This window comes from Allobosea sp. LjRoot237 (assembly GCF_964253285.1).
In the GTDB taxonomy this organism is placed as follows: domain Bacteria; phylum Pseudomonadota; class Alphaproteobacteria; order Rhizobiales; family Beijerinckiaceae; genus Allobosea.
Genome location: NZ_CAXUQP020000001.1, coordinates 5,178,129 through 5,234,862, shown reverse-complemented (window position 1 = coordinate 5,234,862; position 56,734 = coordinate 5,178,129). Strand labels below are relative to the sequence as shown.

The window sequence follows — 56,734 nt, the reverse complement described above, 5'->3', positions numbered from 1 at the left end:
GCCTCGGTGCGGATCGGGATGTTCTGCAGGTTCGGCTCGGAGGAGGAGAGCCGGCCGGTGGTGGTCGCAGCCAAAGCGTAAGACGTATGGACCCGGTGGGTCTGCGGATTCACGTAAGTCGGCAGCGAGTCGGTATAGGTCGATTTCAGCTTGGCGAGCTGGCGCCAGTCGAGGATGCGGGCCGGCAGCTCCTGGCCCTGCTCGGCCAGTTCCTCGAGCACGCCGGCGCCGGTCGCCCATTGTCCGGTCGCGGTCTTCTTGGCGCCGGGCAGGCCCATCTTGCCGAACAGGATGTCGCCGAGCTGCTTGGGGCTGCCGATGGTGAATTTCTCGCCGGCGAGCGAGTGGATCTCGTCCTCCAGCCGCGCCAGCGATTGGGCGAACTCACCCGAAAGCCGCGACAGGATCTGCCGGTCGATCGAAATGCCGCGGCGCTCCATCCGCACCAGAACCGGCACGAGCGGGCGCTCCAGCGTCTCGTAGATCGTGGTCTTGCGCTCCGGCACGAGCCGCGGCTTCAGCGCGAGCCAGAGCCTGAGCGTAACGTCGGCATCCTCGGCGGCATAGGCGGTCGCCCGGTCGAGCGGCACCTTGTCGAAGGTGACCTGGCTCTTGCCGGTGCCGGCGACCTCGGAATAGGGGATCGGCTTATGGCCGAGATGGATCTCCGAGAGCCGGTCCATGCCATGGCTGCCATTGCCGGCATCGAGCGCATAGGAGACCAGCATTGTATCGTCGAAAGGCGCGACCTCGACCCCATGCCGGTTGAACACGGCGATGTCGTATTTGAGGTTCTGGCCGATCTTCAGAACGCCGGGATCGACGAGCAGCGGCTTCAGCTCGGCCAGCGCCTGGTCGAGCGGGATCTGGCCTTCGAGCAGGCCGGAATCGAACAGCCCGTCGCCGGAGCGATGCTGCAGCGGGATATAGCAGGCCTTGCCCGGCGCGACCGCGAGCGAGATGCCGATCAGATCGGCCTGCATCACGTCGAGCGAGTTGGTCTCGGTATCGAGCGCGACGAAACCCGCCTCATAGGCCCAGCCGATCCAGCGCGAGAGGTCGGCCACGTTGCGCACGCACTCATAGGCGCCGTGGTCGATCTTGACCGTGATCGCTGCGTCCTTGCGCGCGGCAGCGAGATCGGCCGGCCGCAGCCAGCCATCGGCCTCCGGCGTAACCTTGCCTTCGACGACAGCGGCAGCGACCACGGTTGTCGTCGTGCCATCGGTCGCGACCGCAACGGCCGCCCCAGTGACCGGCACATCGGTCTCGGCATAGAGCGCCTTCAACGCCGCAGCGCGGGCGCCGCCAGGCGCGAGGTCGGGATCGGCATCGATCGCGGCGACATCGGCCTCGTAGGCCTCGGCCGCGCGCTTGGTGATGGTGGTGAATTCCATCGCCTTGAGGAAGGCGATGAGCTTGGCCGGATCGGGCTGATTCAGCGTGAGCTCGCCGACCGGCGTCTCGACCGGCACGTCCTCGACCAGCGTCACCAGCCTGTGCGAGATGCGGACCCTCTCGATCACCTCGGGATTGGTCAGCGTCTCCCGGCGCTTGGGCTGCTTGATCTCGCCGGCACGCTTCAGAAGCGTTTCCAGGTCGCCATACTCGCCGATCAACTGCGCCGCCGTCTTGATGCCGATCCCGGGCGCACCCGGGACATTGTCGGTGGCGTCGCCCGCCAGTGCCTGGACATCGGTGACCTTGTCCGGCGTGACGCCGAAATACTCGACCACCTCGGGCTCGCCGATGCGCCGCTCAGGCCGGAAGCCGGCGCCGCCCTTCTTGGCGTCGCCCGAGGCCGGGTCGTACATGGCGACGCCCGGCCGCACGAGCTGCATCAAATCCTTGTCGGCCGAGACGATCAGCACGTCGGCGCCCGCCTCGCGCGCCTGGCGCGCATAGGTCGCGATCAGGTCGTCGGCCTCGTAGATGTCCTGCTCGACCGGGATCAGCCCGAAGGCGCGCACCGCATCGCGCATCAGCGGGAATTGCGGGATCAGATCCGGCGGCGGGTCGGAGCGGTTGCCCTTGTAGGCTGGGTAGATCTCCTTGCGGAAGGAGTTCTCGCTCTTGTCGAAGACGATGGCGAGATGGGTCGGCTTCACCCCGAGCACGCCCTCGCGCACGAACTGGAACAGCTTGGTCGCGAACAGCCGGACCGCGCCCGAGGGCAGCCCGTCGGAGCGGGCATTGTATTTCCGGTCCTGGTTGATCGACTGGAAATAGGCGCGGAAAATGAAGTTCGAGCCATCGACCAGGAAGAGGTGGTCGCCGGGCTTGAGCTGGGGGCTGTCGTTCGTCATGGCCGGGACCATAGGGCTGCAAACCGGGATGGTCTATTGTGCAAGCAGGCAAGCTCGCAAGAAGCTGTCAGGAGGAAACGTGATGAATGCCTATGTCACCATGCCGCTCGCCTTCGAGGGGCTGCCTGAGGCGGAGATGAAGGCGCGGGCGCTGGAATTCCTCGAGACGATGCGCAAGCGCCGCACCGTGCGCGACTATTCCGACAAGCCGGTGCCGCGCGAGATCATCGAGGCGGCGGTCGCGACCGCCGGGACCGCACCGTCGGGCGCCAACCAGCAGCCCTGGACCTTCGTCTGCATCTCCGATCCGGAACTCAAGCGGAAGATCCGCGAGGGCGCCGAGGAAGAGGAGCGCGTCTTCTATGCCGGCCGCGCCGGCGAGGAGTGGCTGGGTGCGCTCGCCCATCTCGGCACCGACGAGCACAAGCCCTTCCTCGACACCGCGCCCTGGCTGATCGCGATCTTCGCCCAGCGCTGGGGCTACGATGCCGAAGGCCGCAAGGTGAAGCATTATTACGTGCCGGAATCGGTCGGCATCGCCGCCGGCTTCCTGATCGCCTCGCTGCATCAGGCCGGCTTGGCGACGCTGACCCATACGCCGGCGCCGATGAACTTCCTCAACGAACTCTGCGGCCGGCCCGACAATGAAAAGGCGCTGATCCTGCTGGTGGTCGGCTATCCCGCCGAAGGCTGCGTCGTGCCTGCCATTGGCAAGAAGCCGCTGGAGGAGATCGCGAGCTTCCTGTGAGGGGGCTGTATGGAAGGCGCGAAGGGCGCGGGGAACCCCTCCCCCTTGTGGGGAGGGGCAGGGGTGGGGGTCGCAAAGCCCGAGCGATCGGCTCGAACCCGAAGGCGCTGCCGTCGCTGCCAGACCCGAATTTTGCCAACGCTCACCAGGTGGAACCACCCCCATCCCCATACCCTTCCCCACAAGGGGGAAGGGAGGAGCCCAGGCGATCGGCCTGGGGCACTTGAGCAATCGCGCCGGCCATGGCTGATGTAGCAGTCTTGGCCGGCAGGAGATTCGTTCACGTCATGCAGACCGGTTCGCCGCCGATCCGCCGGGCCATGGTGCTCGCCGCCGGGCTCGGCAAGCGCATGCGCCCGATCACCGATACGCTGCCGAAGCCGCTGGTCGCGATCGCCGGCAAGACCATGCTCGACCATGCGCTCGATCGCCTCGCCGAAGCCGGCGTCGCGGACGCCGTGGTCAATGTCCATTATCTCGCCGAGCAGATCGAGGCGCGCGTCGCCGGTCGCTCTCGCCCGAAGATCGTCATCTCTGATGAGCGCGACGTCCTGCTCGAAACCGGCGGCGGCGTGAAGAAGGCGCTGCCGCTGCTCGGCAATGAGCCCTTCTTCCATATCAACTCGGATTCGCTCTGGAGCGAGCGCGGGGCGTCCAATGTCGCCGCCATGGCCGCTGCCTGGGATGCGGGGCGCATGGACATGCTGCTCCTGCTCGCCGAGCGTGAGAGCAGCGTCGGCTTCGACGGTGCCGGCGACTTCTTTCGGGACGAGGCCGGCAGGCTGACGCGGCGCGGAAAGGCGGCGAGTGCGCCTTACGTCTATGCCGGCGTCGCGATCATCAAGCCGGAGCTGTTCGCGGATACCCCGGACGGGCCGTTCTCGCTGAACCTGCTATTCGATCGCTGCATCGCCGCGGGAACCCTCTTCGGCCATCTGCTCGACGGTCGCTGGCTCCATGTCGGCACGCCCGAGGCGATCCCGCTGGCGGAGCAGGCCTACGCCGCCCATCAGGGCAGCTGACGCGATGGCCGGGCTCAACCTGTTCAGCATCCCGGCCGGCGCGCCCTTCCTCTCCGTGCTCGCCGAGGCGCTGATCGCAGGCCGCTTCGGCAGGGCTTTCGACCCGATCGATCCCACTGCCCTCTCGCGCACCACGCTCTATCTGCCGACGCGCCGTGCCGCTCGCGCTTTTTCCGCGGTGCTCGCGGAAAAACTCGGCGGCCGGCCGCTGCTGCTGCCGCGGATCGTGCCGCTGGGGGATGTTGACGAGGCCGAGACGGCGCTGATCGCCGGCGCGAGCGATGCGTTGGCGCTGGAGCGGACCGCGCCGATCGATCCCTTGCGCCGCCGCTTCATCCTGACGACGCTGATCTCGGCCTGGGGCCGCACCGCGAACCGCCAGCATCTCAGGCTCGACCCGGCCGAGCCTGCATTGATGCCGGCGACGCTGGCCGAGGCCTGGGGCCTCGGCGGCGATCTCGCTCATCTGCTCGACCAGTTGCAGACCGAAGGCGTCTCGCCGACGCGGCTGAAGGGTCTCGATGCCGCCCGCTTCGACGAGATCTGGCAGTTCAACGCCCGTTTCCTCGACATCATCGCCGAGGCCTGGCCGGCGATCCTCGAACAGCGCGGCGAATGCGACCCGGCCGAGTTCCGCAACCGCATGCTCGCCGCCGAGCGCGACAGACTACTTGCCGGCGACTTCCTCGGGCCGGTGATCGCGGCGGGCTCGACCGGTACGGTCCCGGCGACGGCCCGCCTGCTCGCCGCACTCGCTCGCGCGCCAAACGGCGCCGTCATCTTGCCCGATCTTGACGAAGCGCTCTCCGAGCAGGGCTGGCGCGCCATTGTCCAGGAGCCGGCGCCCTCGCATCCGCAGGCGGCGCTGCATCGCCTGCTCGACGAGATCGGCGCGAGCCGGGACGAAGTCGTCACCCTTGCCGAGCCCTCGCTTGCTCTGGGCACTCGCCGCGACCTGTTGCGCCGGGCCCTCCTGCCCGCGTCGGTCACCGATGACTGGGCCGGTGCTGCGCCGATCGCCGCCGGGGCGCTCGACGGCCTGCGCATCGTCGAAGCCGCGGATGAGCGCGAGGAGGCGCTGGTTGCAGCGCTGGCTTTGCGCGAGGCTCTGGAGGAGCCGGATGCCCGCGCTGCCCTGATCACGCCCGATCGCGGCCTTGCCGAGCGCGTCGCCGTCGAGCTCCGGCGCTGGGGCATCCAGGCCGATGATTCCGCCGGAATGCCGCTTGGCCGCTGGCCGGCCGGTGCTCTGCTCCGGCTGGCGCTCGATGCGGTCGATGGCAATCTCTCGCCGGCGAGCCTCGTGGCGCTGCTTGCTCACCCGCTCTGCCGGCTCGGCTTGCCGGAAGTGCGCTTGCGGCAGGGCGCGGCGGCGCTGGAGATCGGCTGCTGGCGCGGCGAGGCCGTCGGCCTCGGTTTCGCCGGCCTGCGCCGCGCCTTCGAGGCGATGCCAGAGCTGCGGGAAGCGACCTATGCACCGCGCCCGCGTCGCCGGCTGACGGGCGAGGATATCGGCGCGGCCGAAGAGGTGCTCGCCGCGCTGGAAGACGCGTTCGCCCCGCTCGTGGCGGCGCTGGCGGGTCCCTCACCGGGATTGCGCGAGATCGCGGCGCAGGCCCGCCGTGCGGTCGAGAAACTGAGCGGTGACGATGATGGCGCCGTCCTCGCCTGGCACGGGCCGGATGGCGAGGCGCTGGCCGCCCTGTTCGACGATCTTGACGCAGCGCTGCCGGAGGCGCCGGGCGAGGGCCGGGCCCGCGACTGGATCGCGATCCTCGAAGGTCTGATCGGCGAGCGCGTCGTGCACCGCAGCGACCCCGGCCATCCCCGCGTCAAGATCTGGGGCCTGCTCGAAGCCCGCCTGCTCGAGGCCGAGCATGTCGTGCTCGGCGGGCTGATCGAGAGCGTCTGGCCACCGGCGACCGAAACCGATTCCTTCATCAACCGGCCGATGCGGGCGGAACTGGGCCTCTCCCCGCCCGAGCGCCGCATCGGCCAGACCGCGCATGACTTCGTCGCGGCGGCGCTCGCAGGCAAGGTGACACTGACCCGGGCCCGCAAGGCCGGCGAGGCCGAGACGATCCCCTCGCGCTTCTGGCAGCGGCTCAAGGCGGTCGCGCCGGCCGACGCCTGGGCCGACGCCGAGGCGCGCGGGCGCGAGCTGGTGACGTGGGCGGGGTTGCTGAGCGGGCCGGCCGATCTTCTGCCGGTAGCGCGGCCGAAGCCTCACCCGGCACCGCATCTGCAGCCGAAGCGGTTCAGCGTCACCGAGGTCGAGACGCTCTATCGCGATCCCTATGCGGTCTATGCTCGCAAGATCCTCAGGCTCGACGCCCTGCCGGAGCTGGTCGAGGACCCCGGCGCGACCGATCGCGGCTCGCTGCTGCACGACATCGTCGGAACCTTCGCCGAGACCTATCCGGAGCAGGTTCCGGCCGGCGCCCTCGGCAGCTTGATCGAGATCGGCGAGCGGTTCTTCCGCGCCTATGAGGAGACGCCCGAGGTCCGCGCCTTCTGGTGGCCACGCTTCCTGCTGATCGCGCAGAACTTTCTCGGCTGGGAGGAAAGGCGGCGGCCCCGGCTCGCCCGCATCGCGGTCGAGCGCGACACGCAAGGCGAATTTCCACTGGCGGACGGCACCTCGATCCTGCTGACCGGCCGGGCAGACCGGGTCGAGATCACGCGCGAGGGGTCGTTACGCATCATCGACTTCAAGACCGGCGCGCCGCCGAGCGAGGAGCAGGTCCGCCTCGGCTTCGCCCCGCAATTGACGCTGGAAGCCGAGCTCGCCCAGCGCCACGGCTTTTCCCCCGACATCCTGCCCGGCCCGGTCGAGGCCCTGCTGTACCTCAGGCTCAACCACGATCCCAAGAGCTGGGAGAAGGACAAGAAGCTGTCGTTCAAGGACGAAACGCAGGCCGACGTCACGGCCCGTCATCTCGTGCAACTGCTCGATCATCTTTCCGTGCTGCGCGCCGGCCGCGAGCCCTGGCTGTCGCGCCGTGCGCCGGCCTACATCAAATACGCCAGCCCCTATGACCAGCTCGCCCGGGTCAAGGAGTGGTCGGCAGCGCCCGATCTCGGCGGCGATGCCGGAGACGAGGCATGAGGGCGATGTTCTGGCGAGATGGCGGAACCGCAACCGGCCCTCTCCCCCCTTGTGGGGGAGAGCTGGAGAGGGGGGTAGCCAGCCGTGAGGCTGATCATCGACGAAGTCTCGATGCCGCTCACCTAGTCACCCCCCTCCCAACCCTCCCCCACAAGGGGGGAGGGCTCCCGCGCCTCATTGGCGACGTCGGATATCGACGGCAGCTCTCGCAAGCGAGCGCTCTGCCATGACGCCCGCCGGCTGGACCATTCCCGAGCAGACGCGCCGCAATCAGTCGCTCGCGGCCGAGCCCGATCTCAGCGCCTGGGTCTCGGCCAATGCCGGTTCGGGCAAGACCCATGTGCTGGTCAACCGCGTACTCAGGCTGTTGCTCGACGGCGTCGCGCCCGGCCGCATGCTCTGCATCACCTATACCAAGGCCGCAGCCGCCAACATGTCGAACCGGGTCTTCCGGGCGCTTTCGGTCTGGGCGGTGGCGTCCGACTCGGTGCTGTGGGCGGCGCTGTCGGCGCTGACGGGAAAGCTCCCGGCAGCGAGCGACATCAGCCGGGCGCGGCGGCTGTTCGCGCAGGCGCTGGAGACGCCGGGCGGCCTCAAGATCGAGACGATCCACGCCTTCTGCACCCGCGTGCTGCAGAGCGCGCCCTTCGAGGCCAACGTCCCGCCGCGGTTCGAGGTCGCCGACGATCTCGCCCAGGCCGAGCTGATGCGCGATGCAAGGCGCGACCTGCTCGCTGCGGCCGAAGCCGATCCGGACGGCCCGCAGGCCCGGGCGCTCAGCTTCATGGCCGAGCACGCGGCGCAGGACACCTTTGACCAGATCATGCGCGAGGCACTGCATCAGCGCGCCGTGTTCAGCGATGCGCAAGGGCGGGCGCGGCGGCCGGAGGAGATCGTTACAGGACTCTCCGCCTTCCTCGGCATTGCGCCGGAGTTGACGGCGGATGAGGTCAGGGCGCGCTTTTGTGCCGAGCTCGGCGAGATTCCCGACCTCACCGGACTGATCGACGCCTTCGGCTCCGCGAGCGAGACGAGGCAGCGCGCGGCAGCGGCACTGCGATCGGCACTGGCGCAGGAGCAAGGCCGCGATCTGATCGCCGCCTGCCGCGCCGGGCTGCTGACCCTGGAAGGCACTGTCAGCCAACATGTCCGCGGCAAGGGCAAGAGCGTCCTGTCCGATCATCTCGACGCGGCGCTCGACGCCGTCGCCACCTGCCTGAGCGAAGCCATCGAGCAGCTCAATGCCATCACGGTGCGCGAGCGCAGCGCGGCGCTGTCTGTGCTGGTGACGCATATCCTCGCCGCCTATCGCAAGCTGAAGGCGCAGCGCTCGCTGCTCGACTATGACGATCTGATCGCCAAGACGCGCTCACTGCTCGACCGGGTCGATCCGGCCTGGGCGCTCTACAAGCTCGATGCCGGCATCGACCACATCCTGCTCGACGAAGCCCAGGACACCAGCGAGGCGCAATGGGCGATCCTGCGCCGTCTCGCCGAGGAGTTCTCGGCCGGAGAGGGCGCGCGTGAGCTGGTGCGGCCGCGCACCGTCTTCGTCGTCGGCGACGAGAAGCAGTCGATCTACGGCTTCCAGGGCGCGGCGCCCGCCCATTTCAGCGAGGAAAGGCGGCTGCTCGGCCGGCGCCTCCAGGAGGCGGGCCAGCGGTTCGAGCCGATCAGCCTCACCACCTCCTTCCGTTCGGCGCCTGACATCATGCGCGCGGTCGATGCGGTGTTCGCGCCGCGGGAGCATTGGCGCGGCCTCGTCTTCGACGGCGGCGCCGGGCCGGAGCGGCACGACACGGTCAAGCGCGCGGCGATCGGGGCTGTCGATCTCTGGCCGGTCTCCGCCGACGATGCCGGCGACAAGCCCGACGCTTGGACCGCACCGGTCGATGCGCCCGAGCGGCGCTCGGGCCTGGTCAAGCTCGCCGCCCGCATCGCCGATGTGCTGAAGCGCTGGAGCGATGCCGGCCGCGACGATATCGGGCGGCCATTCAAGCCCGGCGATGTGATGATCCTGCTGCGCCAGCGCGGCGCGCTGTTCGAGGCGATCGTCAAGGCGCTGAAGGATCGCGGCGTGCCCGTTGCCGGCCGCGACCGGCTGACCCTGGCCGACCATCCGGCGGTCGAGGATCTGGTCGCGCTCGGGCGCACCATCCTGCTGCCGCAGGACGATCTTTCGCTGGCGATCACGCTGAAGACGCCGCTCTTCGGCCTCGACGACGATGATCTGATGCGCCTCGCGCCGGAGCGGAAGGGCTCATTGCGCGAGGCTTTCCGCCAGGCAGCGCAGACCGAGCCGCGTTATGCCGCGATCGAGGCACGGTTGACCGAGCTCGCCGAAGAGGCCGGGCGCTGCGGCCCGTTCCGCTTCTTTGCGGGGCTGCTTGGGCCAGGCGGCGGTCGCAATCTCGCGCTCGCCCGGCTCGGCCCGGAGGCCGCCGACGCGCTAGACGCTTTCCTCAGTGCCGCGCTCGATCATGAGCGCCGCTATGGCCCCTCGCTTGCCGGCTTCCTGCACCATATCGGCGCGGTGGCGACGCAGGTGAAACGTGATCTCTCAGCCAGCGCCGGCGAAGTCCGGGTCATGACCGTGCACGGCTCGAAAGGGCTGGAGGCGCCGGTCGTCATCCTCGCCGATCTCGGCGTCGCGCCGGGCGAGCGGCGGCTGCCGAAGCTGATGGCGGTCGCGCCGCCGCGCGGCGCGCAGGTGCCGGTCTGGCCGACGAAGCGGGCCGACGATCCCGCCGCGATGCGGCGCGCCAAGGACGCGATCGTCGCGCAGATGGTCGAAGAGCATCACCGCCTGCTCTATGTCGCGCTGACCCGCGCCGAGGAGCGGTTGATCCTCTGCGGTACGCAAGCCAAGGGCGAGGCGCCGGAGGGCTCCTGGTACGCCATGGCCGGCATTGGCCTCGCCGGCTCCGAGCCCTGGCTGCGGGACGTGCCGGCCCCCGATGGCGACGGCGAGGTCCGCCGCTTCATGGTCTCCCGGCCGGGAGACGTAGCGGCCGAGGAGGGCGTTGCGGCCGCGGCCGCGACTACGCCGCCGGACTGGCTGACGCGTGCTGCAGCGGAAGAGGCTGAGCCCGCGCCGCCGCTGCGCCCGTCGAGCGCGCTCGCCGCTGCCGACGCGCAGGAGCGCCCGCATGACGGGCCTTTCCTCGCCGGAGCCGCAGCGGCCGGCCGACTCGCGCATCTGCTGCTACAGGTTCTGCCGGAGGTGCCGCCGGAACGGCGCGCCAGCACGGCCCATGCGCTGGCGGAGGCGCGTGGCGGCTCGCTGCCGAAGGAGCGACGCACCGGAATCGTCGAAGACGCGCTCGCGCTCATTGCCGCACCGGAATTCGGCGGACTGTTCGGGCCGGGCAGCCTCGCCGAGGTGCCGCTCGCGGGCGAGATCACCATGGCTGATGGCATGAGGCGGCCAGTACAGGGCCGGATCGATCGGCTCGCTGTCAGCGATGACGAGGTGCTGATCGCCGATTTCAAGACGGCCGCGCGCCCGCCCGAGAACGCAGCTGCATTGCCCGCATCGACGCTGGCGCAGCTTGCGGTCTATCGGCGGCTCATCGGCGAGATCTATCCCGACCGCCGGGTCAGGGCGATTGCGATCTACACGGCGAGCCTGAAGCCGCTGGAGCCCGGTGCCGAACTGCTCGACGCTACCCTGGCGAATATGACGGATCAGCCCCGCTTCACCGGCAGGTGAGCCAGCCTTGACCCTGTGCCCGCCCGTTCATAGCTTCAGCGGTGAATGGCGGCGTTGTTGCCGCGCGCGAATCGAAAGGCGATGAGCCATGGCGACGACCAAAGTGACCGATGCGAGCTTCGAGGCCGATGTGCTGAAGTCGAGCGAGCCGGTGGTTGTGGATTTCTGGGCTGAGTGGTGCGGCCCCTGCCGGATGATCGGCCCGGCGCTCGAGGAGATCGCCGGCGAGATGAACGGTAAGGTCAAGATCGTCAAGATGAACGTCGATGAGAACCAGCAGATCCCGGCTCAGTTCGGCATCCGTTCGATCCCGACGCTGATGCTGTTCAAGGACGGTAAGCTGGCCTCGCAGAAGGTCGGCGCCGCCCCGAAGAGCGATCTGTCGCGCTGGATTTCGGCTGCGGTCTGACCTGGAGCTGATGTAATAAAAAAGGCCCGCCCTCGACGAGGGCGGGCCTTCGTCATTTCAGCCTCTCGCTTCGGTCACTTCGAGCGGTTGTCGAGCGCCCAGGCGCCGGCGCCGGCGAAGACCAGATAGAAGAAGACGAAGCAGTAGAGGATCGCGGCGTCGCCGCCATTCAGGAGCGGATAGACGCTGCGCGGCGCATGGAACATCCAGTAGGCATAGGCCATCTCGCCCGCGAGGATGAAGGCGACGGGGCGGGTACACAGGCCGATCAGGATCAGCAGGCCGCCGAAGGTTTCGAGGACGGCGCCGAACCAGAACAGCGTGAACATCGCCGGGAGACCGTTGGCCGGCGGAGCCGGGAAGCCGAACAGCTTCTGCGTGCCATGGGCGATGAAGATCAGCGCCGCCGCGATGCGCAGCAGCGCGAGCGCCTGCGGCGCATAGCGATTCAATGAGTTGAGAGCCTGCATGGGGCGGGGCACCTTCCGTCCGATTTGAATTGGTCTAAGCAATTGTGTTTGCTGGCGAAGAAGCCCTTCTGCCGCTCGGCGCTTGTCTTCGGCCGGCAATGGCCGATCAAGTCACGTTTTCGTTTGCAGCGCAGCAAAACCGGTGAGCGGTAAATCGGCAACAGCGGTAAGCTCCGTTCACCATTGCAGAAAAATCGCCGGAATCGGGCTTAACCACCTCTTAAAAGCGCCATGTTTGAATCCTGTCTGGTAATCACCGGGCTGTGTACTGCGGCGCGGCGGTGGGGCCTGAACGGGGCGGGATGAACGACCGGTCGAAACGAGGCGGAGAGCGGCGCGAGCCGTCGTTCGAGCGTGCGCGCGACGATTACGAGCGCGACGACGGAGATTTGCGCCTGTCGGCCGAGGATCGCCCCTATCGCGGAGGAAGGAACCCGGTGGCACCGCGCCAGCAACCGAGCCGCCAGAAGACCCCACCGCGTGGCGGCCGCAAGCAGCGCCGCAAGCGCGGCTCCTTCTTCGGTCGCATTGTCTATTGGGGCTTCGTGCTCGGCCTCTGGGTCGTGCTCGGGCTTGGCGGCCTGGTCGCCTATCACGCCGCGCAATTGCCGCCGATCGATCAGCTCACCGTGCCGAAGCGGCCGCCCAACATCGCCATTCTGGCGGCTGACGGCTCGCTCCTCGCCAATCGCGGCGAGACGGGTGGGCGCACGATCACGATCGGCGAGGTGCCGCCCTATCTGCCCAAGGCCTTCGTCGCGATCGAGGACAAGCGCTTCTATGAGCATTTCGGCATCGATCCGATCGGCCTCAGCCGCGCTGTCGTCAACAACCTGACGAAGCGTGGCGGCATGCAGGGCGGCTCGACCCTGACCCAGCAGCTCGCCAAGAACCTGTTCCTGACCCAGGAGCGTACCGCCGCCCGCAAGATCCAGGAAGCAATCCTGTCGCTCTGGCTGGAGCGGACCTACACCAAGGACCAGATCCTCGAGCTCTATCTCAACCGCGTCTATTTCGGCTCGGGCGCCTATGGCGTCGAGGCGGCGGCGCAGCGCTATTTCAACAAGTCGGCGCGCTCGGTCTCGATCGCCGAAGCCGCCATGCTTGCCGGCCTCGTCCAGGCGCCGTCGCGGCTTGCACCCAACCGCAACCCCGAAGCGGCCGAGAAGCGTGCCCAGCTCGTCATCACCGCCATGGCCGATCAGGGCCTGATCTCGCAGGCCTCGGCCAAGACGGCGCTCGTCGCCCCGGCCGAGGTGCCCGAGCGCGTCGGGGCCGGCTCGGTCAACTACGCCGCCGACTACGTCATGGACGTGCTCGACGACTTCATTGGCGCGATCGAGGGCGACGTCACCGTGCTGACCACGGTCGACACCAAGCTGCAGAGCTCGGCTGAGACGATCCTGGTCGATGCGCTCTCGGCGCAGGGGAGCAAGCTCAACGCCTCGCAGGGCGCGGTGGTCTCGCTGGCGCCGGACGGCGCGATCCGCGCGCTGATCGGCGGGCGCGACTACACCAAGAGCCAGTTCAACCGCGCCACGGCGGCGCATCGCCAGCCGGGCTCGTCCTTCAAGCCGTTCGTCTATCTCACCGCGATCGAGAAGGGCATGACGCCGGATACGATCCGTGACGATTCCCCGGTCTCGATCAAGGGCTGGGAGCCGGAGAACTACTCCCGCAACTTCCGCGGCCCGGTCACGCTGCAAACCGCCTTCGCCCATTCGCTCAACACGGTCGTGGCGCGCCTGATCCAGGAGGTGACGCCGCGCGAGGTCGTGCGCACGGCCCAGCGCCTCGGCATCAACTCGTCATTGCAGGCCAATCCGTCGCTGTCCCTCGGCACCTCGGAAGTGACGCCGCTTGAGATGACCGCCGCCTATGCCAGCTTCGCCAATGGCGGCCAATCGGTGCTGCCCTATGTGATCCGCGAGGTCAGGTCGACGAGCGGCAAGGTCGTCTATGCCCGCAAGGCGAATAATTTCGGCCCGGTGATCCAGCCGCAGACGCTTTCGATGATGAACTCCATGTTCCACGCGGTGATGACGGGCGGCACCGGCAGCAAGGTCAACCTTCCCGGCTGGGAGGTCGGCGGCAAGTCGGGCACGACGCAGGATTATCGCGACGCCTGGTTCGTCGGCTTCACCGGGCGACTCGTCACGGCCGTCTGGGTCGGCAACGACGACAACTCGACGATGAAGCGCGTCACCGGCGCCGGCCTGCCGGCCGAGATCTGGGGCAAGTACATGAAGGCAGCCCATGCCGGCCAGCAGCCGGTGCAGTTGCCGGGCGGGCTCTGGCAGTCGGCGCCGAAGTCGATCTTCGACACCGGCGAGCCGGTCGCCGGCGTCGCGCCGTCGCCGCGGACCCAGCAGGCCGCCACCGGCGATCGCGCCTGGACGCCGCCGGCGCCGCAGGAGAAGAATTTCTTCGAGCGCCTGTTCGGCGGGTAGCCCGCCGTCATTCCGGGGCGCCGCGCAGCGGCGAGCCCGGAACCCAGAACCGATGCGAGCGGTCGATAGGGCGCTACGAGCGTCGCGTTCTTCTGCAAACGGCATCGGCTCTGGATTCCGGGCTCAGGCCTGTCGGCCTGCCCCGGAAAGACGGAGGCGCGACGTCAGGTTCCGCGTGGCTTGGCGCGAGTCGTCGGCGCGGCTGCCGCCGGTTCGTCCGGCCAGGGATGGCGCGGATAGCGCCCCTTCATCTCGGCTTTCACCGCCGCCCAGGAGCCGCGCCAGAAGCCCGGCAGGTCGCGCGTCACCTGGATCGGCCGATGCGCAGGCGAGAGCAGCTCCAGCACGAGCGGCACGCGCCCGCCGGCGAGCGAAGGGTGCTGCGCCAGCCCATACAATTCCTGCACCCGGACCGAGATCGTCGGGCCGGCCTCGGCGCCATAGTCGACCGCGAGCTGCGAGCCGGTCGGCGCCGCAAAATGCGTCGGCGCCTCCGCGTCGAGCCGCCGCTTCAGCTCCCAGGGCAGCAGGGTCGAGAGCGCGGTGTCGAGATCACTTGCGGTGATTGCCGAGAGCGAGCTTCGGCCGACGATGTTCGGCGCCAGCCAGTCTGAGACGTTGTCGGCGAGCCCGCTATCGGAGAGGTCGGGCCAGCCGGTATCCTCCCCTTCGGCCACCCGCAGGAAGGCGACACGCTCGCGCAATTGCGCCTGCGCTTTACCCCAAGGCAGCGCGTCGATCCCGAGAGCGGCGATACCCTTCGCCAGTACCTCGGCATTCTCCGCCGAAGTCTCGACCGGCAAAGGCCGCTCGGCCAATACCAGCGCGCCGTATTTGCGGGCGGCGCGCGCCCGCAGCGCCTGTGCCTGCCGGTCGAACACGGTCTCGTTGCGCTCCGACAGGGCGATTCGGATCAGACCGGAGCCGGCGAGCGCGGCGATCTCGGCCTCGCTGATCGCGGCGGCGCTGAGGATGCGGGCCTGCTGCGCGCTTCCCGTCATCTCGCCGACCACGAGATAGGGTTCGCGCGCCAGCCTCTGGCCGGGCTCAAGCGCCGCGCCCCGGCCATTGGCGAGCAGGTATTGCCCGGAACCGAGCTGGCGCGCCTTGGCGACGCGATCGGGAAAAGCGAGCGCCAGCAGGAGCCCGGGCGAGAGCACCTGCTCCGCGCCGGCCGGGACCTTGCTCGCCGCCTGCCGCGCCCAACCCTCGGCGAGGCGGCGCATGTCGCCGGCACGGCCGCCGTGCTCGCGCCCGAAGCGCTCCAGCCGCTCGGCGAGATCGATCGCATCGCCGCCGAGCCCGCGTTCGACCAGCAGCGCGGCTAGCAGAGCGGCCGGCTCGCCTTGGCGATGATGTGCCGCGCCGACCACCATATGCGCGAGCCGCGGCGGCAGCGGCAGCGCCTGCAGCGCCTTGCCGCTTTCGGTGATGCGGCCATCTGGATCGAGGGCATCGAGATCATTGAGCAGCGCCCGCGCCTCCTTCAGCGCCGGTGCCGGCGGCGGGTCGAGGAAGGCGAGCTGAGTCGGATCTGTGACGCCCCAGGCGGCGCAGTCGAGCAGGAGCGGGGCGAGGTCGGCCGACAGGATCTCCGGCCGGGCGAAGGCTTCGAGTGAGCCGTTCGCGGCCTCTTCCCAGAGCCGGTAGCAGATGCCGGGCTCGGTGCGGCCGGCGCGGCCACGGCGCTGGTCGGACGCCGCGCGGCTGGCGCGCTGGGTGACGAGGCGGGTCACGCCGATATCGGGCTCGTAGAGCGGTACGCGGGCGAGGCCGGAATCGATGACGACACGCACGCCCTCGATCGTCAACGAGGTCTCGGCGATCGAGGTGGCGAGCACGACCTTGCGCTTGGCCTTGGGCGCCGGCAGCACGGCGCGGTCCTGCTCGGCCTGGTCGAGCGCGCCATAGAGTGGTGCGATCTCGACTGAGGGATCGCGGAGCTTCTCGCGCAGGCGTTCCTCGACGCGCCTGATCTCGCCCTGGCCCGGCAGGAAGACGAGCAGCGAGCCTGCCTGCTCGTTCAGCGCCCGAAGGACGGCCTCGGTGACCTGGTCCTCGATCCGTTTCAGCGGGTCTCGGCCGAGATAGCGCGTCTCGACCGGATAGGCGCGGCCCTCGCTCTCGATCACTGGTGCATCGTCGAGAAGCCGCGCGACCCGCGCGCCGTCGAGCGTCGCCGACATCACCAGGATGCGCAGGTCCTCGCGCAAGCCGGCTTGGGCATCGAGCGCCAGCGCCAGTCCGAAATCGGCATCGAGCGAGCGCTCGTGGAATTCGTCGAACAGCACGGCGGCGACGCCGTCGAGCGTGGGATCGTCGAGGATCATCCGGGCGAAGACGCCTTCGGTGACGACCTCGATCCGCGTCTTCGGCCCGACCTTGGAGCCGAGTCGGACGCGCAGGCCCACCGTCTCGCCGACACGCTCGCCGAGCGTCTGCGCCATGCGATTGGCCGCGCCGCGCGCCGCGAGGCGCCGCGGCTCCAGCACGATCAGCTTGCCGGGCTTGCCGTTACCTTTGGTCCAAGGCTCGTCGAGCAGGGCGAGCGGCACGCGCGTGGTCTTGCCGGCGCCGGGCGGCGCGACGAGCACGGCGTTCGGTCGCTCGCACAGGGAGCCGGCGAGAGCGTCGAGAATCGCGTCGATCGGTAAGGCTGTGTCGAAGGCGCGCATGGGCCTGCGATGTGGCGCAGGTGGTGCGCGTGTGCAAGCTGCGTCAGGCGGCGGCCTGTTTCAGCCCAACCTCGAACGGTGTCATGCTGACAGCGCCGGCCTTTGCCGAAACCAGCGTGTTGCAGGGCAGCGCCTGCCAGCACTCGCGCGCGGCATCGACCGGCTCGGAGGCGATGATCACGGCATCGCCGCGATCGCAGAGATAAAGCGTCGGCGGCTTTGAGTCGGAGGACCAGCGCACGGCATGGATCGTCTCGCCATCGGCGAGTGCGGCGGCACAGCGCAGGGGCTCGCGCACGCCGGCCTCCTGCATCAGCGCCAGCGCGTCGCCCAAGGCTCCCGCAAGCGCATCGCTGGGCGCTGCGCCCTCGGCGATGCGCGCCAGCGCCAGCAGGAACAGTGCCTCGGAATCGGTGGTGCCGACACGGGCTCCGTAGAGGCCGTCCGGGATCAGGCTCTCGAGCCTGCGCCTGATCAGGGCATAGCCGCCGACCTGGCCGTTATGCATGAACAGATATCGGCCATGGACGAAGGGATGGCAGTTCGCCCGCGTCGTCGCCGTGCCGGTCGCGGCGCGCACATGCGCGAAGAACAGATGCGAGCGCACCAGACGCGCGATCGAGAGCAAATTCTCGTCCGACCAGGCCGGCCTGATCTCGCGGTACTGGCCAGGCTCCTCCCGCTCGCCATACCAGCCGACGCCGAAGCCGTCGCCATTGGTGCCGGTCTTGGCCTCCTCGGCGTGCAGCGACTGGTGGATTAGCGAATGGCAGGGCGAGGCGATGAAGTCATCGAGGAAGACGGGGGCGCCGGCATAGGCGAGGAAACGGCACATGATGGTCCCGAATCAGGTGCGGGCAGGACGCCGCAGGAGAAGATTATTCCACGAGAATGAATGCCGGCATAGCGATTCATCTCCCGCGACATGGTCATCCCGGACAAGCGGCGAAGCCGCGCCGATCCGGGATCCATTCCTGACCCGTTCCGGAATGGGTCCCGGGTCTCCCGGAGCCTGCCGTCGGGCCGACCGGAGGTCGGACCCGATGGGTCGCCCGGGACGACCGGGAAGTGAATGCCGGCACGATTGCGAGCCGCATGGCCTTGCTATAACCGTCGCCACGATGGGGTGACGACGACGTCCCGCGGCAAGCGGGCAGGGAAGGGGCCGATTTTCATGCTGACGAAGCTCGCCGGCGCGGCGCTCCTGTTTTCTCTCGCTCCTCAGGCCGCCTTTGCCGCCGGTGACATCGGCGGCGCGACCATGGGCGTCACCTGGGCGCTGCCTTTCGCCGGGATGCTGCTCTCGATCGCGCTCGGCCCGGTGCTGTTCCCGCATTTCTGGGAGCTGAACTACGGCAAGTTCGCCGCCTTCTGGGCGGTGCTGGTCGTCGTGCCGCTGCTGCTGTTCCGCGGCTTCGATCCGGCGCTGGGCGCGCTGCTGCATACCGCGCTGCTCGAATACGTTCCCTTCATCATCCTGCTCTTCGCGCTCTTCACCATCGCCGGCGGCATCCTGATCACCGGCAACCTGCACGGCACGCCGGCGACCAATACGGTACTGCTCGCGATCGGCACGCTGATGGCGAGCTTCGTCGGCACGACCGGGGCCTCGATCATCATGATCCGCCCGGTGCTGCGGGCCAATGACGCCCGGCGCTTCAACGTCCATGTCGTCGTCTTCTTCATCTTCCTGGTTTCGAACATCGGCGGCTCGCTGACGCCGCTCGGCGACCCGCCACTCTTCCTCGGCTTCCTGCGCGGCGTCTCCTTCTTCTGGACGACCACGCACCTGCTGCCGGAGACGCTGTTCGCGGTCGCCGTCCTGCTCGCGCTTTTTTTTGCGCTCGACAGCTGGTTCTTCCGCAAGGAGGAGACCTACCCGCCACTGCGCGACCCGACGCCGGACCGCGCCATCAAGCTGTTCGGCAAGATCAACATCCTCCTGCTCGGCGGCGTCATCCTCGCCATCCTGATGTCGGCGAGCTGGAAGCCTGGCCTTGCCTTCACCATCCATGGCGTCGCCGTCGAATGGCAGAACCTGGCGCGCGACCTTGTCCTGCTCGTGCTCGCAGGCCTGTCGCTCGTCCTGACGCCGAAGCCGGTGCGCGCCGGCAACGAGTTCAGCTGGGGTCCGATCAAGGAGGTCGCCAAGCTCTTCGCCGGCATCTTCGCCTGCATCATTCCGGTGCTGGCCATGCTGCAGGCCGGCCGGAACGGTGCCTTCGCGCCTTTGGTCGCGCTCGTCAGCAACGCCGATGGCAGCGCCGACAATGCCGCCTATTTCTGGCTGACCGGCGCGCTCTCCTCCTTCCTCGACAACGCTCCGACCTATCTCGTCTTCTTCGAGCTCGCCGGCGGCGATCCCAAGGCGCTGATGACGACCGGGGCACTGACACTGACCGCGATCTCGGCCGGGGCCGTCTTCATGGGCGCCAACTCCTATATCGGCAATGCGCCGAACTTCATGGTCTATGCCATCGCCAAGGACCGGAAGGTCGCGATGCCGAGCTTCTTCGGCTACATGCTCTGGTCGGGCGCGATCCTGATCCCGCTCTTCCTGCTGCAGACGCTGATCTTCTTCTGAGGTACTAGCGGACGGTTGTCATTCCGGGACGCCGCGCAGCGGCGGGCCCGGAACCCATATCCGCCGAAGCTGCCGAATGATGCGTGACGACCGCCGCCTGCCCGGGCACCCTCGTGGTCATGGGTTCCGGGCTCGGTCTTCGACCGCCCCGGAATGACGATGTGGTTCCGCCTCGCTCCGACATCGTCTAAACCGCGGCGGACCGATCAGAGAGCCCTTGATGCCCCTGCGCCCCGACACGCTGGCGATGACCGCCGTCCTCGCCATGCTAACGGCGCTCGGCCCACTCTCGACCGACTTCTATTTGCCCTCGCTGCCCGAGATCGCGCGGGTGATGGGAACCGATTTTGCCGGCGCGCAGGCGACGCTCTCGGCCTTCCTGTTCGGTTATGCTGCCGGCCAGGTCATCTGGGGTCCGCTCTCCGACCGTCTCGGCCGCCGGCCGGTGCTGATGATCGGCCTTGGCCTGTTCATCGCCACCACGCTCGCCTGCGCCTTCGCGCCATCGATCGAGGCGCTGGTCGGCGCCCGCTTCGCCCAGGCGCTCGGCGCGTCGGGCCCGATCGTGCTCGGACGGGCCATGGTGCGCGACCTCTATGAAGGCCCGCGCGCCGGCCGCGAACTCGCCCGCATGGGCATGATCATGGGCCTCGTCCCGGCGATCGCGCCCGTCATCGGCGGTGTGCTGCAGAACGCCTTTGGTTGGCGCTCGACTTTCCTCGCCTCGCTCGTCTTCGCGCTGGCCATGCTCGCGATCATCGTGACGATCATGCCGGAGACGCTGCGCCAGCGCTCGCCCGATCGTCTCTCGCTGCCCGCGATCATCCGCGGCTATCGGTTGCTGCTGCAGAGCCGGCCCTACCGGGTCTATGTCGCCTTGACCGCGCTCGCTTATGCCGGCCTGTTCGCCTTCATCTCGGGCTCCTCCTTCGTGCTGATGGGCGTCTACGGCCTGTCGGCGCCGGTCTACGGGCTTTCCTTCGGCTGTGCCGTGCTCGGCTTCATCCTCGGCACCATCATCGCCCAGCGCCTGGTCGGGCAGCAGGGACTCGATGGCGTGATCGCGCTCGGCGTCGCCTGCCTTGCCGGCGGCGGGCTCGCCATGCTGGTCTGCGTTGCGACCGGCTTTGGCGGACCGTTCGGCGTCATTGGCCCGATGGCGCTCTATGCCTGCGGCATCGGCCTGACCATGCCGCAGGCCCAGGCTGCGGCGATGATGCCCTTCCCCGAGCGGGCAGGCGCGGCCTCGTCCCTGACCGGTCTGTGCCAGATGCTGTTCGCAGCCTGCGTCGGCCTGCTCGTTGGCCATCTGCTGAAAGGCAGCGCGCTGCCCTTGCCCGTCGTGATGTCGGTGATCGGCGTGGCGACGCTCATTCTCTTCCACGCCAGCGTCGGAATCCGCGCCGGCAAGGCCTGAGGCTCAGTTCCCCATCCGGTCGCGCCATTGCCGCTCGCCCTGCAGGCAGGAGAGGCGCGATGCTGGGGCCTGCTGCGCCTTCTGGACGAGGGCTTCAGATCCTGAGGCCGGCATTTCCGCGATCTCGCGCACCAGCTTGGTCCGGGTCGCATCGGCGAACTGCTTGCGCTCGCGGATAGGGATGACGAAGGCACCGATGCCGGTGATGACGCATTCCTCGTAGTAGACGTCGAGGTTGTCGATGTCGAAATAGCTCGCCTGCTTCAGCATCACCGGCAGGCCGTTGATGGCGATGCCCTTGTCGCGGGCGGCGTCGCGGGCTTGCGTCACCGGGCGCCCGTCATTGTTGGCGCCGTCGCCGGAGATGTCGATGACGCGGCGCAGCGCCGCGACATTGCTCGTCTCGAGCAGCGAGACAGCGAGATCGATCGCGCCGGAGATCGAGGTGCGCCGCCCGCGCCGCGTCTGCGCCTCGCCGAGCTCCTCGGCGAAGGCGATGGCCGATTGCGGGCTTTCGATGATGGTCCAGGGCTTGACGATGTGCTGGAAGTCGCCGCCCGCCCATTCGAAATAGGTCACGGCGATCTTGCCGATCGCGCCCTTGGCGATGGCTTCGTGCAGCTCTTTCGAGCGGAAGGCCTCGATGTAGCCGTTGCGCTGCAAGGCGAGCTCGTCGAGATCCATCGAGTAGGAGACGTCGACCGCCAGCACCAGCGCGACGTCGACTTCCTCGGGGGGCTGAGCCGCTTGCTGCGCATTGAGCGCCGATGCCGGCCAGAGCCCGACTGCCGCAAGACAAAAGAGACCGAACAGCCAGCGCCGCATCGAAACCTCCGTCATCTGTCCGTCGAAGCGTGACGCCGAAAGGAGGATGGTTTCGGACGAAGGCAGGCTTCAAACGAATGTCGCCGAAGTCTGCGCCCAGTTTCGATTCGCACCAAGCACGAAAGCACACGAAAGCGAGAGTACCAGCCTGAAAACTGGGCAACGCTTTCGAGCGAGCCGGTCTTCCGGCAAGGCTAGCCGTGCCTGCGGTTCTCCACGATGGCGAGGGCGGCCTGGAAGGCCTCCTCGACGCCGAGCGCCGAGGTATCGAGCAGGACAGCGTCCTCCGCAGCCTTCAGCGGAGCGTCGCCACGGCCTGAGTCCCTGGCGTCGCGGCGGCGGATATCGACCAGGATGCCGTCGAGCGTCGCGGCCTCGCCGCGTCCGGCCAGCTCCTTGTGCCGACGTGCGGCGCGGACCTCCGGGGTCGCGGTGACGAAGAGCTTCACCGTCGCGTCCGGGCAGATCACCGTGCCGATGTCGCGCCCATCGAGCACCGCCCCCGCGCCGGCCGCGGCGAAGCGGCGCTGCCGGTCGATCAAGGCGCGCCGGACCGCCGGAATCGCCGCCACGACCGAGGCGGCCTCGCCGATCTCGCGGCCGCGCAGCCGGGCCTCGTCGATCGCAGTATCGTCGAAGCCTGCGGCCGTGGTGGCGGCGGCTTCAACGTCGTCGAGCGGCTCGCCGGCATCGAGCATGGTGCGGGCGACCATGCGGTAGAGCAGGCCGGTATCGAGATAGGGCAGGGCGTAGTGGGCTGCGAGCCGGCGTGCCAATGTGCCCTTGCCGGAGGCCGCCGGCCCATCGACGGCGATGACCAGCCGGTCGGCCTGAGTCGCGGAAGCGGGCGGCTGGGCGTCGGGCACGGCATCGTCTTTCATGTGGTGAGAAGTCGGGCAGATTTCTAAATCACCAGGGGCAATGATGCGAAGCGGTTTTGCAGCCGGTGTCGTGGACTTGCGCCTTGACTCAATCAGGATTTGACAGGGACGCTTGGCCCGACTAACGGACGCCCCTGCTTTTTCCAAACTCAGCACGAACTTGAAGGTCCGACGCAGTGGCGAAACCGGAACTTGGCACCAAGCGCGTTTGCCCGGTCACGGGGCGCAAATTCTACGATCTAGACAAGGATCCGATCGTTTCGCCCTATACCGGCCAGTCCTATCCGCGCTCGTTGTTCGAGCCGCAGGCCAAGGCAGCGGCGGTGGTCGCGCCGAAGCCGGCCGATGACGAGGAAGAGGCCGATCCCGCCGACGGCGCGGTCGAGCTCGTCTCGCTCGACGATGCCGACGCGGAAGCCGCCGAGAAGGAGCCGGTGGTCACCAGCGACGACGACATCGAGATCGAGGATGACGGCGCCGCCACCGATGACGACACCTTCCTGGAGGAGGACGAGGAAGGCGACGATGATGTTGCCGACCTGATCGATGGTGACATCGAGGGCGACGAGGACGTCTGAGTCGCGTCACGATCGCGCCAAAGTCGCGGCTTTGGAAAAAGCGCGACGGGAACGTGACATCAGTGCTTGTGTCTCGGCGCAAGCTTGCCTATAGAGCGCTTCGTCGCTGCGGCGGCGGGCGCGGACCGGCTCTGAGAGCCTTCAGGACCGCGACGATTTCCCGGCCTTTCCCCAAGAAGGCCGGCAGAGTGGGGCCATAGCTCAGTTGGGAGAGCGCTTGAATGGCATTCAAGAGGTCGGCGGTTCGATTCCGCCTGGCTCCACCAAATCTCCCCGATCCCTGATCTTCTGAAGCTCGCTCTTCTCCGGTACGGCTGGGCAGTCGATGCACCGCAGCTCTCTGCAGTGTTGCCGCCGGCCGGCTTCTGATCGGAAGATGCGGGACCGCACACTTCCTCAGCGAACGCCCCATGGGCGGAACCCCTCTCGCGCTTGCCGGGTTGTTAATCATCCGCAGCAGCAGGGAGACAATCCCCATGAGACGGCTCACAGGAATCGCAGCCATCGCCTTTGCTGCCCAGTCAGGACTGGCATGGGCGCAGCCCGCAATCGGCGGCCCGGAAGACAGGCCTCGCAGTCGCGCCGAGCGATCGGCGCCGGACGATCTGGCTCCAGGCTCGGGCGAGCGTGGCGGCCCGCAGCAGCGCCTCGAGCGGCCATCGGGAGCGCCGCGCGGCGCCCAGACGGAGGACCTTCGCGGCGAGGAACCGCAACGTGGGCAGATCCAGCGTCGCGAGCGCGAGCAGGCGCAACGGGAGCGCCTGGACCAGGCTCCGGGCCCGCGCGCACAGCAAGAGCAGCCGCGGGAGCGGCCGCAGCAACGCGAACAGGCGCAGCGCGAACGGCAGGACGATCGGAACGGCCGCAGGTCTCCTGATCAGGCTCAGCCGGACAGCCGTGCACCCCGCTCCCCCGAAACCGCGCAGCCGCAGCGGCCGGACAACAGACCAAGCGCTCCGAGTACGGCACAGCCGGCCCCAAGGCCGGACGACCAGCAGCGGCCCGGCGCCGCTCAGCGCCCTGACACGGCGCAGCCCGGGCCGACAACTCCTCAGCCGGCCGAGAACCGCACCTCGCCGAGTGGGCAGAGTAGCGACAGAGCCCGGGCTGACACCGATAACCAGCGTATTGCCGACACCGTCCGTCAGCGCGTGGAACGCAACGAGGTTCGGCCTGTCCAGAATCTCGGGGTCGCCGTCTCGGTCGGCGCCGAGTTGCCGTCGCGCGTTCAGCTCCAGCCCTTGCCGAGCGAGATCGGCGCGATCCGGCCGCAATATCGCGACTATCGCTACACGGTCTCGGATCGGGAGATCGTCATCGTCGATCCGCGCAGTCGGCGCATCGTCGAAGTCATCGATCGCGGCGGCAAGGCGGGTGGCGTCGATATCTACGCTGCTTTCGAGCATCGGCGCGATGTCAGGCGTTGGCAGCGGCCGGATACGATCGTCTTCCGCGAAGGCGTCGTCCTGCCTGCCGGCGCGCCCTATTACGACCTTCCGGACGAGGTGATCGAACGCCATCCCGATTGGCGCGGCTATCAATACGTCATGACGGAGAGCGAGGAGGTCGCCATCGTCGAGCCGCGGTCGCGCCGCATCGTCGAGGTCGTCGACAAGAACGCGCCTAGGTCGGCCTCTGCGGCCCCTGCCAGCACGGGCGCGATCTCCAGCCCGCCACCGTCGAACGGCCTGGCGGACCGGCATGAGCTCGCGCGGATGATCCTGGCTGATGCCAAACCTGGAGAGATCCAGGGTGTCGACGGCTTGAAGGGAGCGGTCCTGCCGACGCAGGTCGTCCTGCGGCCGCTTCCGGCCGAGGTCGAGCAGCAGGACCAGCAGCTGCGCGGCTACCAATACGCGCTGGTTGGCGACGACGTCCTGATCGTCGATCCCAAGAGCCGCGAGGTCGTCGACGTCATCGAGTGAGCCCATCGCGCACGGCAACCGGCACCTGTCGGTTGCCGCGTGCGATCTGCATCATGCTGCGAAGGGCTTATCGAAGACCCTTCGCAGCTTGTCGGGCTGAGATGGGAAAGTTCTTTCGGCATGCCGCTTCTGCGAGGGGCGGCCGTCCCATGACAGAAACTATATTGAGTGTTTTATTCTGATTGAAGATGCCGAGACATCGATCAGACCTTGGAATGGATCTGTAATAATCTCCTTCCGTAGCCATTCTTTTTAAAAAACACTTCTCTTGACCATGGACAGTGCTGGTCGTCATCGTTGTTGGAAGAGGTCGCGAGGTCCGCGCCCTGTCACAACATTCGCTTTATGCGAGGTGCGCGATGTCCAATGCCGGCCGCCAGCTCACGCTCAACCTGTTCATCTATCCCGGCGGCCATCACGAGGCCGCCTGGCGCTACAAGAACTCCGAGCCGGCGCGGGTGCTCGACATCCGCTACTATCAGGAGCTGGCGCAGAAGGCCGAAGCTGCGAAGTTCGACGCGATCTTCTTCGCCGACGGGCCGTCGCTTCCGGAGAATGTGCGCTATTCGTCGCGGGTGCGCTTCGAGCCGGTCACCTGGCTGACCGCGATCGCCGCCGCAACCGAGAAGATCGGCCTGATCGGCACGGCCTCGACGACCTATAACGAGCCCTACAACCTCGCCCGTCTCTTCGCCTCGCTCGACCATATCAGCGGCGGCCGCGCCGGCTGGAATATCGTCACCACCAGCGATGCCGGCGCCGCCCATAATTTCGGCCTGCCTGAGCATCCGCCTCATGGCGAGCGCTACGAGAAGGCACGCGAGTTCCTCGACGTCGTCACCAAGCTCTGGGACAGCTGGGAGGACGATGCCCTCGTCGCCGATCCGCAGAGCGGCGTCTTCGCCGATGCCGACAAGGTCCATCGCATCGACCATGTCGGCAAGCACTACCGGGTGCGCGGCCCCCTCAACGTCTCGCGCTCGCCGCAGGGGCGGCCGGTCTATGTCCAGGCTGGCTCTTCGGAAGACGGTCGCTCCTTCGCGGCGCAGTTCGCCGAAGCGATCTTCACGGCGCATCAGACGCTCGCCAGCGCGCAGGAGTTCTATTCCGACATCAAGGCCCGTGCTGCCGCTCTCGGCCGCCGGCCGGATCACTTACGCATCCTGCCCGGGATCAGCCCTTTCCTTGGTTCAACACAGGCGGAAGCCGATCGGCTCGAGGAGGAAATCAACGACCTGATCCAGCCGGCCGCCTCGCTGGACCAGCTCAAGCGCATGATCGGCGTCGACCTCAGCGGTTACGACCTCGACGGCCCCGTGCCGCGCCACATCATCGATACCAACGGGCCGAAAGGGCTGGCGAGCCGCTTCCAGCTCGTCGTCGACATCGTCGACCGCGAGAACCCGACGATCCGTCAGCTGATCCAGCGCCTTGCCGGGGCGCGTGGACATCGCGTCGTCGTCGGCACGCCGGAGCATGTTGCTGACGAGATCCAGACCTGGTTCGAGCAAGGTGCCGCCGACGGCTTCAATGTGATGCCGCCCTGGATCCATGGCGGCTTCGAGGTCTTCGTCGCGGAGGTGGTGCCGATTCTGCGCCAGCGCGGCCTGTTCCGGCAGGAGTATTCCGGCTCGACGCTGCGCGACCATTACGGGCTGCCGCGCCCGGACAGCGTCTTCGCCGCGGAGCAGCGCAAGAGCGCCTGAAGCGCTCGGCTTCGTCGACGACCTTCCCCATGCGCGACGCGGTGCGGGCCTAGCCCGCCAGGCGACGCATGCCCATCGAGGACTTCCCATGAAGCTGACCTATCTCCTGCCACTTGCAGTCGCCCTGTTGGCCAGCCCCGCTGCAGCTCAATCCTTGCCGGAGACCGCGCCGATTCCCGAGCGCGTCCCGCCGGGCACGACCTTGGTGATCGGCGATCCGCAGACCAGGGTTGCACTCGCCCTGTCGGGAGAGCTCGCCAGGCTGCCGTTCAAGGTCGAATGGGCCAACATCTCCGGCGGCCCGCAGACGATCGAGGCCTTTCGGGCCAAGGCGCTGGACGTCGGCGCCGTCGCCGACATCCCGCCGATCCATGCGCAATGGACCGGGCTCGAGGTCAGGATCGTCGGCGCCAAGTTCCGGCGCGATCCGATCGGTCATCCGATCTATGTGATCGCCACCGCCCCGGGCTCCGGCATCACCAAGCTCGAGGACATCAAGGGCCGCAAGATCGCCTTCAGCCCCGGCCAGGCGCAGGGCGCGCTGGTGCTGCGCGTGCTGAAGAAGCTGAATCTCAGGCATGACGAGGTCCAGCTCGTCGAATTGCCGAGCGTCGGCGATGCCTATGTCAACGCGCTGGCGAGCAAGCTCGTCGACGCCGCCCCGATCGCAGAGGCGAACAAGCAGCGCTTCGTTCAGAATTATGCGCGCGACGGCGCCAAGGCGCTGCCGCATGGCTTACGCGACGATCCGGCTTATCTCTACGTCGTGAAGGCCGCGCTGGAGGATCCGGGCAAGGCGGCGGCGATCCGCGCCTATGTCCAGGCCTGGGGACGTGCGGCGAAGTGGATCGAGACCCATCCCGAGGAGTGGATTAAGGGCTATTACGTCAAGGACCAGGGCCTGAAGCCCGATGCCGGCCGCTTCCTGGTCGAATCGAACGGTGATCCCGACGTGCCGCTCGACTGGAGCGGGGCGATCGAGCGCCAGCAGGAAACCATCGACCTCCTCGCGGCCGAGCTGAAGAAGCCGGTGCTGAAGGCACAGACACTGTTCGACCGGCGCTTCGAGCAGGTCGCCGGCGCGGCCTATCAGGGAGAGTGAGCCATGGCGGACATCTCGCTCTCCGGGGCGCATGGCGCAACCGATCCCAGCTGGCTCAAGCTTGCCCGCAACCACCCTGTCGGCACGGTTGACAGGCCTCGTCGCCGGCGCAAGCTCGGCCCGGGCCTGCCGATACCGTATGGTGCCGCTCTCGGGCCGGCCTTGCTGCTCGCCCTCTGGAGCATCGGCTCGGCGACGGGCATCATCGACGACCGCATCCTCTCGGCGCCCTGGACGGTGGCGACGACCGGCTGGGAGCTGATTCAGGACGGACGCCTGCAGGAGAACCTCTGGACCTCGTTCCAGCGCTCCTTCTGGGGCATCGTCGCCGGCGCCACGCTCGGCGTCATCGCCGGCCTCAGCCGCATCGGCGAATACCTCGTCGACGGCCCAATCCAGATCAAGCGCGCCATTCCGGCGCTGGCGCTGATCCCGCTGCTGATGCTCTGGTTCGGCATCGGCGAGGGCATGAAGGTCCTGACGATCGCGCTGATCACCTTCGCGCCGATCTATATCCAGACCCATGACGGCCTGCGCTCCACCGATGCCCGCTTCATCGAGCTCGCCGAGACGCTCGATCTCAGCAATGCGCAGTTCCTGTGCCATGTCGTGCTGCCGGCGGCGTTGCCCGGCTTCCTGCTCGGTCTGCGCTTCGGCGTGACCTATTCCTGGCTGGCGCTGGTCGTGGTCGAGCAGGTCAACGCCACCAGCGGCCTCGGCTACATGATCAACCTCGCCCGCACCTATGGCCAGACCGAGGTCATCATCCTCTGCCTCGCCGTCTATGCCGCGCTCGGCCTGAGCTCGGATTGGCTGGTGCGCTTCATCACCCGAAAGGCTCTGCCATGGCGCAAGATTCTGGCCGACTGAACCAGCCGCCGGTCGTCTCGGTGCGCGGTCTCACGCGCCGCTATGGCGAACGCACCATCATCGACGGCGTCGATCTCGATATCGGCCGCGGCGAGTTCGTCGCTTTGCTCGGCCGCTCCGGTTCCGGCAAGAGCACCTTCCTGCGCGCGCTCGCCGGGCTCGACCACGGCGTGCCGGGTTCAGGTCGGCTCGGTACACCCGATGCGGTCTCGGTCGTCTTCCAGGATGCGCGCCTGCTGCCCTGGAAGAAGGTTGTCGACAACGTCACGCTCGGGCTGAAGGGCGAAACGCCACGCGAGCGTGCCTTGCACGCCCTTGCCGAGGTCGAGCTGACGGCGCGGGCGCAGGCCTGGCCGACGCAGCTCTCCGGCGGCGAGCAGCAGCGCGCCGCGCTGGCGCGCTCGCTGGTGCGCGAGCCGCAGCTCCTGCTGCTCGACGAGCCCTTCGGCGCGCTCGATGCGCTGACCCGCCTGCGCATGCAGGCGCTGCTGCTCGATCTTTGCGCCCGCCATCGCCCCGCCGTGCTGCTCGTCACCCATGACGTCGACGAGGCGATCCACCTCGCCAAGCGCGTGCTGGTGCTCGACGAGGGGCGCTTCATCGTCGACCTCGATGTCGATCTACCGGCCGAAGCCGGGGCACGGCAGAGGCGCTTCGCCGAGGTACGCAGCCAATTGCTGAGCAGTCTCGGCGTCACGGGAGAGGAGTTGCGCCGCGTCGCCTGAGGCGATGCGGCTGCACTCCCCGACTTTCTGCTAGCGCTTGATCGCCGGGCAGGTGCTCTGCGCGAGCGGGCGGAAGGCTTGGTCGCCGGGGATGGTGGCGACGAGGTCGTAGAGGTCCCATTCGCTCTTCGATTCGGCCGGCTTCTTGACCTGGAAGACGTAGAAATCGTGCACCATGCGCCCGTCCTCACGGAGCTTGGCGTTGCGCACGACCTCGTCCTCGATCGGGACCTCGCGCATCCTGGCGATCACGGTCTTGGCCTCGTCCGACTTCGCCGCGGCCACCGCCTTGAGGTAGTGCCGGACCGAGGAATAGATGCCGGCCTGGATTGCCGAGGGCACCGCGCCATGGGCCGCCTTGAAGCGCTCCGAAAAGGCGCGGGTACGCTCGTCGAGGTTCCAGTAGAAGCCTTCGGTCAGGATCGTGCCTTGCGCGGCAGCAAGGCCGACGCTCTTCACATCCATCGCGGTGAGGAAGAAGGCGACCAGCTTCTGCTTGTCCTGGCCAATGCCAAAATCGCGCGCCGTCTTGATCCCAGCGACGGTGTCGCCGCCGGCATTGGCGAGCGCGATCAGATCGGCGCCGGAGCCCTGCGCGGTCAGGAGCTGCGAGGACAGGTCGACGGCTGGGAAGGCATGCCGGACCGAGCCGGCATAGGTGCCACCCTTGGCGGCGACCAGGGCCTTGGCGTCTGCCTCGAGCTGGTGCCCGAGCGCGTAGTCGGCAGTGACCAGATACCATTTGGTGCCGGGCTTGGTCAGGTGGTTGGCGATCCCGGCGACCTGGACATAGGTGTCCCACATCCACTGCACGATATGGTCGGGCTGGCAGGCGTCGCCGGTCAGGCGCGCTGTGCCGCCGGGGAACAGGCCGACCCGGTTCTTGTCCTTCAGCAAGGGCGGGATGGCGAGCTGCAGCGAGGCGTTCGACATGTCGGCGAGCACGTCGACGCCCTGCCGGTCGATCCATTCGCGCGCGATCGCCGAGCCGACATCCGCCTTGTTCTGGTGGTCGGCCGAGATCACTTCGATCTTCATGCCCGAGCATTCGGCCTTCAGGCAGTCCTCGACCGCCATGCGGGCAGCCGTGATCGAGCCCTTGCCGGTGATGTCGGAATAGACGCCGGACATGTCGGTGAGCACACCGATCTTGACGGCGCCGTCCGAGATTTCGGCGGCAGCAGGCAGGCTGCCGAGCAATGCGGTGGCGATGGTGAGCGCCGAGGCCAGTCCCTTCATGTGAAATCCTCCCGTGATTGTCGTTTGTCGTTGCTAGCGATCGTGCCAGTGCGCCATCGGCAGGCCTGCTACCGGCGATCTGAAGCAGGGGATGCGGCTGCCGCGCAGGCTGCCGATATGGGCGGTACGAAGATCGGGCCCGCCGAAGGTGATGCTGGCGAACCAGGGCGCGATTGTCCCGCCGCAGGCGAGCATCAGTTCGGGCGTCACCTCGTCCCGGGTGAAGGCAGCCATCAGCGCCTTGCCGGCGGCGCTGCCGCGATCGTCGTCGAGCAGGATGCGTAAGCTCCCCTCCGGCGTGATCGCGAAGATCCGGTCGAGCATCACGTGCGTGCCCCAGAGATTGCCATGGGCGTCGAAAGCGATGCCGTCGATGAAGGCGCCATGATCGCTCGGGCCGAAAATCTCGCGATCGCTCAGGCTGCCATCGGGCCCAACGCGCAGCCGCGTCACCCGGCAGGCGCAGGTCTCGGCGACGTAAAGCCATTCCTCGCTGGCATCGAGGCGGGTCTCGTTGGTGAAGGCGAAGCCATCAGCGACGATGCGCAGCCGCCCGCCATCATAGAGCGCGACATAGCCGTCGCGGACATCAGGGCTCATCGCCCGCATCCAGTTTGTCGTCCGTGTCGAGATCGTCAGCCAGATCCGGCCCTTGCTGTCGCGCAGCACGAAATTGACCTTGCCGATCGCTTGCCCGTCGACGCGATCGACCAGCACGCGCGTCTCGCCGGAGCGCGTCATCACTTCCAGCCGGTCGGTGCCGAAATTCGAGATCAGCACATCGCCATTGCCGGCGAAGGCGAGGCCGTTCGGCAAGGTGCCGGAGACGAAGCGCGCCTCCTCATCGGCCGCCTCGGCGAAGCCGTGGCTCGTCGTCTGCGTGATCAGCTCCTGTGTGCCATCAGGCCTGATATGGACGACACCGCCGCGCGCATCAGCGCTCCAGAGCGAGCCGTCGCGCTCGGCGAGGATGCATTCCGGCCGCTGCAGCCCCTCGCCGACATAAGCGATCGCAGCCGGATCGATGACGAAGCCGTCGAGCGGGTTCGGGCGATGAGACATCTGAGCCCTAGAAGTTCACGCGGTCGCCGCCCTTGAGGCCGAGCGTGGCGCGCGCCTCCTCGGGTGTGGCGATCTCGTAGCCGAGCTCCTCGACGATGCGGCGGATCTTGGCGACCTGCTCGGCATTGGACGTCGCGAGCTTGCCCTTGCCGATGAACAGGCTGTCCTCCAGCCCGACGCGGACATTGCCGCCGAGCATCGCCGCCTGCGTGCAGAAGGCCATCTGGTGCCGCCCGGCGGCGAGCACTGACCAGTGATAGTCTTTGCCGAACAGCTTGTCGGCGGTGCGCTTCATGAACATCAGATTGTCGAGATCGGCGCCGATGCCGCCCAGGATGCCGAAGATCAACTGCAGGAAGACCGGCGGTCGGAACCAGCCGCGATCGAGGCAATGGGCGAGATTGTAGAGATGGCCGACATCGTAGCATTCATGCTCGAACTTGGTGCCGTGCCCCTCGCCGAGCAGCTTGTAGATGCGCTCGATGTCGCCGAAGGTGTTGCGGAAGATGAAGTCCTTGGTGTTGGCGAGATAGGGCTGCTCCCAGGGATGCTTCCAGTTGCTGTACTTCTCGGCCAGCGGGTGCAGCGCGAAGTTCATCGAGCCCATATTGAGCGAGCACATCTCCGGCGCGGCCTTGAGCGGTGCGGCGAGGCGCTCCTCGACGGTCATGGTCAGGCCGCCGCCGGTGGTGATGTTCACGATCGCATCGGTTGCCTGCTTGATCCGCGGCAGGAACTCCATGAATACCGCGGGATCCGGTGTCGGGCGGCCATCTTTCGGGTCGCGCGCGTGCAGATGCAGGATCGCCGCTCCGGCTTCCGCCGCTGCGATCGCCTGGTTCGCGATCTCGTCCGGCGTGATCGGCAGATGGTCCGACATGGTCGGCGTATGGATGCCGCCGGTGACGGCGCAGGTGATGATGACCTTGCTCATCGAATTCTCCTTCGTCGCAACGCTCAGGCCGGCAGGATTGCCACGGCGCGCGTCCAGCCGGCCGAGCCGTTGCGGACCTTCACCGGCAGGCAGCTGATGGTGAAGCCGGTCGCCGGCAGCGCTTCGAGATTGTGCAGCTTCTCGATCTGGCAATAGCCGGCCTCGCGCCCGGCCTTGTGGCCTTCCCAGATCAGCGAGGCGTCGCCAGTCTCGGCGAAGCGGCGGGCGGTGTGGCTGAACGGCGCGTCCCAGCTCCAGCCATCGGTGCCGACGACCTTGATGCCCTGCCGCACCAGATGCAGCGTCGCCTCGCGGCCAAAACCGCAGCCGGAATCGACATAGTCGGCCTCACCATAGCGCGCGCCAGCCCGCGTATTGGCGACGACGATCTCCAGCGGGCTGAGCCTGTGGCCGATCCGCTTTAGCTCGGCATCGATCTCGGCCGGGATGACGACATGGCCGTCAGGCAGATGGCGGAAATCCAGCTTCACGCCCGGCTGCAGGAACCAGTCGAGCGGGCATTCGTCGATCCTGAGCGCCGGCGCGCCGCCATCCTGCGTCGGATGATAATGCCAGGGCGCATCGACATGGGTGCCGTTATGGGTCGAGATCGTCGCGAGCTCGACCGCCCAGCCCATGCCGTCCGGGAGCTGCTCGGGCTTCAGGCCCGGAAACGCCGCCGCGATGTCCTTCGCCGTCGTCTCATGCGTGCGGTAGTCGATCCTGACCTTCTGGAAGGGCGGGTCGGCGGGGACATCGTTCTCGAGCGGAATCGACAGGTCGACGAGGCGGCCTGGCAGCATGCCGGTGTGTCCTCCCTTGACGTGTGTTCTCTGTGGTTCGAATTTGGACGAACGTCCGACCTATAGCAAGCCCGCTGCTTTCTGGTAAGAGCGATTCGCCTGATATCCGGAGGGGCAAGATGTCCGCGATGCCGACGCGCGACCGCATTCTCGACGCTGCCGAGCGGCTCTTCGCCGAGCGCGGCGGCGCCGACGGCGCGTCCATGCGCGATCTTGCGGCTGCGGCGGGCGTGCGGCTCTCGCAGCTGAGCTATCATTTCGGCTCGAAGGAAGCGCTCTATCGCGCCGTCTTCGCCCGCCGGGCGCATGCTTTGGCGCTGGCGCGCGCCCAGGCGCTCGGCGAGGCCCTGGCCCGGCCGGCGCTCGACATCGGCGAGATTGTCGCCGCCTTCATCGGCCCGTCCGTGCGCCAGCGTTTCAGCGAAGGCGTGCAGGGCGCGGCTTTCGCGTTGATGACCGCCCGCGAGGCGGTCGATCCGCGCGAGGCGGCACGCGGCGTCCTCGCCGAGCATTTCGACCCGACCGCGCGGCGGTTCCTGGCCGCGCTCGGCAAGCTCTATCCGCAGGCGCCGGAGGGCGCTCTGGTCGACGCCTATCTCTTCATGGTCGGCGCACTGGTCATGACCATGGCGGCCGGCGACCGCGCCATGCGGCTCGATCAGCAGCGCGACTCCGTCCCGGTGGCCGAGAACGCCGATCTCCTGCTGCAGCGCCTGACGGGTTTCTGCGCTGCCGGCATCAATGGTTTGCTGAAAGGCCGCTGAGCCGGTTTATCCGGCCGCCTATTTCACCGCGGGCTTTCCGGCCTGGAGCAGCGCCGCGATCCGGCCCTGGCCATTGCCGTTCGACATCGAGATCGAATGCGTCGTCGCGATTGGCTGACGTTTTGGCCTGGTGGTGCCGTCTTTCCGGGGCAGCCCGCAGGGCTGAGCCCGGAATCCAGAGCCGATGTCCTGCCCGCAGAAGCGCGTTGCCCGGTGCGCCATCTCGCGACCGACATCGGTTCTGGGTTCCGGGCCCTTCGCTGCGCGAAGTCCCGGAAAGACGGCGTGCTAGCGGTCCGCCCGCGCCACCACCGTGTGCAGCAGCACGTTGAGGCCGGGCTCGAGGTCATCCGGCGTGCACAATTCCCCGTTGTTGTGGGTGATGCCGCCCTTGCAGGGCGCGAAGATCATGGTCGTCGGCGCGTGGCGGGCGACGAAATAGGCGTCGTGCCCGGCCTGGCTCAGGATACCCTGCGTGCGGTAGCCGAGGTCGAGCGAGGTCGACCGGACCTGCTCGATCAGCTCGTCCGCGAAGACCTTGCCGCCCCAGTTCCAGACATCGAGGATCTCGGCCGTGCAATCGGCCCGCGCCGCGGCCTCGTGCACCGCGCGGCGCACGCGCTCGGCCATGACTGCCGCGGTCTCCGGGTCGGCATGGCGGACATCGCAGGTCGCCTGCGCCCAGTCGGACAGGATGCCCGGCTTGTTCGGCCAGGCCACCAGCCGCGAGGCCGTCGCCTTGCCGCCGCTGCCGGCATGCTCCCAGCCGAGATCGTCGACCGCGGTGAGCAGGCGTGCGCCGGCGATCAGCGCGTTCCTGCGCCGCTCCATCGGCCAAGGGCCGGTATGGGCGGTTTCGCCGCGGAACTCGACCAGCATGCCGGTGCTGGAAAAACCGCCGGTGACGACGCCGACCTGCATGCCCTCGCGGTCGAGGATCGGCCCCTGCTCGATATGGAACTCGACATAGGCGTCGAAGGGGTGGGGAGTCGCCTCCATCTCGCCGCGATAGCCGATGCGGTCGAGCTCCTCGCCGATCGTTTTGCCGTCGTCGTCGCGCCGGCCGAGCGTCCAGTCGAGCGCATAGGCGCCGGTGAAGCAGCCCGAACCGACCATCGGCGGCGAGAAGCGCCCGCCCTCCTCATTGGTCCAGTTGACCACCTCGATCGGCCGCCTCGTGCGGTGACCGAGCTGGTCGAGCGTGCGGCAGACCTCGAGGCCGCCGAGCACGCCGGCGATACCGTCGAAGCGCCCGCCATTCACCTGCGTGTCGAGATGGCTGCCCATCACCACCGGCGGCAAGCTGTCGTCCTGGCCGGCGCGGCGCGCGAAGATGTTGCCGATGCCGTCGACGCGCACGCTCAGTCCCGCCTGACGGCACCAGTCGATGAAGACGTCGCGCATCTCTCTGTCGGCATCGCCGAGCGCCAGCCGCGACAGCCCGCCCGGCCGGCCGGTGCCGATCTCGGCCGAGCGTTCGATCGTCGTCCAGAAGCGCCCGATATCGATGCGCGCGGTCGCTGGCAGGCCCATGAATGTCCCTCGATCCCGGACGCTGAGGGCGCCGCTTCGAGAGCCACAATCGAGGCAGCGGCCCGCTCCTGGCAAATCGATATTGGTGATGGGTTTCTCCGCTAAAGGCGCGCGAGGAACCCCTCCCCCTTGTGGGGAGGGGCAGGGGTGGGGGTCGCAAAGCCGGAACGATCGGTCGAAGCTGACAGCGCTGTCGCTCTTGCCAGCCCGTTTCCTGCCTTCGGTCACCAAGCGGCACTACCCCCATCCCCATACCCATACCCTTCCCCACAAGGGGGAAGGGAGGAGCACGGGCGATCTGGCGGTTGCGAGTTCGGTTCGGGTGGAACGGACAGACACACGCTCCGGTATGTCAGCGCCGCAACTGGCACTTGACAGCTGCGCATGAGCGATGGAATGATTATTCCACTGAATATTGAAAACGGTTTTTTTGTTTCGTTTTGAATGAAGCGCAGAGTCGACGGCCGCGCTCGGGCGCGCCCTCCCTACTGTGCCATCTAGGCTGGTCGCGACGCTTCGCGCCCCGCCATGTCGCCCGAAAACCGGCCGATCGGACCCGATCGGACCGACAACGAAAGCGGGGAACATCCCCGCAAGGGAGGATGAGATGAAGCGGTTTCTCGCAGGAATGATTGCTGTCGCCGCCATCGCGGTCACCGGTGCGACGCCGAGCGTCGCCCAGAACACCAGGATCATCGTCGTCAGCCATGGCCAGGCCGCGGACCCGTTCTGGTCGGTGGTCAAGAACGGTGTCGCCAAGGCCGCCGCCGATCTCAAGGTCGCCGTGGATTACCGGGCGCCCGAGACCTTCGACATGGTCGCGATGAGCCAGTTGATCGACGCCGCGGTGAACCAGAAGCCGGCCGGTCTCATCGTCTCGATTCCCGACGCCTCGGCGCTCGGCCCGGCGATCCAGAAAGCGGTCGCCGCCGGCATCCCGGTGATCTCGATGAACTCCGGCTCCGACGTCTCGAAGAAGCTCGGCGCCCTCCTGCATGTCGGCCAGGACGAGTTCGACGCCGGCAAAGCCGCCGGCGAGAAGCTCGCCAGCATGGGCGGCAAGGTCGGCGTCTGCGTCAATCACGAGGTCGGCAATGTCGCGCTCGACCTGCGCTGCAAGGGCTTTGCTGAAGGCTTCAAGGGCAAGGTCACGACCCTGCCGGTCTCGAACGACCCGTCCGAGATCCGCTCCAAGGTCAAGGCGGCGCTCTCCGATGCCAGTGTCGACACGGTGATGGCGCTGAGCGCTTCGCTTGGCGGCGAGCCGACCCTGGCTGGTGTCAAGGAGGCCGGCAAGATCAGCTCCGTCCGCGTCGCCACCTTCGATCTCTCCGCCAACTTCCTCAAGGCGATCGCGGCCGGCGAAGCGGCCTTCGGCATCGACCAGCAGCAGTTCCTGCAGGGCTATCTGCCGGTCGCCTTCCTGGCGCTCAATGCCCAATACGGGCTCGTCCCCGGCGGCAATGTCCCGTCCGGCCCGAACCTGGTCACCAAGGAGAAGGCGGCTCAGGTCGTCGACCTCTCGGCCAAGGGCATCCGCTGAGTGTTCAGCGGCGGCGCGATAAGCGCCGCCGCTGCCTCCCGGGCAGTTTCAGAATCCAACGAGGCGCGCCATGGCCATGCCGACCGCCGATCTCGCTGCGGGCCCGTCCCGGCCCAATGACCCGGCCGCCACGGCTCGCGATGAGCGGCTGCGCCGCGTCTCGCTCATCGCCCGGCTGATGCGCAGGCCAGAGCTCGGCGCCGTCGCCGGGCTTGTGCTGGTGACGATCTTCTTTGCGCTGACCGCCAATCCGGCGATGTTCACCCTTGCCGGCCTCATGACGGTGCTCTCGCCGGCGGGCCAGCTTGGCATCCTCGCCATTGCCGCTGCGCTCTTGATGATCGGCGGCGAATTCGACCTTTCGATCGGCTCGATGATCGCCTTCGCTGGCCTGGTCTTCGGCGCGCTGATCGTCGTCGGCGACCTGCCGCTCCTGGCGGCGATCGTCGCGACCTTCGTCTTCGCCGGGCTGATGGGCGCGGTGAACGGCCAGATCGTCATCCGCACGCGCCTGCCTTCCTTCATCGTCACGCTCGCCTTCCTCTTCATCCTGCGCGGGCTCTCGCTGGTCGGACTGAAATGGGCGACGGGCGGCTCGACGCAGTTGCGCGGGATCGGCGACAAGGCGGGTGAGGGCCTGATCCGCGAGCTTTTCTCGGGTCAGGCGCTTGAGCCGCTCTTCGCCTGGCTCGCCAAGGCCGACTGGATCGCCAAGTTCCCGAACGGCACGCCGACCGTGACCGGCGTTCCCGTCTCGATCCTCTGGTTCCTCGCCATCGCGGCTCTTGCGACCTATGTCCTGCTGCGCACTCGCTTCGGAAACTGGATCTTCGCGGCCGGCGGCGATGCCAACGCGGCCCGCAATTCCGGCGTGCCGGTGAACCTGGTCAAGACGATCCTGTTCGTGCTGACTGCCTGCGCCGCCACGCTCGTCGCCATCCTGACCGTGCTCGATGCCGGCTCGACCGATGCCCGCCGCGGCTTCCAGAAGGAGTTCGAGGCGATCATCGCCGCGGTGATCGGCGGCTGCCTGCTGACCGGCGGCTATGGCTCGGCGATCGGCGCCTTCTTCGGCGCGATCATCTTCGGCATGGTCTCGATCGGCCTGACCTACACCAGCTTCGACAGCGACTGGTTCCAGGTCTTCCTCGGCGGCATGCTGCTGCTCGCCGTGCTGTTCAACAACTACATCCGCCGCAAGGCGACAGGGGAGCGCTGAGCATGACCACCGCAGCTCCGGAACAAGCGCCGCTCATCGAGGTCCGCGACATCGCCAAGCATTTCGGCTCGGTGATCGCGCTCTCTGGCGTCTCGCTCAAGGTCTCGGCCGGCGAGGTGCTCTGCCTGCTCGGCGACAACGGCGCCGGCAAGTCGACGCTGATCAAGACGCTGTCGGGCTGTCATAAGCCGAGCTCGGGCGAGTTCCTGGTCGAGGGCCGGCCGGTCGCCTTTTCGAGCCCGCGCGATGCGCTCGATGCCGGCATCGCCACGGTCTATCAGGACCTGGCGATGATCCCGCTGATGTCGATCACGCGGAACTTCTTCATGGGACGCGAGCCGATCCGCGGTTTTGGCCCGCTGAAATGGATCGATTTCGACCTCGCCCATGCGGTGACACGCGACGAGATGCACAGGATCGGCATCGATATCCGCGACCCGCACCAGGCGGTCGGCACGCTCTCCGGCGGCGAGCGCCAATGCGTCGCCATCGCCCGCGCCGTCTATTTCGGCGCCAAGGTGCTGATCCTCGACGAGCCGACCTCGGCGCTCGGCGTCGCCCAGACCTCGATGGTGCTGAAATACATCAACCTCGTGCGGGCCAAGGGGCTGGGCGTGATCTTCATCACCCACAACGTCCGCCACGCCTATGCTGTCGGCGATCGCTTCACCGTGCTCAACCGTGGCAAGACGCTTGGCACCTACGCCAAGTCTGGCATCGCCATGGACGAACTGCAGAACCTGATGGCCGGCGGCAAGGAGCTGCAGGCGCTCTCGGCCGATCTCGGCGGCACGGTCTGACGCCCGGGAAATCATCCGCTCCTCTTTTCTTCTTCGCTACGGAGATTGCTCATGCGCGCGCTCGGCGTTGGCCTGATCGGCACCGGCTATATGGGCAAGTGCCATGCGCTCGCCTGGAACGCCGTCGCTCCGGTCTTCGGCGATGTGCCCCGTCCGAAGCTGGCAGTGCTCTGCGAGGTCGATGAAGCCCTGGCCACGCAACGCGCCGGCGAGTTCGGCTTCACTGATGCGACCGCCGACTGGAAGGCGCTCATTGTCCATCCCGATGTCGACGTCGTCTCGATCACCACGCCAAATGCCTTTCATGCCGAGATGGCGATCGCCGCGCTCGCCGCCGGCAAGCATGTCTGGTGCGAGAAGCCGATGGCGACGAGTCTTGGCGATGCCGAGGCCATGCTGGCGGCGGCGAAGGCGGCCGGTACGGTCGCGGCCCTCGGCTACAACTACATCCAGAATCCGGCGATCCGTTTGGCCAGGCGCCTGATCGCGGATGGTATGATCGGCGAGGTCAACCATGCCCGTGTCGAGATGGACGAGGATTTCATGGCCGATGCCGGCGCGATCTTCTCCTGGAAGAGCGAGGCCGCCTCGGGGCATGGCGCGCTCGACGATTTCGGCGTGCATGCCTTCTCGCTGCTCAAGGTGCTGGTCGGCGAGGTCGAGGCGGTGATGGCCGACATGGCTAGGCCCTATGCGGAACGGCCGCTGGCCGCCGGTGGCAGCCGTGCGGTCGAGACCCATGACATTGCCACCGTGCTGCTGCGTCTGTCCTCCGGTGCATCCGGGCTCGTCGCGCTCAATCGCTCGGCCTGGGGTCGCAAGGGCCGGATCGCCCTGCAGATCTTCGGCGCGAGAGGCACGATCGCCTATGATCAGGAGCGGATGAACGAGATCGAGCTCTACACCGCAGAGGGCGCCGGCGATCTCCAGGGCTTCCGCCGCATCCTGACTGCGCCGGCGCACGAGCCTTATGGCCGCTTCATCCCGGCGCCCGGCCACGGCCTCGGCTTCAACGAACTCAAGATCATCGAATGCCGGGAATTGCTGCGCGCCATTGCAGGCGAGCCGGCACATCTCCTTGATTTCGAAGCCGGCCTGCGCATCGAGCGCACGGTCGAGGCCGCGGCCAGGAGCTTCCGCGAGGGTCGTTGGACAACGGTGTGAGTGGCCGCGCGTCGTGTAGCGTTGGACGCGACAACGAAAACGGTTAGGGATATCGTTCGTATACGAACGAGGATCAGCGATGGCGCGACCGAGTAGTGCGGCCGAGACGCCCGAGCCTGCGCAGGAGAGCTACGATCTCGCCGAGCAGGTCGGCTTCATCATGCGCCAGGCGGCGCAGCGCCATGTCTCGATCTTCAACGAGATCATGGGCAGCGACCTGACGCCGACACAATGGGCGGTGCTGGCGCGGCTCTATCAGGATGGCGGCTCCTCGCAGAACCTGCTCGGCCGCCAGACCGCAATGGACGCCGCCACGATCAAGGGCGTGGTCGACCGGCTGCTCAAGCGCAAGCTGGTGCAGACCAAGCCCGATCCCGAGGATGGCCGCCGGCTCATCGTCGAGCTCAGCCCGGCCGGCATCGACTACACCCGTGAGCTGCTACCAAAGGCGGAGACGGTCACCAAGGTGACGTTGGCTCCGCTCGCCACCAACCAGCGCGCGACGCTGATCGCGTTGTTGAAGCAATTGCGCTGAGCTCTCCGTCATTGCGAGCGCAGCGAAGCAATCCAGAGGCGTCGAGCGAGCCTTCCTGGATTGCTTCGTCGCTACGCTCCTCGCAATGACGAAAGTGTGCGCCGCGCGACTAACTGACCACGTAGCAGTCGCAGGCTTCCGCCATCGCCTTCGCTTCGTCGAGATCGCTCGCGGCGCTGGCGTGGATGGCGAAGAGCGGATCACCCGCGGCGACGGTGTCGCCGACATGGCGGCGCAGGTCGATACCGGCCGCCTTGTCGAACGGCGCGCCGGCGCGCCTGGCGACCCCGGCGACCGCCCAGCCATCGATTTCCATGATCGTGCCGGCCTTGGGCGCGCGCACCGTATGGACCAGCAGCCCGGGCGCGACCGGCGGTTCGCGCCGGCCTTGCGCATCGATGATGCGCTCGAAGGCGGCGCGCGCCGCGCCGGAGCGGAGCAGCTCCTCGGCGCGTGTCCGCCCGGCTGCGGCCGAGCCGAGCGCCGGATCCCAGGCGAGGATGCGGCTGGCGAAGAACAGTGCCTTCTCGACCAGGTCGGCCGGTGCCTGCGGATCGTTGTCGAGTACCCAGCTGACATCGCGGCACTCCAGTGCCGCACCGATCCCGCGTCCGATCGGGCGACTGCCATCGGTCGGGAAGGCCTCGACCACGAGGCCGAGCCCGGTTCCGACCGTCTCGAACAATAGTGCGAGTTCGGCGGCCTCGGCCTCGCTCTTCAGCTTGGCACGCGGGCCGTAGGGCAGATCGACGATGACATGGGTCGAGCCGGCCGTGAGCTTCTTCGACAGGATCGAGGCGACCGACCAGCGATTCGAATCGATCCCGAGCGGCCGCGTGATCGCGTTCATCACGTCGTCGACGACGGAATGGTTCAATCGCCCGTTCCAGGCGATGCAGCCGCGCGCCTTTTCCACGCAGGCGCGCAGCTCGGCCGGGTTGAGCTCGACGCGGGCGAGCGCCTCCATCGCATCCGCCGTGCCGGCCGCCGAGGTGATGGCGCGCGACGAGGTTTTCGGCATCAGGAAGGCGCCGTGCGCGGCGACGATCGGCACCACGATCAGCGTGATCCGGCTGCCGGGAATCCCGCCCATCGAATGCTTGTCGACGACGATTCTGTCGGGCCAGGTGATCGTCTGGGCGAAGCGGGAGCGCACCCGCGCCAGTGAAACGACTTCGTCATCGCTCAGCTTCTGCGTCGCCGCGACCAGGAAGGCCGCGACCTCGCCATCGGGATAGCGGGCCTCGACGATGTCTCGGATCAGCGTGTGGTACTGCTCTTCCGAGAGCTCGCCGCCCTGGATCTTGCGGGTCAGCGCGGCGCGGCTCTCGGGCGTGGGCGTGCGCCTGAGCGTGACCTCGCTGCCCTCGGGCAGGCCGAGTTCGTCGAAGGCCTCGGCCGACAGGCCGATTTCGTCACCGGCGAGCAGCGAGGGCAGGTCGATCACCTGCACGTCCGAGCGCGTGCTGGCCGTTGCTCCCGAAATCTCGATCCGGCCCGGCCCGAGATAGTCGAAACCGTTGACGATCTCGCCCTTGGCCGGGAGGTAGGCGCAATGCGCCCGGCCGGCGAAGAGCGGCAGCCGGCGCAGCCGCATCGTATTGGTGGCGGCCTCGACCGCGGCGATGAAGCGCTCGACACCGATCTCGACGCTCTGATCATTGCAGATCGTCGCCGCCCTGATCCCTTCCGGCCGGGGCTCGACCGTGCGCGACAGGCGCTTCTCAATGGCTTCGCCGCTCTCGCGTCCGCGCCCGGCGATCCGGGCGGCGAGCACCTCGGGCGGCGCGATCACCTCGACGACGACGAAGCGCGGCAGGCGGCCCGCGAGCGCCGCGATCGTGGCGCGCGAGCCGTTGGCGATGACATTGCGGCCGGCTTCGACCAGGCGTTTCAGCTCGGCCGGCAGGCCGTAGCGCAGGCCATGAGCGCCCCAGGTGATCAGGAAGTCGCCCCTGGCCTCGCGCGCGTCGAAGGCCTCGTCCGTCGCCGCATCGTGATCCTCGCCCGGCGAGCCGGCCGGGCGGGTGACGACACGCCGCGCGAAGACATAGCGGCCGGTCGGCTCCAGCAAGGTGCGGGCGCCGTCGATCAGCGAGTCCTTGCCGGCCCCGCTCGGGCCGACGACGAGGAAGAAGGTACCGGGCCGCATCTTTGCTCAGGCTTCGTCGAGGCCGATGTCCACCGCCGGCGCCGACTGGGTGATCTTGCTGGTCGAGATATAGTCGACGCCGGTCTTCGAGATCGGGCCGATCGTGTCGATGTTGATGCCGCCGGAGGCCTCGACCTTGGCGCGGCCGGCGATCAATTTCACGGCTTCAGTCATGTCGGCGACCGACATGTTGTCGAGCATGATCACGTCGGCGCCGGCCCTGGCGGCTTCCTCGACCTGCTCGAGCCGGTCGCATTCGACTTCGAGCTTGGTCAGCACCGGCAGCTTCTTGCGGGCGCGCTCGACGGCGGCGGTGATGCTGCCGCAGACGGCGATGTGGTTGTCCTTGATCATCACGCCGTTATCGAGGCCGAGGCGGTGGTTGAGGCCGCCACCGCAAGTCACGGCGTGCTTTTCCATCATGCGCAGGCCCGGCGTGGTCTTGCGGGTGTCGATCAGGCGCGCCTCGCTGCCGGCCATGGCGGCGGCATAGCGGGCGGTCTCGTTGGCGATGCCGGAGAGGCGCTGGGCGATGTTGAGCGCGGTACGCTCGGCGGTGAGCACGCTGCGGGCAGCGCCCTCGATCTCGACCAGGATCGCGCCTTTCTCGACCTTGTCGCCGTCCTTGACCAGGAGGGTCACCTTGAGCTCGGGGTCGTAGCGCTTGAACACCCGGGCTGCGATCTCGACGCCGGCGACGATCATCGGCTCGCGGGCGTTCATCTGGAACTTGCCGGTCTCGCCGGGCTCGATCATCACCTGGACGGTGAGGTCGCAGGCACCGATATCCTCGATCAGCCAATGGTCGATCAGGCGATCCGTGGCGAAGCTGTCATACATGGCAGGCCCTCTCTCCCGCGGCGACGCCGCTCGAAACATGTTTGTATGCAAACAATAGCAGCGGGAAAATTTGGCTGTCAATGCGCCATCGAAGCCGTGCTTGCAACCAGCAATCGCGTCATGGCGAGGTCATCTCCGCGAGGTAGGAACCGCGTTTGGCAGCGCCGTAAATAATCTTGCATGCAAGAATTGCTGACCGAGGCCTGTTTTTGCCGGAGTAACCAGCGCCAGCCTGGCGGTGATGGTTAGAGCCTTCGATCAACCTCGCGCCGTCATTCCGGGCAAGCCGCGCTAGCGGTGCAGCTCCGGAATCCATCGTAGAGCGCGGTTCCCTACGATGGATTCCGGCGCTCCGCTTCGCTGCGGCCGGAATGACGGCGCGAGGTTGATCGAAAAGACCACCAAGAAGATGGGACAACCACGGGATCCGGGGTAGGTTGGGCCGCCATCCAGAGCCTCGCCTTGTCTTGACTTGGTCTAAGAGGCGCGCCAGTATCGTTTGTACACAAACAAAATCCGAAGCCCGCTTTGCGGGAGGATCAAGCATGGCGCTGGACGAAGCGAGCCCGGTCGCGGACGACAAGATCCGCTGTGATGCCTGCCCGGTGATGTGCTTCATCAAGCCCGGCGCCGTCGGCGCCTGCGATCGCTACGGCAATGTCGAGGGCGAGCTGGTGCGGATGGAGCCGCATGTCGTGCTCGAGCGCACGCTGGAGCACGGCGGCGAGGTCGTGCCTTTCGCGGGCAGCCGCGAATGGGAAGGCGAGATCGTGCACCAGCAGGGCACGTTCATCACCGCGATCGGCGCCGGCACCACCTATCCCGACTACAAGCCGGCCCCGTTCATCGTCTCCTCCGAGGTCGATGGCGTCGACATGGTCACCGTCGTGACCGAGGGCATCTTCAGCTATTGCGGCGTCAAGGTGAAGATCGACACTGACCGCTTCCTCGGCCCCGAGCAGGCGACGGTGCGGGTCGAGGGCGAGGCGATCGGCCACGTCACCACCGGCGAATACGGCTCGCAGATGCTCTCGCTCGGCGGCGTCCATCATCTCACCGGCGGCTCGAAGAAGGAGGGCCGCGTCACCTGCGACGCGCTGCTGCAGCTCAGCAACGGCAAGGCGGTCGAGCTCACCATCGACGAGGGCGAGACGGTGATCGTCCAGGCCGGCAAGCCGCCGATCGTCAACGGCATCCAGGAGAGCCGCATGCGCGTCGGCTGCGGCTCGGCGACGATCGGCATCTTCGCCAAGCAATGGCACGGCAAGGTCGACGAGGTCGTCGTCGTCGACGATCACATCACCGGCGTGCTCTCCGAGCACCAGGCCGGCAAGCTGCTCGGCATGGCGGGGACCGGCATCAAGCTGAAGGGCCGTCGCTCGACGCCCGGCCGCTACTTCCAGGTGGCGCAGCCCGGCACCGGCTGGGGCGGCACCAATATCAGCGATCCGCTCACCGTTCTCGGCCCGTTCGACCCCAAGGTCGCCTATCCCGGCCTGCGCCTGCTGATGGTCTCGACCACCGGCGAGCACGCCGCCTATTACGAACTCGACGAGAACCTCGTGCCGGTCGAGACGCAGATGCCGCAGCCGCTGGTCGAGCCGGTCGAGCGCATCGCCGAGAATTGCGAGCCGGCGCTCTCGACCGTGCTGTTCATCGGCGGCGCCGGCGGCTCGTTGCGCGCCGGCGTCACCGAGAATCCGGTGCGGCTGACCCGTTCGGTCAAGGATGCGCTGACCTATGTCACCTGTGGCGGCGCGCCGGTCTATATCTGGCCGGGCGGCGGCATCACCTTCATGGTCGACGTCACCCGCCTGCCCGAGAACGCCTTCGGCTATGTGCCGACGCCGGCGCTGGTCGCGCCGCTCGAATTCACCATGAGCCGGACCGATTACGAGGCGCTCGGCGGCCATATGGACGCGATCCAGCCGCTGGCTTCGCTCAAGGGCGGTAGCCAGCTGCGCCTGCCGCAGCGCCCGGACAATCCGTGGCCGCTGGCGCCCGAGCAGCCGCGCCGCTCGCTCGGCTAGGGCGATGTGGGAAAAGCCCTCCGCACGCTTTCTGCCGGATGGCAGGCGCCTGCTACTGCAGCAGGGGCCGATCGATCTCGTCATCGAGGCCATTGGGCAGCAGGATGCTGTGAAGGCCGCGCATGAGGTGGCCATTAGCCGCTTCGGCGGCCTGCTCGCTGAGCTCTGCGATGAATTGAAGCTGCTACGCACGGCGGTGAGCAGGACGAGCCCGCTGCCGCTCGGCCCGGTCGCCCGCCGCATGCACGCTGCCGTGGCGCGTTTCGCCGAGTGCTGCTTCATCACGCCGATGGCCGCCGTCGCCGGCTCGGTGGCGCAGGAGATTCTGGGCGCGATGTGCGCGGCCGCGCCGCTCACGCGAGCCTATGTCAATAATGGCGGTGACATCGCCCTGCACCTCGCAGCCGGCGAGCAGTTCCGCATCGGGCTGGTGAAGCGTCCCGACCGGCCGGAGTTCTTCGCCACCGCGACGATCCGGCCCGAGGATGGCGTCGCCGGCATCGCGACCTCAGGCTATCCCGGCCGCAGCTTCTCGTTGGGGATCGCCGAGGCCGTGACCGTGCTCGCGGCGACCGCCGCCATGGCCGACGCCGCCGCGACCGTGATCGCCAATGCGATCGACCTGCCCGGCCATCCCGCGATCGAGCGCCTGCCGGCCAGTTCCATCCAGAGCGACAGTGATCTCGGCGGGCGGCTGGTCACCCGCCATGTCGGACCTCTTGCCGCGGGCGAGATCGAAACCGCGCTCGCCGCCGGCCTCGTTGAGGCGGAGCGCCTGCGCGCGGCCGGCCTGATCGTCTCGGCCGCCATGCATCTGCAGGGCGAGAGCCGCGCGCTCGCCACGCCTATGATCGTTCAAGAAGACCCTGAGAGGAGACTTGCCCGTGCCTGAGATCGCCGTGCGAAAATACGCCGTGACCGTCGAGGAGATCTATCACGAGGGCGGCCCGGCCGCTTCGGTGCCGCTGAAGCGCGGTGCGGCGCTGGCGGTGATCGCCAACCCCTATGCCGGCCGCTATGTCGAGGAGATCCAGGGCTTCATGGATGATCTCAAGCCCTTCGGTTTGGCCATGGCGCAGCGCCTGCTTGCGGCGATGGGCGGCGATGCCAGGATGATCCAGGGCTATGGCAAGGGTGCCATCGTTGGCGCTGCCGGCGAGCTCGAGCATGGCGCGCTCTGGCATGTGCCCGGCGGCTACGCCATGCGCGAACTGCTGGGGGACGCCAAGGCGATCGTGCCCTCGACCAAGAAGGTCGGCGGTCCCGGCACGCGGCTCGACATCCCCGTCACCCATGTCAACGCCTCCTATGTCCGCAGCCATTTCGACGCTTTCGAGATCGGCATCACCGATGCGCCCCGAGCCGACGAATTGCTGTTCGCGCTGGTGATGACGACAGGCTCGCGCATCCACGCCCGCGTCGGCGGGCTCAAGGCAAGCGAGATCAAGGGCGAGGACGGCCTGCGATGAAGGCGCGGATCCGAAAGATCGTCACGGTCGTCGACGAGACCCATACCGAGCTCGGCCGGCCGGTCTCGCCGCCGATCCGGCGTGCCGCCGCGGTTGCGGTGATCGCCAATCCATTTGCCGGCAAATATCAGGATGATCTCTCCGAGCTGATCGATATCGGTGAGGAGCTCGGCGACCTGCTCGGCCGCCATGCGCTGAAGGCGCTCGGCATCGAGGGCGAGGCGGTCGAGGGCTATGGCAAGGCCGCCGCTGTCGGCGAGGATGGCGAGCTCGAGCACGCCGCCGCGATCCTGCATCCCAAGCTTGGCGCGCCCCTGCGCAAGCTGCTGGGCAAGGCGCCGGCGCTGATCCCGTCCTCGAAGAAGCGCGGCTCGCTCGGCGTCGTCCTCGACGTGCCGCTCGGCCATAAGGCGGCCGCCTATGTCCGCAGCCATTTCGACGGCATGGAAGTCCGGATTTCGGACGCGCCGCGCGCCGGCGAGATCGTCGTCGCGGTGGCCCTCACCAGCGGCGGCCGGCCATTGCCGCGCGTCGGCGGCCTGACTCATGCCGCGGCCAAGGGCGAGGACGGGCTGCGGTAGGGCGTTTCCGCACTCCGTCCGACTAAGACGGACAGGCGCGGGGAACCCTTCTCCCGTCTGGGAGAAGGGCAGGGATGAGGGCCTGCCAGACCCGAACAAGGCCGCAGCAGTGCCGTTGCGCCACAACAATCAGCGGCGGTCCCTCACCCCTACCCTTCTCCCATCCGGGAGAGGGGTTCTCCGTTGCGGCTCCCGCGCCTCAATGCCCCGCCTTACGCGCCCTCGCCACCGCCGCTTCGATCCCTTCCCAGCCCGGTTTCCCCGGAGCGAAGCGCCCGCGCAGATGGGCTGCCAACCCCACCAGTTGGCGATCGTCGAGCGCGGTCGCGAAGGAAGGCATCGAACCGATGCCGTGCTGGCCGCCTTCGAGGAGCATGTTGACGAGATTGGTCGGCGTCGCCGCATGCAGCTTTGACGACAAGCCGAGCGCCGGTCCGGCATTGAGCAATGGTGCGGCGCGGCCGGTCTCGTGGCAGGCGGCGCAGGCGCCCTCGTAGAGCCGCGCTACGGCTGAGGTCGCAGGATTGGTGGCCCGCTCCGTCTGCTGCCCGATCCGCGCTACCAGCGCTTCGGCTTCAGCTGCGGGGAGAGGTTCGTTCAAGGAGGCGAGATAGCTCGCCATCGCCCGGATATCGGCGTCGGGCAATTCCCTGAGCTCGGCGATCACAGGCGCCATCGGGCCAGCGGCTGCGCCATGGTGCTGCGAGGTGCCGGTCTTCAGGTAGGCGTAAAGCTCGGCCTCGCTCCACGGGATCGGTCCGGCCGAGAGCTTCGTCAGTGCCGGTGCCTCCCAGCCCTCAGCCTCGCCGCCAGTAAGATAGGCGCTGCCGCCCTTCTCGGCGCCGAGCGCGTTGCGCGGCGTGTGGCAGGCGCCGCAATGGCCGAGCCCGTCGACGAGATAGCGCCCGCGATTCCACTCAGCCGAACGCGCCGGATCGGGCTTCAGCTCGCTCCCGCGGTTGAACAGCTGGTTCCAGCCAGCCATCAGCGGGCGCAGGTTGAACGGGAAGGTGAGCCGGCTCTGCTCGTTCTCCCGGCGCACCGCCGGTTGCGACATCAGAAAGGCGTAGAGCGCCTGCAGGTCGGCCTCGCTCGTCTTGGCGAAGCTCGGATAGGGGAAGGCCGGGTAGAGCTGGCGGCCATCGCGATGCACGCCGGCGCGCATCGCCCGCTCGAAGGCGGCGTAGGACCAGCTGCCGATGCCGGTCTCGGCATCAGGCGTGATGTTGGTGGTCATCACCGTGCCGAACGGCGTCGGCAAGGCGAGCCCGCCGGCATAGCGCACGCCGTCCTTGCCGGTATGGCAGACGGCGCAGGCGCCGAGCGCCGCGAGTTGGCGACCGCGCTCGATCGTCGTCGTCGACCAGGTCGACGGGTCCGGCCGCGCAATCGGCGCGATCGACGGAGCCATTGCCAGCGAAACGGCCGCGAAGGTCGCGGCGCCCGCCACGGCCGCGCCGAGCTTGCTCCACCAGGGCAGGCGCCCGGCCGGCTCGCGGAGCGGCGACTTCAATAGCAGCGTGCCGTTGAGGCCGGCGAGCACCCGCTCCGGCGTCAGCGGCAATTCGCGGAAGCGCACCCCGGTCGCGTCGTAGACGGCATTGACGATCGCCGCCGCGCTCGGGACCGAGGCCGACTCGCCCGCGCCCATCGGCGGCAGATGCTGGCGGTCCATCAGCATGACGTCGATTGCCGGCAATTCCGGGAAGGTCAGCACCGGATAGGAGCCCCAGTCGCGGCTGGCGACGGTGGTGGTCTGCGAGAACGTCACCTCCTCGCGCAGCACCCGGCTGGTCGATTGCAGGACATTGCCGTGGATCTGGTGTGTCACCCCGACAGGGTTGACCATCATGCCGGTGTCCTGGCCGACGGTGACGCGGGAGACGGTGACCTCGCCGGTCGTGCGGTTGACCGCGACATCGGCGACCCAGGCCGCCCAGGCCGCGCCGACGCCCGGCCAGCTGCCATGGACATAGCGCGCCTGGGCGAAGCCGCGCCCGCGCAGCACTTCGCCATCGGCTTGCATGCGTGGGCCGACATGCGGCTGCCAGTTGGCCCGCTCCGCGGTCGCACGCGTCAGTTCGGCGGCGCGCTCGTCGTTGATGTGGCGCAGGCGGAACTCGACAGGATCGACGCCGGCTTCATGCGCGAGCTCGTCGATATAGCTCTCATGCGCGAAGACGTTCGGCATGGCCGAGACGCCGCGCAGCCAGGACGCCCGCACGATTGGCGGCATGTCATAGGCGGTCAGCCGCATGTTCTCGTAATTGTAGGACGGCGCCGCGGTGCGATCGCCCATCCGGAGCGCCGCCGGCTGGTTCGGGATGCGCCCGGTCAGCAGCAGCGCCAGGGTCGGTGCGGCGTTCGACGGATACCAGGTATGGAAGTCGTAGGCCTTGAGCGAGCCGCTGGGGCCGAGCCCGCCCTTGATGTCGATCAGCTGGGCTGCGCCCTTCGGCTCCCAGAGATGCTCCTGCTCGCGGGTGAGCTGAACCCGCACCGGCATGCCGACCGCGCGCGACAGCAAGACCGCATCGGCGGCGACGTCGTCGGCGCAGTTGCGGCCATAGCAGCCGGCGGCCTCGAAGCGGACAACGTCGATCCGCTCCTTCGGCAGGCCGGTGAGCAGCGCGAGATCGTTCTGCAGCGGATAGGGGTTCTGGCTGCCGGTCCAGACTGTGATCCCGTTCTCGCGCACATCGGCGACCGCGCAGGACGGGCCGATCGAGCCGTGCATGTGGTAAGGCCAGACATAGGTGCGGTCGAGCCTCGCCTCGAGGCTCCCCAGCGCCGTTTCGACATCGCCCTCCTCGGCGAGCAGACGCGGCGTCGACGGATGCGTGCGCAGCGCCTGGCCGAGATCGGAGAGGTCGGGCGGCGTGAAATCGCGCCATTGCGCCCGAAGCTTCAGCGCCGCTTCCGCCGCCTGCTCCTCGCGCTCGGCGACGATGCCGATGAAGTCGCCCTCGACCACCACGGTGCGGATGCCGGGCACGTCTGCGATCGAGTCGCGATCGACCGAGATCAGGCTCTTGCCGACGAAGTCGCCGGCGTCCATGCCGGCATAGGGCGGGCGCACGACGCGGCCATGCAGCATGCTGGGCACGCGGACATCGTGGACATAGGCGAAGCTACCGGTGACCTTGGCCGGGATGTCGACGCGGGCGACCGGGCGGCCGACGAGCTTGTGCTGGTCGACCTGCTTGAACTCGGCGCTCTCGGCCAGCGGCAGCAGGATACGCTCATTGGCGAGCAGCGTGTCGAGGGCGATGGCCGGGTCCGTTTCGCCCTTGCGCGCGATCACGCCGACGCTGAGCGTGAGCTCGTCCTCGCCGCAGCTCAGCGCGGCGGCCGCGAGCGCGATCAGTCTGGCGCGGATCTGCGTCGCCGCGATGCGTATCGCCAGCGAGGTGACCTGGATCGTCTCGCTGGCGATGGTCGGGCCCTGATCGGGCGTCTCGGCGGTGTCACCGAGCACCATCTCGACCGCTTCGAACGGAAAATCCAGCTCCTCCGCCACCATCTGCGCCAGCGCGGTACGGATACCGGTGCCGAGATCGACATGGCCATTGAAGGCGAAGACGCGGCCTTCCGCCGTCAGGCAGACATGCAGGTCGAGCCCGTCCTCCGGCGCGGCGCCGGCAGCTGTGCCCTTGCGCGGCGCCACCACGCCGATCACGCCGCCGCGCTTCAACAGAGTCTTGCGCGAGAGGGGGGCGGCCGGCCCGCTCATGGTGACCTCTGCCGGGGCCAGCAGGTAGCGAGCGGGAACCGCGCGCTACCCTCTCCCCCCTTGTGGGGGAGAGCTGGAGAGGGGGGTAGCCAGCCGTGAAGTTGCTGGATTGGCAGGACGCGATGGTCGACGGGAGAAGCGTCGCGGATGGCATACCCCCCTCCCCAACCCTCCCCCACAAGGGGAGAGGGAGCGCGGCGGCGCTTGATCGGAAGCATGGAGGCCCGAGTCATGACGCCGCCTCCTGCCGACCGCGCTCGGCCGCGAGCATCACCGCCCTGACGATCTCGACATGGGTGCCGCAGCGGCAGAGGTTATGGCGCAGCGCCTCGCGCACCTCGGCCTCGCTAGGGTCGGGGCGAACATTCAGGAAGGCCTTCGCCGTCATCACCATGCCGGCGATGCAGTAGCCGCATTGCGCCGCTTGCGCGTCGATGAAAGCCTGCTGCAGCGGATGCGGCGCGTTGAGGCTGCCGAGCCCTTCGAGGGTGACGATCTCGCGGCTTTCCGCCAGTCGCACCGGCAGGGCGCAGGCGCGCGCCGCCTGCCCGTCGACCAGCACCGTGCAGGCGCCGCACTCGCCGAGGCCGCAGCCGAATTTCGGGCTGTTGAGCGCGAGGTCGTTGCGCAGGAAGAACAGCAGCGGCGTCTGGGCTTCGCCCTCGACCTCATGGCTCGCGCCGTTGACGCGAAGCGCAAAGCGCCGCGTCGTCCTCATGGCTCGCCCAGGCGGGGCGAGGCGCGCCTGATCGGTCTGATCGTCACGGCCACCGAGATCATTCGTATACGAATGAGAATAATGATAAATCGAAGTAGGCTGCAAGCGGGATTTCTACGGGGAGGCGCACTCCGTCATGCTCGGGCTTGTCCCGAGCATCTCAGGCCGGAGGAGGCTCCGATCGGCGCCTTCTTGTCCTGAGATTCTCGGGTCTGCGCTTCGCTTCGCCCGAGAATGACGCCGGAGCCAGCCGAACCTAGTGCCCCACCGACGGGATCTTCTCCGCCGGCGGGGTGTTGCGGCTGATGCCGCTGCGGACGATGCCGTCGATCACGATCATGCCGATGCCGGGTAAATCGCCGAGCTGGATCGAGTCGAGGAAGTTTTTTCCAGCCGAATGCTGGGCCTTGTCCATGAAGACGAAATCGGCGGCGCGGCCGACCTCGATCAGGCCGCAATCGAGGCTGCGCATCCGGGCGGTGTTGCCGGTGGCGAAGCAGAACGCGATCTCCGCAGGAACATCCCCGAGCGAGGACAGCATCGAGACCATTCTGATGATACCGAGCGGCTGCACGCCGGAGCCGGCCGGCCCGTCGGTGCCGAGAATGACGCGCTGCAACTCGTCCATCTCGCGGGCGACACGCAGGGTGTAGAGCGCGGCGCGCTCATTGCCGTTATGCACCAGTTCGAGGCCGCGCTTGCAGCCCTCGCAGATGCAGCGGATCTCCTTGTCGGGCAGGGCGGTATGGCCGCCATTGATGTGGCCGACGACGTCGGTATCGGCTTCGAGCACGACATCGGCGCCGATCAGCCCCGAGCCGGGAATCGAGGGACCGCCCGTGTGGATGGTCGACTGGATCCCGTATTTGCGGGCCCAGGCCACCATCTCCCTGGCCCGCGCGCCGTCCTTGACGCCGCCGAGCCCGACTTCGCCGAGCAGCTTCACGCCGGCGTCGGCCAGGTCCTTGAAGTCCTGCTCGACCATGCCGGGCTCGATCACCGGCGCGCCGGCATGGACCTTGACGCCGCCGGGACGGAAGGCGGTGAAGGCGCGCTGCGCATAGATGGCCATGGCCTTCAGGCCGACAATGTCTTTCGGCCGGCCGGGGGTGTGGACCTCGCCGGCCGAGATCATGGTGGTGACGCCGCCATGCATGGTCGAGTCGATCCAGCCGAACTGGTTCTGGCGCGGCGTCCAGTCGCCGGCCACCGGATGGACATGGCTGTCGATCAGTCCGGGCGAGAGCACCGTGCCGTTGGCGTCGATGACGGTGTCGGCCTGGTCGGTGTCGAGATCCTTGAAACGGCCGACCGCGGCGATCCGGCCACCGATGGCGACGAGCGTGTCGGCCTCCAGGATCGGGCGCTCGATGTCGCCGGAGAGCATCAGGCCGATATTCTTCACCACCAGCTTGTGGGTGCTGCTGACCGTCGTCGCCTGCTGTTCCGCCATCGTATCCGCCCTGTCGTCCATTGCCGAAATCTTACGTCATCCTCATCGCCGGAAGCCCGATTGACAAGCGCGGCGAGGCGCGACATATTGTTTGTATACGAATGAATTTCTGCCTCGTTCGAACCCGGCTGTCAAGCAGCAAGGATCGCGCATGCCTTACGCCGTCACCAGCGCCTGCATCCGCTGCAAATACATGGATTGCGTCGAGGTCTGTCCGGTCGACTGCTTCTATGAGGGCGAGAACATGCTCGTCATCCACCCGGACGAATGCATCGACTGCGGCGTCTGCGAGCCGGAATGCCCGGCCGAGGCGATCGTCGCCGACAGCGCCGACGGAGCCGAGCAGTGGCTGACCCTGAACGCTCGCCTGGCGCCGCTCTGGCCGAACATCAGGCAGAAGAGTGAGCCGCCGGCCGATGCCGACGACTGGAAGGGAATACCGGACAAGATCGACCTGCTTTCCGAACGTCCGGCAATGTGATATTGGGTGGCCTGTATCCGATAATCTGCTAAATCGCTAGACTATCTGAGGATCGATGAGATGAGCAATTTCTACGAGGAGCGCGTGCTCTCAGTCCATCACTGGACCGATACGCTCTTCAGCTTCACGACGACCCGCGACACGACCTTCCGCTTCAAGAACGGCCAGTTCACGATGATCGGGATCAAGGTCGGCGAGAAGCCGCTGCTGCGCGCATACAGCGTCGCTAGCACCAATTACGACGAGAACCTCGAATTCTTCTCGATCAAGGTGCCGGATGGCCCGCTCACCTCGCGCCTGCAGAACCTCCAGGTCGGTGACCCCATCATCATCGGCAAGAAGGCGACGGGCACGCTGGTGCTCGACAACCTCAAGGACGGCAAGCGCCTGTTCCTGCTCGGCACCGGCACGGGCCTCGCGCCCTTCCTGTCGCTGATCCGCGATCCCGAGACCTATGAGCGCTATGAGAAGGTCGTGCTCGTCCATGGCTGCCGCCAGGTCTCCGAGCTCGCCTATGGCGAGCGCATCCAGCAGGAACTGCCGAACGACGAGTTTTTGGGCGAGATGATCCGCGAGCAACTCGTCTACTACCCGACGGTGACGCGCGAGCCGTTCCGCAACCGCGGCCGCATCACCGACCTGCTGACCTCCGGCCAGATCTTCGAGGACACCGGCATGGGTCCGTTCGACCCCACCGGCGACCGCTTCATGCTCTGCGGCAGTCCGCAGATGCTGGTCGACCTCAAGAAGATTTTCGACGATCGCGGCCTCGAGGAAGGCAATCACGGCGAAGCCGGCGATTACGTGATCGAGCGCGCCTTCGTCGAGCGCTGAGGCTCAGGAGTGCACCTTCCGTCATTGCGAGGAGCGTAGCGACGAAGCAATCCTGTATGTTGAGGCTGGTTCCTTTGCTGAGGAGCTGGTCGGGGTTTGGCGCGTAAGCAATCCTGGTTGATCGCCGTCTTCTGGCTGGCGCATCCCCCGATCCTGTCGTCGTTGCCGAACAGTCGCTGGGGAGGCGCCTTGCGGTGCGATCCCGGATACAGGAGAGGTGCCATGGCGGGCTTGGCTTGTGCGGCCGGGATCGATGTCGGCCGCGATCATCTTGACTTTGCGATCGTGCCGCGGGGCGGCGGCGGGCGGGTGCGCAATGGGCCTGCAGGGATAGCGGCGCTGATCGGGCGGTTGCGCCGCGAGGGGGTGGTGCGGGTCGCGCTGGAGGCGATCGGGCCTTATGCGGAGGCCTTGCTCCAGGCTCTGTCGGCGGCAGGCATCGCGGTTGGCGCGGTCGATCCGCGTCGGATCAAGGCCTGGCGCATCGCCGAGGGTGGCCGGGCCAAGAACGATCGGCTGGACGCCGCCCTGATCGCGCGCTTTGCTCTGCTCATGCCCGATATCGTGCGCCCCGTCCCCGATCGCGAGAGCCGGGCGATCCGCGCCCTGTCGACGCGCCGGCGCCAGATCGTCGAGATGATCGGACAAGAGAAGACGCGGCTGAAACAGGCGCTCGAGCCCACCATCGCCGACAGCCACAGGGGCATGATCGCGCGGCTTTGCGAGGAGCGCGCGCGCATCGAGGCCGAGCTGCGGGCCAGGCTGTGCCATGATGAGCAGAACGAGCAACGCTTCGCCCTGCTGCAGAGCGCCCCCGGCGTCGGCCCGGCCGTCGCCATCACCTTGATGGCCGACCTGCCCGAGCTCGACCGCCTCGACCGGCGCGCCCTGGCCAGCCTGGCCGGCCTTGCCCCTCAGATCAGCCAGAGCGGCACCGCGCCAGCCAAAGCCCATATCGCCGGAGGGCGGCCCTGCCTGCGCAGCGCACTCTACCTCGCAGCGCTCAGCGCAGCCCGCCTCGACCACGGCTACAAACGCGACTACCTCGCCATGCGCCAGGCCGGAAAACCGGCCAAGGTCGCCCTCATCGCCATCGCCAGAAAACTCCTCGTCGCCCTCGCCGCCATGGCCAAACACAACAGGCCCTGGATACCAGATCCCAGCCAAGCTCCTTGACCAACAACACAGTCGCCAGGAGCCGCCGAGCGAGTCCTCCTGGATTGCTTCGCTGCGCTCGCAATGACGGACGGCGTTAGGCTTTTTGCCGAACGCGTCACGGCCTGCTACCTGTCCGGCAAATCACATCGACCCGACGAGTAGCGCCATGACCGAC

45 protein-coding genes and 1 tRNA gene (2 of these 46 only partly in view) are annotated in these 56,734 nt (G+C 67.7%); 29 read left to right on the top strand and 17 right to left on the bottom strand.

The features are described from left to right. On the bottom strand, positions 1–2,306 hold the 5' portion of the coding sequence (polA, locus tag ACSQ24_RS25430; RefSeq protein WP_436097380.1) for a DNA polymerase I. The gene continues 745 nt to the left of window position 1, outside the view; the window shows 2,306 of its 3,051 coding nt (coding positions 1–2,306); the start codon lies at positions 2,304–2,306; its stop codon lies off the left edge, out of view. Positions 2,307–2,388: 82 nt separating this feature from the next. Here polA and ACSQ24_RS25425 point away from each other — a divergent pair, with 82 nt between their 5' ends. The 5 genes from ACSQ24_RS25425 to trxA all read left to right on the top strand — a co-directional run bounded on the left by ACSQ24_RS25425 (position 2,389) and on the right by trxA (position 11,306). Continuing rightward, complete coding sequence (locus ACSQ24_RS25425; RefSeq protein ID WP_436097379.1) at positions 2,389–3,054, top strand: nitroreductase family protein; 666 nt, start codon at positions 2,389–2,391, stop codon at positions 3,052–3,054. Positions 3,055–3,341: 287 nt separating this feature from the next. Further along, a complete protein-coding gene (locus ACSQ24_RS25420) occupies positions 3,342–4,076 on the top strand; it encodes a nucleotidyltransferase family protein (RefSeq protein ID WP_436097378.1) in 735 nt (244 codons plus the stop codon). A 4-nt stretch (positions 4,077–4,080) separates the two neighbouring features. Then, positions 4,081–7,185 carry a double-strand break repair protein AddB gene (gene addB / locus ACSQ24_RS25415; protein ID WP_436097377.1) on the top strand — a complete coding sequence of 1,035 codons (3,105 nt, stop codon included), beginning with the start codon at positions 4,081–4,083 and terminating at the stop codon, positions 7,183–7,185. Between the two features lie 226 nt (positions 7,186–7,411). Then, a complete protein-coding gene (addA, locus tag ACSQ24_RS25410) occupies positions 7,412–10,897 on the top strand; it encodes a double-strand break repair helicase AddA (RefSeq protein ID WP_436097376.1) in 3,486 nt (1,161 codons plus the stop codon). Between the two features lie 88 nt (positions 10,898–10,985). Then, positions 10,986–11,306, top strand: a complete 321-nt coding sequence (gene trxA / locus ACSQ24_RS25405) for a thioredoxin (protein ID WP_436097375.1) — start codon at positions 10,986–10,988, stop codon at positions 11,304–11,306. A 74-nt stretch (positions 11,307–11,380) separates the two neighbouring features. Here trxA and ACSQ24_RS25400 read toward each other — a convergent pair whose 3' ends face one another. After that, on the bottom strand, positions 11,381–11,776 hold the full coding sequence (locus ACSQ24_RS25400) for a DoxX family protein (RefSeq protein ID WP_436097374.1): 396 nt from the start codon (positions 11,774–11,776) through the stop codon (positions 11,381–11,383). Positions 11,777–12,078: 302 nt separating this feature from the next. On the opposite strand from ACSQ24_RS25400, the gene ACSQ24_RS25395 reads away from it, so the two are divergent. Continuing rightward, positions 12,079–14,226, top strand: coding sequence for a transglycosylase domain-containing protein (locus tag ACSQ24_RS25395; RefSeq protein ID WP_436097373.1), 2,148 nt, complete (start codon positions 12,079–12,081; stop codon positions 14,224–14,226). Positions 14,227–14,390: 164 nt separating this feature from the next. On the opposite strand, the gene hrpB is transcribed toward ACSQ24_RS25395, so the two are convergent. After that, on the bottom strand, positions 14,391–16,901 hold the full coding sequence (hrpB, locus tag ACSQ24_RS25390; RefSeq protein ID WP_436097372.1) for an ATP-dependent helicase HrpB: 2,511 nt from the start codon (positions 16,899–16,901) through the stop codon (positions 14,391–14,393). Positions 16,902–16,944: 43 nt separating this feature from the next. Continuing rightward, positions 16,945–17,736: a class II glutamine amidotransferase gene (locus ACSQ24_RS25385; protein ID WP_436097371.1), complete on the bottom strand. Its 792-nt coding sequence runs from the start codon at positions 17,734–17,736 to the stop codon at positions 16,945–16,947. Between the two features lie 339 nt (positions 17,737–18,075). On the opposite strand from ACSQ24_RS25385, the gene ACSQ24_RS25380 reads away from it, so the two are divergent. Both ACSQ24_RS25380 and ACSQ24_RS25375 read left to right on the top strand, forming a co-directional pair. Further along, on the top strand, positions 18,076–19,485 hold the full coding sequence (locus ACSQ24_RS25380) for a sodium:proton antiporter (protein WP_436097370.1): 1,410 nt from the start codon (positions 18,076–18,078) through the stop codon (positions 19,483–19,485). A gap of 220 nt (positions 19,486–19,705) precedes the next feature. Next, positions 19,706–20,902 carry a multidrug effflux MFS transporter gene (locus ACSQ24_RS25375; RefSeq protein ID WP_436097369.1) on the top strand — a complete coding sequence of 399 codons (1,197 nt, stop codon included), beginning with the start codon at positions 19,706–19,708 and terminating at the stop codon, positions 20,900–20,902. A gap of 3 nt (positions 20,903–20,905) precedes the next feature. Here ACSQ24_RS25375 and ACSQ24_RS25370 read toward each other — a convergent pair whose 3' ends face one another. Together ACSQ24_RS25370 and cmk are read right to left on the bottom strand one after the other, a co-directional pair. After that, on the bottom strand, positions 20,906–21,727 hold the full coding sequence (locus tag ACSQ24_RS25370; protein WP_436097368.1) for a DUF1194 domain-containing protein: 822 nt from the start codon (positions 21,725–21,727) through the stop codon (positions 20,906–20,908). 194 nt (positions 21,728–21,921) lie between these two features. Further along, a complete protein-coding gene (gene cmk / locus ACSQ24_RS25365; RefSeq protein WP_436097968.1) occupies positions 21,922–22,548 on the bottom strand; it encodes a (d)CMP kinase in 627 nt (208 codons plus the stop codon). Positions 22,549–22,784: 236 nt separating this feature from the next. Between cmk and ACSQ24_RS25360 the strand changes: the two genes are divergently transcribed. Both ACSQ24_RS25360 and ACSQ24_RS25355 read left to right on the top strand, forming a co-directional pair. Further along, entirely contained in the window at positions 22,785–23,186 is a 402-nt protein-coding gene (locus ACSQ24_RS25360; protein WP_436097367.1) for a TIGR02300 family protein, read from the top strand. A gap of 190 nt (positions 23,187–23,376) precedes the next feature. Beyond that, positions 23,377–23,452, top strand: a tRNA-Ala gene (locus tag ACSQ24_RS25355). A gap of 255 nt (positions 23,453–23,707) precedes the next feature. Here ACSQ24_RS25355 and ACSQ24_RS25350 read toward each other — a convergent pair. Further along, positions 23,708–23,938 carry a hypothetical protein gene (locus ACSQ24_RS25350; protein WP_436097366.1) on the bottom strand — a complete coding sequence of 77 codons (231 nt, stop codon included), beginning with the start codon at positions 23,936–23,938 and terminating at the stop codon, positions 23,708–23,710. A gap of 399 nt (positions 23,939–24,337) precedes the next feature. Here ACSQ24_RS25350 and ACSQ24_RS25345 point away from each other — a divergent pair, with 399 nt between their 5' ends. The 5 genes from ACSQ24_RS25345 (at position 24,338) to ACSQ24_RS25325 (ending at position 29,514) form a co-directional block, all read left to right on the top strand. Further along, entirely contained in the window at positions 24,338–25,111 is a 774-nt protein-coding gene (locus ACSQ24_RS25345; RefSeq protein ID WP_436097365.1) for a DUF1236 domain-containing protein, read from the top strand. 359 nt (positions 25,112–25,470) lie between these two features. Continuing rightward, complete coding sequence (locus tag ACSQ24_RS25340; protein ID WP_436097364.1) at positions 25,471–26,817, top strand: LLM class flavin-dependent oxidoreductase; 1,347 nt, start codon at positions 25,471–25,473, stop codon at positions 26,815–26,817. Positions 26,818–26,905: 88 nt separating this feature from the next. Next, the gene (locus ACSQ24_RS25335; RefSeq protein ID WP_436097363.1) at positions 26,906–27,919 is read left to right on the top strand and encodes an ABC transporter substrate-binding protein; all 1,014 of its coding nucleotides are present in this window, start codon (positions 26,906–26,908) and stop codon (positions 27,917–27,919) included. A gap of 3 nt (positions 27,920–27,922) precedes the next feature. After that, the gene (locus tag ACSQ24_RS25330) at positions 27,923–28,789 is read left to right on the top strand and encodes an ABC transporter permease (protein WP_436097362.1); all 867 of its coding nucleotides are present in this window, start codon (positions 27,923–27,925) and stop codon (positions 28,787–28,789) included. After that, positions 28,765–29,514 (top strand): ABC transporter ATP-binding protein, encoded by a 750-nt coding sequence (locus ACSQ24_RS25325; RefSeq protein WP_436097361.1) that lies wholly within the window; start codon positions 28,765–28,767, stop codon positions 29,512–29,514. Before ACSQ24_RS25330 ends, ACSQ24_RS25325 begins: the two co-directional genes overlap by 25 nt. Positions 29,515–29,544: 30 nt before the next feature. Here the strand turns inward: ACSQ24_RS25325 and ACSQ24_RS25320 are convergent, their stop codons facing one another. From ACSQ24_RS25320 to ACSQ24_RS25305, 4 genes are read right to left on the bottom strand one after another with little or no spacing between them, the layout of a single operon-like run. Next, positions 29,545–30,753: an ABC transporter substrate-binding protein gene (locus ACSQ24_RS25320; RefSeq protein WP_436097360.1), complete on the bottom strand. Its 1,209-nt coding sequence runs from the start codon at positions 30,751–30,753 to the stop codon at positions 29,545–29,547. Positions 30,754–30,786: 33 nt separating this feature from the next. Continuing rightward, positions 30,787–31,815, bottom strand: a complete 1,029-nt coding sequence (locus ACSQ24_RS25315; RefSeq protein ID WP_436097359.1) for an SMP-30/gluconolactonase/LRE family protein — start codon at positions 31,813–31,815, stop codon at positions 30,787–30,789. Positions 31,816–31,822: 7 nt separating this feature from the next. After that, complete coding sequence (locus ACSQ24_RS25310) at positions 31,823–32,749, bottom strand: 3-keto-5-aminohexanoate cleavage protein (RefSeq protein ID WP_436097358.1); 927 nt, start codon at positions 32,747–32,749, stop codon at positions 31,823–31,825. A gap of 23 nt (positions 32,750–32,772) precedes the next feature. Next, entirely contained in the window at positions 32,773–33,549 is a 777-nt protein-coding gene (locus ACSQ24_RS25305) for a cyclase family protein (protein ID WP_436097967.1), read from the bottom strand. A gap of 122 nt (positions 33,550–33,671) precedes the next feature. Between ACSQ24_RS25305 and ACSQ24_RS25300 the strand changes: the two genes are divergently transcribed. Further along, the gene (locus ACSQ24_RS25300) at positions 33,672–34,316 is read left to right on the top strand and encodes a TetR/AcrR family transcriptional regulator (RefSeq protein ID WP_436097357.1); all 645 of its coding nucleotides are present in this window, start codon (positions 33,672–33,674) and stop codon (positions 34,314–34,316) included. A gap of 288 nt (positions 34,317–34,604) precedes the next feature. On the opposite strand, the gene ACSQ24_RS25295 is transcribed toward ACSQ24_RS25300, so the two are convergent. Beyond that, the gene (locus tag ACSQ24_RS25295) at positions 34,605–35,849 is read right to left on the bottom strand and encodes a Zn-dependent hydrolase (protein WP_436097356.1); all 1,245 of its coding nucleotides are present in this window, start codon (positions 35,847–35,849) and stop codon (positions 34,605–34,607) included. 607 nt (positions 35,850–36,456) lie between these two features. Between ACSQ24_RS25295 and ACSQ24_RS25290 the strand changes: the two genes are divergently transcribed. The 5 genes from ACSQ24_RS25290 to ACSQ24_RS25270 all read left to right on the top strand — a co-directional run bounded on the left by ACSQ24_RS25290 (position 36,457) and on the right by ACSQ24_RS25270 (position 41,110). Next, positions 36,457–37,392, top strand: coding sequence for a sugar ABC transporter substrate-binding protein (locus ACSQ24_RS25290; protein WP_436097355.1), 936 nt, complete (start codon positions 36,457–36,459; stop codon positions 37,390–37,392). A gap of 76 nt (positions 37,393–37,468) precedes the next feature. Next, positions 37,469–38,611 carry an ABC transporter permease gene (locus ACSQ24_RS25285; RefSeq protein ID WP_436097966.1) on the top strand — a complete coding sequence of 381 codons (1,143 nt, stop codon included), beginning with the start codon at positions 37,469–37,471 and terminating at the stop codon, positions 38,609–38,611. A 2-nt stretch (positions 38,612–38,613) separates the two neighbouring features. After that, the gene (locus tag ACSQ24_RS25280; RefSeq protein ID WP_436097354.1) at positions 38,614–39,411 is read left to right on the top strand and encodes an ATP-binding cassette domain-containing protein; all 798 of its coding nucleotides are present in this window, start codon (positions 38,614–38,616) and stop codon (positions 39,409–39,411) included. Between the two features lie 51 nt (positions 39,412–39,462). After that, on the top strand, positions 39,463–40,575 hold the full coding sequence (locus ACSQ24_RS25275) for a Gfo/Idh/MocA family protein (protein WP_436097353.1): 1,113 nt from the start codon (positions 39,463–39,465) through the stop codon (positions 40,573–40,575). A 79-nt stretch (positions 40,576–40,654) separates the two neighbouring features. Next, positions 40,655–41,110 (top strand): MarR family winged helix-turn-helix transcriptional regulator, encoded by a 456-nt coding sequence (locus ACSQ24_RS25270; protein WP_436097352.1) that lies wholly within the window; start codon positions 40,655–40,657, stop codon positions 41,108–41,110. A gap of 109 nt (positions 41,111–41,219) precedes the next feature. On the opposite strand, the gene phnN is transcribed toward ACSQ24_RS25270, so the two are convergent. Together phnN and nadC are read right to left on the bottom strand one after the other, a co-directional pair. After that, positions 41,220–43,262: a phosphonate metabolism protein/1,5-bisphosphokinase (PRPP-forming) PhnN gene (gene phnN, locus ACSQ24_RS25265; RefSeq protein ID WP_436097351.1), complete on the bottom strand. Its 2,043-nt coding sequence runs from the start codon at positions 43,260–43,262 to the stop codon at positions 41,220–41,222. Between the two features lie 6 nt (positions 43,263–43,268). Beyond that, positions 43,269–44,102: a carboxylating nicotinate-nucleotide diphosphorylase gene (gene nadC, locus ACSQ24_RS25260; protein WP_436097350.1), complete on the bottom strand. Its 834-nt coding sequence runs from the start codon at positions 44,100–44,102 to the stop codon at positions 43,269–43,271. A 545-nt stretch (positions 44,103–44,647) separates the two neighbouring features. Here nadC and ACSQ24_RS25255 point away from each other — a divergent pair. Genes ACSQ24_RS25255 through ACSQ24_RS25240 form a run of 4 tightly spaced genes read left to right on the top strand, consistent with a single transcriptional unit; the run spans position 44,648 to position 48,182 of the window. Next, positions 44,648–46,132: a 6-hydroxynicotinate reductase gene (locus tag ACSQ24_RS25255; RefSeq protein ID WP_436097349.1), complete on the top strand. Its 1,485-nt coding sequence runs from the start codon at positions 44,648–44,650 to the stop codon at positions 46,130–46,132. 4 nt (positions 46,133–46,136) lie between these two features. Further along, entirely contained in the window at positions 46,137–47,024 is an 888-nt protein-coding gene (locus ACSQ24_RS25250) for a UPF0280 family protein (RefSeq protein WP_436097348.1), read from the top strand. After that, complete coding sequence (locus tag ACSQ24_RS25245) at positions 47,017–47,601, top strand: amino acid synthesis family protein (protein ID WP_436097347.1); 585 nt, start codon at positions 47,017–47,019, stop codon at positions 47,599–47,601. The genes ACSQ24_RS25250 and ACSQ24_RS25245 overlap by 8 nt, the downstream gene beginning before the upstream one ends. Then, positions 47,598–48,182, top strand: a complete 585-nt coding sequence (locus ACSQ24_RS25240) for an amino acid synthesis family protein (RefSeq protein ID WP_436097346.1) — start codon at positions 47,598–47,600, stop codon at positions 48,180–48,182. Before ACSQ24_RS25245 ends, ACSQ24_RS25240 begins: the two co-directional genes overlap by 4 nt. Positions 48,183–48,381: 199 nt before the next feature. On the opposite strand, the gene ACSQ24_RS25235 is transcribed toward ACSQ24_RS25240, so the two are convergent. The 3 genes from ACSQ24_RS25235 to ACSQ24_RS25225 form a co-directional block, all read right to left on the bottom strand. Continuing rightward, a complete protein-coding gene (locus tag ACSQ24_RS25235; protein ID WP_436097345.1) occupies positions 48,382–51,915 on the bottom strand; it encodes a molybdopterin cofactor-binding domain-containing protein in 3,534 nt (1,177 codons plus the stop codon). 229 nt (positions 51,916–52,144) lie between these two features. After that, positions 52,145–52,633: a (2Fe-2S)-binding protein gene (locus ACSQ24_RS25230; RefSeq protein WP_436097344.1), complete on the bottom strand. Its 489-nt coding sequence runs from the start codon at positions 52,631–52,633 to the stop codon at positions 52,145–52,147. Positions 52,634–52,889: 256 nt separating this feature from the next. After that, on the bottom strand, positions 52,890–54,086 hold the full coding sequence (locus ACSQ24_RS25225) for an amidohydrolase family protein (protein ID WP_436097965.1): 1,197 nt from the start codon (positions 54,084–54,086) through the stop codon (positions 52,890–52,892). A 151-nt stretch (positions 54,087–54,237) separates the two neighbouring features. Here ACSQ24_RS25225 and fdxA point away from each other — a divergent pair, with 151 nt between their 5' ends. From fdxA to ACSQ24_RS25205, 4 genes are all read left to right on the top strand, one after another. Further along, positions 54,238–54,567, top strand: a complete 330-nt coding sequence (gene fdxA / locus ACSQ24_RS25220) for a ferredoxin FdxA (protein ID WP_436097343.1) — start codon at positions 54,238–54,240, stop codon at positions 54,565–54,567. Positions 54,568–54,627: 60 nt separating this feature from the next. After that, on the top strand, positions 54,628–55,401 hold the full coding sequence (locus ACSQ24_RS25215) for a ferredoxin--NADP reductase (RefSeq protein WP_436097342.1): 774 nt from the start codon (positions 54,628–54,630) through the stop codon (positions 55,399–55,401). Positions 55,402–55,623: 222 nt separating this feature from the next. Next, positions 55,624–56,577, top strand: coding sequence for an IS110 family transposase (locus ACSQ24_RS25210; RefSeq protein ID WP_436095030.1), 954 nt, complete (start codon positions 55,624–55,626; stop codon positions 56,575–56,577). Positions 56,578–56,725: 148 nt separating this feature from the next. Further along, on the top strand, positions 56,726–56,734 hold the 5' end (the start) of the coding sequence (locus ACSQ24_RS25205; protein ID WP_436097341.1) for a DUF3297 family protein. 234 nt of this gene lie beyond the right edge of the window; only the first 9 of its 243 coding nucleotides appear in the window; its start codon is at positions 56,726–56,728; its stop codon lies off the right edge, out of view.

What these genes read in the sequence shown, in the direction of transcription:
- ACSQ24_RS25425 (WP_436097379.1), top strand. Translation starts at nt 2,389, where the DNA reads ATGAATGCCTATGTCACCATGCCGCTCGCCTTCGAGGGGCTGCCTGAG.
- ACSQ24_RS25420 (WP_436097378.1), top strand. Translation starts at nt 3,342, where the DNA reads ATGCAGACCGGTTCGCCGCCGATCCGCCGGGCCATGGTGCTCGCCGCC.
- addB (WP_436097377.1), top strand. Translation starts at nt 4,081, where the DNA reads ATGGCCGGGCTCAACCTGTTCAGCATCCCGGCCGGCGCGCCCTTCCTC.
- addA (WP_436097376.1), top strand. Translation starts at nt 7,412, where the DNA reads ATGACGCCCGCCGGCTGGACCATTCCCGAGCAGACGCGCCGCAATCAG.
- trxA (WP_436097375.1), top strand. Translation starts at nt 10,986, where the DNA reads ATGGCGACGACCAAAGTGACCGATGCGAGCTTCGAGGCCGATGTGCTG.
- ACSQ24_RS25400 (WP_436097374.1), bottom strand. Translation starts at nt 11,776, where the DNA reads ATGCAGGCTCTCAACTCATTGAATCGCTATGCGCCGCAGGCGCTCGCG.
- ACSQ24_RS25395 (WP_436097373.1), top strand. Translation starts at nt 12,079, where the DNA reads ATGAACGACCGGTCGAAACGAGGCGGAGAGCGGCGCGAGCCGTCGTTC.
- hrpB (WP_436097372.1), bottom strand. Translation starts at nt 16,901, where the DNA reads ATGCGCGCCTTCGACACAGCCTTACCGATCGACGCGATTCTCGACGCT.
- ACSQ24_RS25385 (WP_436097371.1), bottom strand. Translation starts at nt 17,736, where the DNA reads ATGTGCCGTTTCCTCGCCTATGCCGGCGCCCCCGTCTTCCTCGATGAC.
- ACSQ24_RS25380 (WP_436097370.1), top strand. Translation starts at nt 18,076, where the DNA reads ATGCTGACGAAGCTCGCCGGCGCGGCGCTCCTGTTTTCTCTCGCTCCT.
- ACSQ24_RS25375 (WP_436097369.1), top strand. Translation starts at nt 19,706, where the DNA reads ATGCCCCTGCGCCCCGACACGCTGGCGATGACCGCCGTCCTCGCCATG.
- ACSQ24_RS25370 (WP_436097368.1), bottom strand. Translation starts at nt 21,727, where the DNA reads ATGCGGCGCTGGCTGTTCGGTCTCTTTTGTCTTGCGGCAGTCGGGCTC.
- ACSQ24_RS25340 (WP_436097364.1), top strand. Translation starts at nt 25,471, where the DNA reads ATGTCCAATGCCGGCCGCCAGCTCACGCTCAACCTGTTCATCTATCCC.
- ACSQ24_RS25335 (WP_436097363.1), top strand. Translation starts at nt 26,906, where the DNA reads ATGAAGCTGACCTATCTCCTGCCACTTGCAGTCGCCCTGTTGGCCAGC.
- ACSQ24_RS25330 (WP_436097362.1), top strand. Translation starts at nt 27,923, where the DNA reads ATGGCGGACATCTCGCTCTCCGGGGCGCATGGCGCAACCGATCCCAGC.
- ACSQ24_RS25325 (WP_436097361.1), top strand. Translation starts at nt 28,765, where the DNA reads ATGGCGCAAGATTCTGGCCGACTGAACCAGCCGCCGGTCGTCTCGGTG.
- ACSQ24_RS25320 (WP_436097360.1), bottom strand. Translation starts at nt 30,753, where the DNA reads ATGAAGGGACTGGCCTCGGCGCTCACCATCGCCACCGCATTGCTCGGC.
- ACSQ24_RS25315 (WP_436097359.1), bottom strand. Translation starts at nt 31,815, where the DNA reads ATGTCTCATCGCCCGAACCCGCTCGACGGCTTCGTCATCGATCCGGCT.
- ACSQ24_RS25310 (WP_436097358.1), bottom strand. Translation starts at nt 32,749, where the DNA reads ATGAGCAAGGTCATCATCACCTGCGCCGTCACCGGCGGCATCCATACG.
- ACSQ24_RS25300 (WP_436097357.1), top strand. Translation starts at nt 33,672, where the DNA reads ATGTCCGCGATGCCGACGCGCGACCGCATTCTCGACGCTGCCGAGCGG.
- ACSQ24_RS25295 (WP_436097356.1), bottom strand. Translation starts at nt 35,849, where the DNA reads ATGGGCCTGCCAGCGACCGCGCGCATCGATATCGGGCGCTTCTGGACG.
- ACSQ24_RS25290 (WP_436097355.1), top strand. Translation starts at nt 36,457, where the DNA reads ATGAAGCGGTTTCTCGCAGGAATGATTGCTGTCGCCGCCATCGCGGTC.
- ACSQ24_RS25285 (WP_436097966.1), top strand. Translation starts at nt 37,469, where the DNA reads ATGCCGACCGCCGATCTCGCTGCGGGCCCGTCCCGGCCCAATGACCCG.
- ACSQ24_RS25280 (WP_436097354.1), top strand. Translation starts at nt 38,614, where the DNA reads ATGACCACCGCAGCTCCGGAACAAGCGCCGCTCATCGAGGTCCGCGAC.
- ACSQ24_RS25275 (WP_436097353.1), top strand. Translation starts at nt 39,463, where the DNA reads ATGCGCGCGCTCGGCGTTGGCCTGATCGGCACCGGCTATATGGGCAAG.
- ACSQ24_RS25270 (WP_436097352.1), top strand. Translation starts at nt 40,655, where the DNA reads ATGGCGCGACCGAGTAGTGCGGCCGAGACGCCCGAGCCTGCGCAGGAG.
- phnN (WP_436097351.1), bottom strand. Translation starts at nt 43,262, where the DNA reads ATGCGGCCCGGTACCTTCTTCCTCGTCGTCGGCCCGAGCGGGGCCGGC.
- nadC (WP_436097350.1), bottom strand. Translation starts at nt 44,102, where the DNA reads ATGTATGACAGCTTCGCCACGGATCGCCTGATCGACCATTGGCTGATC.
- ACSQ24_RS25255 (WP_436097349.1), top strand. Translation starts at nt 44,648, where the DNA reads ATGGCGCTGGACGAAGCGAGCCCGGTCGCGGACGACAAGATCCGCTGT.
- ACSQ24_RS25250 (WP_436097348.1), top strand. Translation starts at nt 46,137, where the DNA reads ATGTGGGAAAAGCCCTCCGCACGCTTTCTGCCGGATGGCAGGCGCCTG.
- ACSQ24_RS25240 (WP_436097346.1), top strand. Translation starts at nt 47,598, where the DNA reads ATGAAGGCGCGGATCCGAAAGATCGTCACGGTCGTCGACGAGACCCAT.
- ACSQ24_RS25235 (WP_436097345.1), bottom strand. Translation starts at nt 51,915, where the DNA reads ATGAGCGGGCCGGCCGCCCCCCTCTCGCGCAAGACTCTGTTGAAGCGC.
- ACSQ24_RS25230 (WP_436097344.1), bottom strand. Translation starts at nt 52,633, where the DNA reads ATGAGGACGACGCGGCGCTTTGCGCTTCGCGTCAACGGCGCGAGCCAT.
- ACSQ24_RS25225 (WP_436097965.1), bottom strand. Translation starts at nt 54,086, where the DNA reads ATGGCGGAACAGCAGGCGACGACGGTCAGCAGCACCCACAAGCTGGTG.
- fdxA (WP_436097343.1), top strand. Translation starts at nt 54,238, where the DNA reads ATGCCTTACGCCGTCACCAGCGCCTGCATCCGCTGCAAATACATGGAT.
- ACSQ24_RS25215 (WP_436097342.1), top strand. Translation starts at nt 54,628, where the DNA reads ATGAGCAATTTCTACGAGGAGCGCGTGCTCTCAGTCCATCACTGGACC.
- ACSQ24_RS25210 (WP_436095030.1), top strand. Translation starts at nt 55,624, where the DNA reads ATGGCGGGCTTGGCTTGTGCGGCCGGGATCGATGTCGGCCGCGATCAT.